Raw genomic sequence first — 57671 nt, 5'->3', positions numbered from 1 at the left:
GTCGGGAACGCCGCCATGGTCAATCTCCCTGACGGCATGCCCCGCTGCTCCTCCAGCGCCACCTCCGCCCGCTCCACGATCGACAGCAGCTGCTCGGCCGTCGACACCAGCAGCTGCGCGGCGTCGGTGAGCGCCACCCCGCGGCCCTGGCGCTCGAGCAGCACCGTGTGCGTCTCCCGCTCCAGCTTGGAGATCTGCTGCGACACCGCCGAGGGCGTGTAGCCGAGCGCGGTCGCCGCGGCCCCGATCGAGCCGTGCGCGTGCACCGCGTGCAGCGCCTTCAGGCGCCCCAGATCGAGCATGCGTCCCTCCTCCGCCCCCGGTCCATTCCCTCCGCTGCCTGCTGCCTGCTGCCTGCTGCCTGCCGCCCAGGCTCAGGCGGACTCGGTGAGCAGCCGCGCCAGGTGCTCCCGCGCCGACCCCAGCAGCTCCGGCAATTCCGCGGCCTGCGGATACCACCGCTTCTCGTACTCCCAGCACAGCCAGCCGTCCCACTCGGCCCGGCTGAGCACCTCGACGGTCTCCGCCAGCGGCAGTACCCCGGTCCCCAGCGGCAGCGGAGTCCTGTCGGCAGCCGAGGCGATGTCCTTGACTTGGACGTAGCCGAGGTACGGCGCCAGCGCCGGAAAGGTCGCCGACGGCTGTTCCCCCGCCAGCCAGGTGTGCATGACGTCCCACACCGCACCGGCACCGAGGTGTCCCACCCGGCCGAGCACCCGTGCCACGTCCGCACCGCCGCGGTGCGAGTCATGGGTCTCCAGCAGCACACGCACCCCCAGGTCCGCAGCGATCGGCGCCGCCGCCGCGAGCCGCCGGGCGGCCAGCGCGTCCGCCTCGTCCGTACCGAGCTCGCCGCCACCGGGAAAGACCCGTACGAAGGACGCCCCCAGGTCGTGGGCCAGTGTCATCGCGGCGCCGATCTCCTCCAGCACCGGGTCGTCGTCACCCGCGGCGGCCACCTTGGCATAGGCGGCCACGGTGAGGATCTCGACGTCTGCCTTGCCGAACTCCGCCGCCACATCGGCTCGTTCGTCTGCGGACAGCCCGGTGTGCACCGGTCCCTCCGGGCTCGCGCGCAGTTCGACGCCGTGGAAGCCGTTGTCCGCTGCGAGCCGGACCACCTGCTCGACGGGCAGTTCGGGGACACCGAGGGTGGAGAAGGCGAGTCTCATTCGCCGGACACTAGGCACCCGATCGGGCCTGGTCAACCGTGATCCGCCCGGCGCCGCACCCCCCCCACGGCCCGCCGTGCCGCCGATCGGCTACAGCGCCAGGCGCCAGTCCTGCCCCACGAGATCCTTGCCGAAGCTGTGGTGCGGCTGCTGTCCGACGAGTTCGAATCCCGCCCGCTGACAGATCGACCGTGCGCCGGTGAGGACATCGTTCGTCCACAGGACGAGTTCGGTGTAGTCCGCCGATCGGGTGAACGATATGCACTCGTCGACCAGCAGCCCGCCGACACCGTGCCCGCGGGCGGCCGGGTCGACCAGCAGCAGCCGGAGCCTGGCGGTGCCGGGTGCCTTGTCGCGCACGCAGAAGACGCAGCCGGCCCGGCGTCCGTCGAGTTCCGCTATCCATACGGCCTCGCGTTCGGGATCACGTGTGGCGGCGAAATCCGCGACGATCCGTGCGACCAGCGCCTCGTACTCCTCGTCCCAGCCGAATTCCGCGGCATAGACCGCCGCATTGCGCTCCACGGTCCAGCCCAGATCACCCGGAAGCGGCCCGCGCAGGGTGACTCTGTCCGTGGCGGATCCCCGCCTGCCGTCGTGCAGTATGTCCCGCACGGTCCGCATGGCGTCGGTCAGCCGGGGCCGGTCGTCCGGCGCTATCCGGCAGACGAGCGATCCCACCGCTTCCTCGGACCGTTCCTCCAGCAACTGCGCGGCCTCCCGCCCGCGCGTGGTCAGCTCTATCCGCTGCCGCCTGGCGTCCCGCTCGGACGGCCCCCGGGTGACCAGCTGTCGCTCCTCGAATCCGGCGAGCATCCGGCTGAGGTGGCCGGCGTCGAGCGACAGCTCGATCCGCAGGTCGGCCGCGTCGACGCGGCGGCCGTGCGCCAGCTCGTACAGCACTCGTGCCTCGGTGAGCGTGAACGGAGTGTGCAGGTGGCGGCTGTAATCCAGCGCCCCGATGAGGTTGGTGTAGAAGCGGTTGAACTCGCGGATCTCCCTGACGGCCATGATCCGTCCCCCGTCCTGCCGTTGTACCGATCCTTGCCTGAGTCAAAGGTAGGCCGACGGCGGATCCGGACGAAAGGGGGATCTTCGCGCCTGTGGATAACTTCAGGAGCGGCTGGTCGCGGGCGGCGCCGTGGACCCGCGGACCATCAGCTCGGTGGCGATCGTGGCCACACCGCCGGGCGGCGCGGCGAGCCGCCCCATCACGAGCCGGCCGGCCCGGGCACCCGCCTCCTGCAAGGGAATGCGGACCGTGGTCAGCGCGGGGGAGGTGTCGGCGCTGAACGGCAGATCGTCGAAGCCGGCCACCGACACATCGCCGGGGATGCTCAGGCCGCGGTCGCGCAGCGCCGCGCACACGCCGAGCGCGACGGTGTCGTTGGCCGCCACGATCGCGGTCACGCCCATGTCCCTGCGGAGCAGTTCGAGTGTCGCGTCGTAGCCGGCGTCGCGGTCGTAGCCGCCGCGCACGGTCAGCAGGTCCGCGTCCGCCCCGGCGCCGGTCTCGGGCCCCATGCCGTGCGCCGCGAGCGCCGCCCGGTGGCCTGCCAGGCGGTGTCCGGTGGTGCTGCGTTCGGCCGGACCGCTCACGTAGCCGATCCTGCGGTGGCCCAGCGAGAGCAGATGTTCCGTCAGCCGCCGTGCGCCGCCGCGGTTGTCGAACGCCAGCGTGGTCAGCGGGCCGCTGTCGCCCGGCAGGGTCAGCGGCGGCCGGCCGCACAGCACGATCCGCGTGCCGGAGGCGGCCAGCCGGGCGAGCCGTGCGGTGACCGCGGCGCTGTGCGTGGGGCTGTCCACGGCGCCGCCGGTGAGGACCACCCCGGCGGCGCGCTGGCGTTCCAGGAGAGTGAGGTAGGTGAGTTCGGCCTCGGGGGATCCGCCGGTGTTGCACACCACGGTCAGCTTGCCGCCGGGCTCGGCCGCGCCCACCCCGATCTCGGCCTGGAGCGCACTCGCGATGAGGCCGAAGAAGGGGTCGGCCACGTCGTTCACGAGCACGCCGACCAGGTCGGAGGTGGCGGCGGCGAGCGCCCGCGCCTGGCCGTTGACGACATAGTCCAGTTCGGCCACCGCGCGCTGGACCCGCTCCCGGGTGCTGCCCGCGACCGGGTAGTTGCCGTTGAGCACCCGGGAGACCGTGGCGGACGACACCCCGGCGCGTGCCGCGACATCGGCCAGAGTCACTGCCATCTCGCTGCGGTCCTCCTCCGTCGTCTGCGGATCCTGTGGATTCCGCGGTCATGCTCTCATCCCGGCCGGTCGGCGTCACCGCGAGCGTACGCCGGTGCGATAGCAAGCGCTTACCCCGTCACCTGGACAACCCTTGCCCCGAGTGAGGCCGGAGGGTTAGCGTGAGGCTGAAAGAAAGCGCTTGCTGTACGCCTTGCTGCGGCGCTCGCCATCCGTTTGCCGCCATGGGTTCCGCGCACGCCGGGCCCGCCGAACCACCGAGAAGAGGACCCCACGTGACACGCAGGACTGTGCGGATCGCCATGAACGGCGTCACCGGACGCATGGGATACCGGCAGCACTTGGTCCGCTCGATCCTCAGCCTGCAGGAGCAGGGCGGGCTCGATCTGGGCGACGGCACCACCCTGTGGCCGGAGCCGGTCCTGGTGGGCAGGCGGGAGCACGCGCTGCGGGCCATGGCCGAGCAGCACGGCATCGAGCACTGGTCGACCGACCTGGACGCGGTGCTGGCCGATCCGTCGGTCGAGATCTACTTCGACGCCCAGGTGACCGCGGCCCGTGAGGAGGGTGTGCGGCAGGCGATCGCGGCCGGCAAGCACATCTACTGCGAGAAGCCCACCGCCACCTCGCTGGACGGCGCCCTGGAACTCGCCCGGCTCGCCGTGGCCGCGGGAGTCAAGCACGGTGTGGTGCAGGACAAGCTCTTCCTGCCGGGCCTGCAGAAGCTCAAGCGGCTGGTCGACGGCGGCTTCTTCGGCCGGATCCTCTCCATCCGCGGTGAGTTCGGCTACTGGGTCTTCGAGGGCGACTGGCAGAGCGCCCAGCGGCCGTCGTGGAACTACCGGACCGAGGACGGCGGCGGCATCGTCGCGGACATGTTCCCGCACTGGGAGTACGTCATGCACGAGATCTTCGGCCGGGTGCGTACGGTGCAGGCCCTGGCGGCCACCCACATCCCGCAGCGCTGGGACGAGCGCGGCAAGCCGTACGACGCCACCGCGGACGACGCCGCCTACGGCATCTTCGAACTCGAAGGCGGCGCCGTCGCACAGATCAACTCCTCCTGGACGGTCCGCGTCAACCGGGACGAGCTGGTCGAATTCCAGGTCGACGGCACGCACGGTTCGGCCGTGGCCGGGCTGCGCAATTGCCGCGTCCAGCACCGTTCCGCGACGCCCAAGCCGGTGTGGAATCCGGACCTGCCCGCCACGGAGGCCTTCCGCGACCAGTGGCAGGAGGTGCCGGACAACGCAGACTTCGACAACGGCTTCAAGGCGCAGTGGGAGCTGTTCCTGCGCCATGTCGCACTGGACGAGCCCTGGCGCTGGGATCTGGCGGCCGGCGCACGCGGAGTCCAGCTCGCCGAACTCGGCTTGAAGTCCTCTGCCGAGGGCCGCCGCTTCGATGTCCCGGAGCTGACCCTGTGAGCATCCGACTGCCCGACGCGTCAGGCGCGCTCCGCGACTATGTGCCGCGTGCGCAGCCCGTGGCCCTGGCGACGGATCTGCCGCTGCGCAGCCGTGTCGTGTATTCCGCCGCCCACGTGGTGGCCGACCCGCTGAGGGCCGCTGCCGACGAGCCGGCCGCGGTCGACTGGGACGCCACACTCGCCTTCCGGCGCCATCTGTGGTCGCACGGGCTCGGCGTGGCCGAGGCCATGGACACCGCCCAGCGCGGGATGGGCCTGGACTGGCCCGTGGCCGCCGAGCTGATCCGCCGGTCGTCCGCCGAGGCCCGGGCGGCCGGCGGCCGGATCGCCTGCGGGGTCGGCACCGACCAGCTGACCGGACCCGCCGTCACCCTTGCCGAGGTGACCGCCGCCTACGAGGAACAGCTCGCGGTGGTCGAAGCGGCCGGTTCTCAGGCCGTACTGATGGCCTCCCGGGCGCTGGCGGCGATCGCCAGGGGTCCCGAAGACTATCTGCAGATCTACGGACACCTGCTGCGGCAGTCCTCCGATCGGGTGATCCTGCACTGGCTCGGCCCGATGTTCGACCCGGCGCTCGCGGGCTACTGGGGCAGCGACGATCTCGACCTGGCCACCGGCACCTTCCTCGACGTGATCGCCGCCCACCCCGACAAGGTGGACGGTGTCAAGATCTCGCTGCTCGACGCCCGGCGCGAGGTGGAGCTGCGCCGCCGGCTTCCCGACGGGGTGCGCTGCTACACAGGCGACGACTTCAACTACTCCGAGCTGATCGCCGGAGACGCGGAGGGCTTCAGCCACGCCCTGCTCGGCGTCTTCGACCCGCTCGCCCCCCTGGCCGCCGCCGCGGTCAGCGCGCTGGACACCGGGGACACCGCCGGTTTCCGCCGGACCCTGGATCCCACGGTGGAGCTGTCCCGGCACCTGTTCAGTGCGCCGACGCGCTTCTACAAGACCGGTGTCGTCCTGCTCGCCTGGCTGGCCGGCCATCAGCAGCACTTCACCATGGTCGGCGGACTGCAGTCCGCTCGCTCGCTGCCGCACCTGGCGCGGGCGTACGAACTGGCCGACCGCGTGGGGATCCTCCCCGACCCGGAACTCGCCGAGGCCCGGATGCGGCAGCTGCTGACCCTGCACGGAGTGGACGCATGACCGGCACCGCGCCGCACGATCTCACGCGGCTGAGCATCAACCAGGAAACCGTCAAGCAGTGGTCGCTGCCCGAACTAGCCGCGGGATGCGCGGCTGCCGGGATCGGTTCCGTCGGCCTGTGGCGGGCGCCGGTCCAGGAGTACGGCGTGGCACGCGCCGCGCGCCTGATGCGCGACAGCGGGCTCACCGTGACGTCGCTGTGCCGCGGCGGCTTCTTCACCGCGCTGGATCCGGAGCCGCGCGCCACAGCGTTCGACGACAACCGCGCGGCGATCGACGAGGCTGCGGAGCTGGCCACCGGCACCCTGGTGCTGGTCTCCGGCGGTCTGCCGGCCGGCGACCGGGACATCGCCGCGGCCCGGGAACGGGTCGCCGACGCGCTCGCGGTGCTGGCGCCCTATGCCGCCGAGCGGGGCGTGCGGTTGGCGCTGGAGCCGCTGCACCCGATGTACGCGTCCGACCGGTGCGTGATCTCGACGCTCGGCCAGGCGCTGGACATCGCCGAGCGCTTTCCCGCCGAGCAGGTCGGTGTCGTCGTCGACACCTACCACCTGTGGTGGGACGACCTGGCGCCCGCGCACACCGCCCGGGCGGGTGAGGGCGGCAGGATCGCCTGCTTCCAGCTGGCGGACTGGGTCACGCCGCTGCCAGAAGGTGTGCTGCTGGGCCGGGGCCAGCTCGGCGACGGCTGCATCGACCTGCGCGGATGGCGCCGGCGGGTGGAAGCGGCCGGCTACAGCGGGGCCATCGAGGTCGAGATCTTCAGCCCCGCGCTGTGGGCGCGGGACGGTGCCGAGGTGCTGGCGGAGATCGCCGAGAGGTACGTCCGGCACGCCTGCTGAAAAAATCTTGAAAAATTTGGCGGTCGTAGGACAACCATGATGGCCGGTGGCCTGTCGTACATGGCATCACGGCTCCTGGGAGGGGTTTCGAGGAGTCGTCGGGAAAATGCGCCCGAGGGGGGCTTCGGGGGTAGCAGGGGGAGTGCGAGAGGGGTCCGGCAGCAGCCGGGCCCCTCTCGTGTGCTGTGGCGGGCCCGCATCCGCGACGCGCCTCGTCCCATCCCGCGAGGAGTTGTCCACAGGCCGGGAACGCGGTGTCCGCGCCTGCCGGTACCTTCGGAATCAGATCGACTCCGGGGGAGGGCGGCCGGGCATGACGGACAAGGGACTCGCGGTGCTGGAAGGTGTCCTGGAGCGGATCATCTACGCCAACGAGGACAACGGATACACGGTCGCGCGGGTGGACACCGGCCGCGGCGCGGGAGACCTGCTGACGGTCGTCGGCGCGCTGCTCGGCGCCCAGCCCGGCGAGTCCCTGCGGATGCACGGCCGCTGGGGTTCGCATCCGCAGTACGGCAAGCAGTTCACAGTGGAGAATTACACGACCGTCCTGCCGGCCACGATCCAGGGCATACGCCGTTATCTGGGCTCGGGCCTGATCAAGGGCATCGGACCGCGGATCGCCGAGCGCATAGTGGACCACTTCGGCACCGGCACCCTGGACGTCATCGAGGGCGAGCCGAAGCGCCTGATCGAGGTGCCTGGCCTGGGGCCGAAGCGCACCAAGCTGATCGCCGCCGCCTGGGAGGAGCAGAAGGCGATCAAGGAGGTGATGGTCTTCCTCCAGGGCGTGGGCGTGTCCACGTCCATTGCGGTCCGGATCTACAAGAACTACGGCGACGCGTCGATCTCCGTGGTGAAGAACCAGCCGTACCGCCTGGCAGCGGACGTGTGGGGCATCGGCTTCCTCACCGCCGACCGGATCGCCCAGGCCGTCGGAATACCGCACGACAGCCCGGAGCGGGTGAAGGCCGGCCTGCAGTACGCGCTGTCGCAGGCGACCGACAACGGCAACTGCTACCTGCCGCAGGAGCGCCTGATCGCCGACGCGGTGAAGCTGCTGCAGGTGGACACCGGCCTGGTGATCGACTGCCTGGGCGAGCTGGCCGAGGAGGAGGGCGTGGTCCGCGAGAGCGTGCCCGCCCCTGACGGGGACGGCGAGCCGGTCACGGCCGTCTATCTGGTGCCCTTCCACCGCGCCGAGATATCACTCGCCGCCCAGGTGGCGCGGCTGCTGCACGGCCCCGAGGAGCGGCTGGCCGCGTTCCGGGACGTGGCCTGGGACAAGGCGCTGGCCTGGCTGGCCGAGCAGACCGGCGCCGACCTCGCCGCCGAGCAGCAGCAGGCCGTCCGGCTGGCGCTGACCGAGAAGGTCGCCGTCCTCACCGGCGGTCCCGGCTGCGGGAAGTCCTTCACGGTGCGCTCGGTCGTCACGCTGGCCCGGGCGAAAAAGGCCAAGGTGGTGCTCGCGGCCCCCACCGGGCGGGCGGCGAAGCGGCTGTCGGAGCTGACCGGCGCCGAGGCGTCCACCGTGCACCGGCTGCTGGAGCTGAAACCCGGCGGGGACGCGGCGTACGACCGGGACCGGCCGCTCGACGCGGACCTGGTGGTGGTCGACGAGGCCTCGATGCTGGACCTGCTGCTGGCGAACAAGCTCGTCAAGGCGGTGCCACCGGGCGCTCACCTGCTGTTCGTAGGGGATGTGGACCAGTTGCCGAGCGTCGGGGCGGGCGAGGTGCTGCGCGACCTGCTGGCGGCGGACAGCCCGGTGCCCGCCGTACGGCTGACCCGGATCTTCCGCCAGGCGCAGCAGTCCGGCGTGGTCACCAACGCGCACCGGATCAATTCCGGGCTGCCCCCGGTCACCCAGGGCCTGCCCGACTTCTTCCTCTTCGCCGAGGAGGATTCCGAGGAGGCGGGCCGCCTCACCGTGGACGTGGTCGCCCGTCGTATCCCGGCCAGATTCGGCCTCGACCCCCGGCGGGACGTCCAGGTGCTCACCCCGATGCACCGCGGCCCGGCCGGCGCGGGCGCGCTCAACGGCCTGCTCCAGCAGGCGGTCACCCCGGCCCGTCCCGACCTGCCCGAGCGCAGATTCGGCGGCCGGACCTTCCGGGTGGGCGACAAGGTCACCCAGATCCGCAACAACTACGACAAGGGTGCCAACGGCGTCTTCAACGGCACCGTGGGCGTGGTCACCGCCCTTGACGCCGTCGAGCAGCGGCTCACCGTGCACACCGACGAGGACGAGGAGATCGGCTACGACTTCGACGAGCTGGACGAGCTGGCCCACGCCTACGCGGTGACCATCCACCGCTCGCAGGGCAGCGAATATCCGGCGGTGGTGATCCCCGTCACCACGGGCGCCTGGATGATGCTGCAGCGCAACCTGCTTTACACGGCTGTGACCAGGGCGAAGCGTCTGGTTGTCCTGGTTGGCTCACGGCGGGCCATCGGGCAGGCGGTGCGTACGGTCTCGGCGGGCCGACGCTTCACAGCTCTCGACCACCGGCTGTCCAGGGGCGCAAAATAGGCACTCGGTGCCACTTTTCGGCCCGATGGCCGACCCCGAGTGCACGCGCGCGTGCCAAATGGGGGACAGTGGACGTAGTCAGGGCACCTCGAAGAAGAGGCAAAACCGTCGGTGAGGGATGACGTGAGCGACAACTCTGTAGTACTGCGGTATGGGGACAGCGAGCACAGTTACCCGGTGGTTGACAGCACGGTCGGCGACAGGGGCTTCGACATCGGCAAGCTGCGCGCCGATACGGGCCTGGTGACGCTGGACAGCGGCTACGGCAACACCGCGGCCTACAAGTCCGCGATCACATTCCTCGATGGCGAGGAGGGCATCCTCCGCTACCGCGGTTATCCGATCGAGCAGCTCGCCGAGCGCGGCACGTTCCTGGAGACCGCTTATCTGCTGATCAACGGCGAACTGCCCACGGTCGACCAGCTGGCGGAATTCAAGGGCCAGATCACCCAGCACACCCTTCTGCACGAAGACGTCAAACGGTTCTACGACGGCTTCCCACGCGACGCCCACCCGATGGCGATGCTGTCGTCCGTGGTCAGCGCACTGTCGACGTTCTACCAGGACAGCCACAACCCGTTCGACCCCGAGCAGCGCCACCTGTCCACGATCCGGCTGCTGGCCAAACTGCCGACGATCGCGGCGTACGCGTACAAGAAGTCCGTCGGGCAGCCGGTGGTGTACCCGCGCAACGACCTCGGCTACGTCGAGAACTTCCTGCGGATGACCTTCTCCGTCCCGGCCGAGGAGTACCAGCTCGACCCGGTCGTGGTCAGCGCGCTGGACAAGCTGTTCATCCTGCACGCGGACCACGAGCAGAACTGTTCGACGTCCACGGTCAGGCTGGTGGGCTCCTCGCAGGCGAACCAGTTCGCCTCGATCTCGGCCGGCATCAGCGCGCTGTGGGGCCCCCTGCACGGCGGGGCCAACCAGTCCGTGCTGGAGATGCTCGAGGGCATCCAGGCCAGCGGCGGCGACGTGGACTCCTTCATCCGCAAGGTGAAGAACAAGGAGGACGGCGTCAAGCTGATGGGCTTCGGCCACCGCGTCTACAAGAACTTCGACCCCCGGGCGAAGATCATCAAGGCGGCGGCGCACGATGTCCTCTCGGCGCTCGGCAAGTCCGACGAACTGCTGGACATTGCCCTCAAGCTGGAGGAGCACGCCCTCAGCGACGACTACTTCGTGTCGCGCAAGCTCTACCCGAACGTGGACTTCTACACCGGCCTGATCTACCGCGCGATGGGCTTCCCGACCAGCATGTTCACCGTGCTGTTCGCGATCGGCCGGCTGCCCGGCTGGATCGCCCAGTGGCACGAGATGATCAAGGAGCCCGGATCCCGGATCGGCCGCCCGCGTCAGATCTACACGGGCGTCGAGATCCGCGACTACGTCTCGGTCGAGGCCCGCTGAAGCAGGCGGTCGCAAAGCGCCGCCCGTACGTAAAGGAAGCGCCCCGCGCTGGATCCCCCCACGGGTCCGGCACGGGGCGCTCCCCGTTCCCCGGAACGGATCCCCCCACGGGTCCGACCGGGCGTCTTTGGCGGCTGCGCCGTTGCCGGGACGAAAACGGCCCGGGAGGGCCGCTCAAGCTCCCCGGGTGTCGCCCCGGCGACGCGTTCCGGACCGTCCCCCAAGACGATCCGACCTACAGCCCCCCACCGGCTCCGCCGGGAGCGCGGCGCTCAAGACATAAGACCCGCCAACCACTGTAATGGTTACGTTCTCCGCCATGTGATCTACGTCTCTTCGCCAAGGCTGTTTCCGCAGGCTACCCCGCTCGCGGCCGGTTCGGGCGGATCCCGTAGCGTGCTGTCTCTTCTTGAGGGGCGGGGCAGATGGCACAGAGCGCGGCAGCGGTGCGCAACATCGTGGTGACCGGTGGCGGCACGGGCATCGGGAGGGCCGTGTCGGTGCGCTTCGCCGAGGACGGCCACCGGGTCACGATCGTCGGCCGCCGCCGTGAGGTGCTGCATGCCACCGTCGACGAGATCAGGGCCGAGCGCGGGCTGGACATCACCCCGGTGGTCTGCGATCTGGCGGACCCGGACGACGTCGAGGCCGCGCTCTCACAGCTGCCTGAGCGGGTGGACGTGCTGGTGAACAACGCCGGCAGCCGGGAGCTGGCCGTCGGTGCGGGACCGCACGGGGTGCTGGCCCGCTGGCGCGGTGATTTCGAGCGCAATGTGCTCACCGCGGTCCTGATCACCGAATCGCTGCGTGACCGGTTCACCACGGAAAGCGGCAGGGTGGTGACGGTGACCTCGGTGGCCGCCCTGCGCGGCGGCGGCTCGTACGGCGCCTCGAAGGCGGCCCTGCACGCCTGGAACCACTCGCTCGCCGCGCAGCTCGGCCCGCAGGGCGTGACCTGCAACATCGTGGCGCCCGGCACGGTCGCGGGCACCGAGTTCTTCGGTTCGCGGCTCAACGACGCCGAGTTGACCCGGCGGGCGGGCCGCACGCTGGTCGGACGGGTCGGCCGCCCGGCGGACGTCGCTGCCGCGGTGCTCTTCCTCGCCTCGCCGGAAGCGGGCTTCATCACTGGCGAGATCCTCCAGTGCAACGGCGGCGAACTCCTCGGCCGTTGAAACCTCGCCCGGTCAGGTGCATCCCCCGGGCGGCGACCCCGTGTAGGGCCGTACTACCTGAGGAGTAGCCCTGCTGGACCCTCAGGATGACCTTTCCGGTCAATCAGCTGAACCCTCGTGAACCCGCTTGCCGTCCCCGCTTGCCGCTGTCAGCGTTGAGTGCAGGGGAAGGGGAAGAAGGGCGGTGGTATGGACGTTGCACTGAGCGTGTCGTCACTTGACTTCACCTCCGGACTCGCTGAGTACCTCAGAGGTGGGCATGTCATATGGGCGTACGCGCTGCTGGCCGCCACCACGGCCCCGCCGCTCGTGCCCAACTCCGTGCTGCTTGTGACCGGCGGCGTGATGGCCGCCGAAGGCCATCTCAACCTCGCACTGGTGCTGCTCGTGGTAGCCGGCAGCGCGGTGCTAGGCGACTTGGTGATGCACCGGTCGGGCCGGGCGCTCAGCGGCCGGGTGCTGAGCCGTATGCACCGCAGGCCCCGCCGTGAGGCGCTGCTGCGCTGGGCCGCGCAGCGCATACAGCGGCATGGTGTGCCGTTCGTGATCGGGGTGCGGTTCCTGCCGAGCGGCCGGGTGATCGGCGGCCTCGCGGCGGGCATCATGCGTTATCCCGCGCGCCGCTACGCGATCGGTGCGGGCGTGGCCGAGGCGGTGTGGGCCTCGTATTCGGTCGGCGCCGGCTACATCAGCGGCCGGGCCGCGTCGAATTCCTTCTACGCACTCTCCCTGGGGCTCGGCATCTCCCTGCTGGTCGCCGGACTCGGCATGGCCGCGCAATGGGCGTCACGGGCCAGGGAACGCCGTCAGGGCGCCGGTGGAGCGCGGCCCTCGGCCGTGGTGGCGGCTTCCTTCCTCGGTGAGGGCGGTCCGCCGCTCACGGGACCACCGGCCGCACCGCCCGGCAAGGGCAAGGGCGGCGCATCGAAGATCGGACCGCCCGCAGGGCCGCGGGACGGTCACGACGGTACGTTCAGCTGCTCGTCGGCAGGACGCGAGAAGTAGCTCCGGCCACTGACTTTCCGGTGCAGGCGTCCATCGTCTTCGGGCTCCGCCGGACCGGGGGAATGATCACGGCCGCCGCGGTCATCCTGGCCGTGGTGATGGTCGGCGTCGGGATGTCCCGGGTGACCAATACCAAGATGCCGGGACTGGGCATCCCGCTGGCGGTACTGATGGACGCGATGGTGATCCGTACGCTGCTGGTGCCCGCGGTGATGCGGCTGACCGGCAGAGCCACCTGGTGGGCGCCGCCGGTGCTGCGCGGATTCCACGACCGGTCCGGCATGTCCGAGGGCGGCGGCCCGCAGGTTTCCGGGACGGCCGTCGCGGCCCCGCGCTCCGGTGAGCGTCGGGACCCCGAGCCGGCGAGCAGGAACTGGCGGTCAGTCCGGACCCCGGCGGCCGCGGTTCCCCGGCCGCTGGGCGCTCCACGCCCTGATGGTGTCCGCGTACCAGTAGGGCTTACCGCCTTCCACCAGGTCGGGATGGGGCAAGTGCCCGTGCTTGCGGTAGGAGCGCACGGTGTCGATCTGCACGCGGATGTGCGCCGCGATGTCCGCGTACGACCACAGGGTCCGGTCCGTCATGTCTGTTACCTCCGGGCGCGGGGTGTCTGCCGGTCAGCACACTCGTCCGGCCAACGACGCGCGGGCGCAGGCCACATGGGCTTGTTGATCTTCTGTGACAAATAACCCGCATAACGGTGACAAATATCGCGAACGGGCAAGTGTGCGGTCGGGCGGTCGAGATGACCGACCGCTCACGGGAGACGCCACTAAGGAGGTGCTGAGCGACGGCGGTGCCGGCCGTCCCCGGTCACGGGCCATCACGGCGGCGATGAGCTGCTCGGTCAGTCGTCGTCGGAACCGCGGATGCGCGCGTGGTGCGGGCGGCGGGCCTGGACGTGTTCGCGTGCCCGGTGCGCCAGCTGCCGGACGGCGTGAGGGGGGCGGCCCAGCATGTCGGCGATCTCGGCGTGCGGGTAGCCGAAGACCTCGTTCAGTACGAACACCGCCCGCTCCAGCGGGGGCAGCGTCTCCATCACCACCAGCAGCGCCGCCGACAGCGAGTCGGGCCGCGTCTCCGGCCACGCGCTGTCACCTGCGGCGGGCCGGGACCGCTGCTGCGGGTCGTCGACCGCCGGATCCCACAGCCATGGGCCGACGCAGTCCTCCGGCAGTTCGGCGGGGTCGTCGGACATACGTGGCCTCCTCGTTGAACGCGCTTGTTCAACTGAGATGGAGGACCACAGTGAGATGTGACATCCGCACCGACCGCTCGGTGCGGGGCGTCAGCTGTCGGCCAGTTCGTCGGTGGCGATCCGCCCGGCGCGTGCCGTGCGCAGCAGGAAGTCGGCGATCAGCACCAGCTCGTCGTCGTCGTACTCGGCGCAGATCCCGTCGACCGCGGTGTTCAGCCCGGAGAAGAGATATGTCACCTCGGCCGCGCGCTCCTTGACGACCTGCACCAGGACGGCCCGGCGGTCGGTCGGATTCGGGGTGCGCACGACCCAGTTGCCGCGCTCCAGCCGGTCGAGCACGCCGGTCAGGGTGGCGGGGTGCATGCCGGCGCGTTTGGCAAGGGCAGTCGGACCGATCGGTCCGTACCGGCTGATCAGGTCCAGGCATTCCAGGTCGGCGTCGCGCAGATCGAGCTGCATACCGATCTGGTGGTTCAGCAACGCCAGCTGGACGTTCAGATCGCGCAGCCCGTCCCTGATCCTGTGGTTCAGCCGCCTCCGCCGCCGTGCCGCCGACGCGGCCGACGTGGCCCCGGGGAGTGTGGAATCCATACGCAAACGATCCTCGCATCGATAGCACGCGGAGAGAGAAAAACTACCCCATGGCTGCGACATGACTGCCGGGCGGCCGTCGTTGTACAGGCCGCCGTACCTGCAGTCCGGCAGAGGTGGCTACGGCGCACACCATCTCACAACCCCATAAGAGACTCGTACGACTTGAACAAACCTCGCCACCCCCGACCGACCAGTGTGGCGGGCGGGAATGGCGAGGCTGTGGGGGCGCTGCGTGTATCTCCCCGGACGGGTGGCGGCCCGCGGGCCGCCAGGCGTCGTGCGTCAGCCGGCTGCGATGCCTTCGCCGCCGACCGCGCCGGGCACGGTGACCGATCCGATCCGGGTGAGCGAGCCGTCGTGACCGACGCGGAATTCGTCCACGATGCCCTGGGCGCCGGTCTGCACATAGACGTCGCGGCCGTCGGAGGACGCGGCGGCGTCCACCGTGCCGCCGTGGGTCGGGGTGGTGCCGAGCGAGGTCAGCGGGCCGCGCGGCTCCACCCGGTAGCCGGACAGGGTCGTGCTGCCCGCGTTGGACGCGTAGAGGTGGTCTCCGGTCGAGACCACCCAGCAGGTCGCCATCTGCCCGGTGGCCACCTGGCCGAGCCGGCGCAGGGTGCCGTCACGGTGGACGGCGAAGGTGGCCACCGCGTTCGGCCCCGCCTCGGTGACCTGGAGGCGCCCCGCGCGGTCGAAGGCGAAGCCGAACGGCACCGCGTCGGGGGTCGAGGTGACGACCGGGTGCGCGGCGGGGGCGCCGGACGGCGTGAGCGGGAAGACGTCGATGGTGTTGGCCGCAGCCTTGGTGGTGACGATCAGCTGCGAGCCGTCCGGGGTGAAGCCGACCTGGCCGGGGGTGTGGGTGAATTCCGGTGAGGCCACCGCGAGACGGAGGTCGCGGCGCCTGCCGGGCACCTGCACCAGCCGCCCGCTGTTCCACACGTAGCCCTGGACCGACCCGCCGCCGCGGGCGTTCAGGACGTACACCTGGTCACCGTGCGCGGCCACGCTGACCGGGAAGTCGCCGCCGGAGGGGAGCACCTGGAGGCGCCGCAACCGGTCGCCGCGGACCGCGAAGACGGTGACGGTGTCGCTGCCCGCGTTGACCGCGTAGAGCAGCCGGTGCTCGCGGTCGTAGCCGAGCGAGCCCTGCGAGGCGAGGTGGTCGACGACCGAGCCGTCGAGGACGCCGCCCCGGCCGCCGGTGGCGTAGACCCCGCGGCGGTCGAGCGAACCGTCGGGGTTGCGGTGGTACGCCACGACGGTGTTCGCCCTGGCGTTGTCGCTCTGGACTAAGACAGGGGCGCTGTCCCGGGCGGTGGCGTGCCGGGGGGTGGCCGCGCTCGCGGAGGGAGCCGCGAGTACGGCGGCTGCGGCAACCACCGCGGCGCCGACGGCGGTGGCGCGGGCGGCACGGCCCGGGCGGGTCTTGCGGACGTTGGACGACGGCATGCTTGATCTCCTCATGCAGGTCAGGAGGTTCATCGAGGGTGCCCGGCATGCCGAGGAAGCCGCCAACTGCCTTATAGGTCACAGCAGTTGGCGGCGCAGGGAACTGCTGCCGGGCTGATCGCCACGCTAACTCGCGCATCATGCCATTGTCGGGATGAAACGGGCGTATCGCCTCACTGTCCCGGCTCCGTAAGAAATCCCGGTGCGGCGGGGTGGAGGTATGCCGATTGCGGCGGAGCGGTCCTTACACGGTCGCTACGCGGGCCCCGCTACATTCCAGGCGACCCGCGTTTTCGGTGGTCTTCGGGCGAGGGGCTGGTGCAGCCGACCGGTGGCGGCCGACGCCCCGATGGGTCGTCGGCCGCGTGTGTGCGCCCCCGGCAGGACTCGAACCTGCGGCCAAGTGCTTAGAAGGCACCTGCTCTATCCGCTGAGCTACGGGGGCCGGACAGTGGTCGCGGCTGTCTTCGCCCCTGGCTGGTTCCGTGACCTGTACCGAGGTCAAGGATAGGGCGCCGCGTCCGTGCTGCCGTCTGCTTCACCCGCGTGACACGTTGTGGAGGTTCGGTGAAGCGGTCCGATAATCGCAGGCAGGCGCGGAAGTCGCATCGCTTTTGACGGGTCGCAACACTGCTGTTGTGCACTCGTTATGCCGGTGGCTCATTCTGGCTCCTGAGCCTCATGCGACACCGCCGACCAGCGGTTCCGCGGCGTTCTGCAGACCTTCTTGTGACCTTTGCGCGGCCTTTCCGCAGGTGTTGCCGGGTCGTCCCGGGTCGCGCTGCCGGGGCCGGACCGCCCGCCGCCGGTTGACCGCTATCCGGGCTGAATGGGGCCAATTACCCAAAATACGCTTCGTAAATGCTCCAATATGGGGCATTCTGCCGACGTGGCGATCTTGGACGTACGGCCAGAGTTGATCGACGCGCTGTCCGCGCTGCGTGACCGCGTCGACGCCGCCTGCTTCCCCTTCCCGCTGTCCGGAGCGGGCCGGGCCCGCCGCACCCGCCAGGAACTGCTGACCCAACTCGACGACTACCTCGTACCCCGGCTCACGGCACCCGAGGCGCCGTTGCTCGCGGTGGTCGGCGGGTCGACAGGAGCGGGTAAGTCGACGCTTGTCAACTCTCTTATCAGCCGTCGTGTCAGCGAATCCGGTGTGCTGCGTCCCACCACCCGCACGCCGGTGCTGGTCTGCCACCCGGAGGACCGCGCCTGGTTCGCCGACCCGCGTGTCCTGCCCGGCCTGATCCGCGCCTGGGCCGTGCGTCAGCGGGTCAGGGGCGACGACGACGCCCCTGACCGCAGCGAGCCCGCCCGGGCCGAACTCCGGCTGGAGTGCGACGACTCCCTCCCGCGAGGCCTCGCCCTCCTCGACGCCCCCGACATCGACTCCCTCGTCACCCGCAATCGTGAACTCGCCGCCGAACTCATCTGCGCGGCCGACATCTGGATCCTGGTCACCACCGCCGCCCGTTACGCCGACGCGCTGCCCTGGCACCTGCTGCGGACCGCCAAGGAATACGACGTCACCCTCGCCACCGTCCTCGACCGAGTCCCCCACCAGATCGCCGACGACGTCAGCAGGCACTACGCCGCGCTGCTGGCCAAGGCGGGCCTCGGCGACGTACCGCGCTTCACCGTCCCGGAACTGCCCGAGTCGGCTGGCGGCGGGGGCCTGCTGCCGCAGACCACCGTCGCCGGGCTGCGCGAATGGCTCACGCACTGCGCCCAGGACCCCGCGGCCCGCCAGCACGCCGCCCGCCGCACAGCCGCGGGTGTCCTCAACTCGCTGGGCAGTCGGCTGCCCTCCCTGGCCGCCGCGTCCGCGGCTCAGCACGCCGCGGCCGTGCGGCTGGCCCGCGCCGCAGAGGACGCCTACGAACTGGCCGCCGAGCACATCGACGCCGCCGTCCGCGCGGGCGCCATGCTCGCCGGTGAGGCGCTGGCCCACTGGCGGGGCTACCCCGCCTGCGGCGCCGACACCCTCCAGTTCGCTCTCGCCGAGGAACTGGCCGCGCTGCTGCGCACCGAGACCGACGCAGCGGACGAGCGCATCGCCGACATCTGGCAGCGCGACCCGGCGGGCGCCGCGCTGCTCGACGAACCCGCCTACCGCCCGGATCGCGACCGGGTGGCCGTCGCCGCCCGGATCGACAAGGGCGTGCGCCGCTGGCGCCGCGCCGTCACCGATCTCGCCCACGCCCACCTGCGGGCCGCCCGCGACACCGAACGCCCCAGCGCCGACCCGGAGCACGTCGCAGCCCTGCTGACCACCGCGCTGCTCGGCGGCCGGCGCGGGCGCACCGCGGGGGAACGCCTCGCCGAGACCATCGGGGCCCACGCCGCCCTGCGCATGCGCGACGCGGCTCGCGACCGGCTCGCCGACGCCGTCGCCGGACTGCTCGACGGCGAACGCGACCGCAGACTCGCGCCCGTCGACGGCTTCGACGTCACATCCGGGCAGCAGGCCTCGCTGATCTCCGCGCTGTCCCTACTGCAAAAGGAGAGGTGATCCCGGGTGCGCTCGACTACCACTGACATGCCGGCTGCGACCCCGGAGCCGGGACGAGGCCGCCCCGCTGCCGACTTCTCCGGCCCGGACTCGGGCTCAGGACCCGGGAAGCAGCCCGGAGCCACCACCGGCGGCACGGCGGTCGATCCGCTGGGCGCGCGGGTGGACGCGCTCGGCGAACTGCTCGGCCTGTCCAGGACCCGGATCAACCCCGACGCCCTTGCCGAGACCGGTGAGCTGCTGGAACGCATCGGCGAGCGTCGGCGGCTCTCAGTCGAACACACCGTGGTGGCGCTGGCGGGTGCCACTGGCAGCGGCAAGTCGGCCCTCTTCAACGCGCTGGCCGGACTTCCACTGTCCGAGACCGGCACGCGCCGGCCCACCACGGCCCGACCGGTCGCCTGCGCCTGGCAACCCGAGCGGGCTGCCGGACTGCTGGACCGGCTGGGCGTCGCCCCACAGGACCGCTACACCCTGCGGAGCGCCCGGATCCCCGCGCCGACCGGTGGCACGGGCGGTGGTGACACGGCCGCCGGGAGCGCGGACTTCGGCACCGGCGGATTCCGGGACACCGTCATGGACGCTGCGGGCGGTGCGGATCCGTGGGACGCGGGACCCGCGGGCGGTGACTTCGAAGGGTCCGCCGCCCTTCCGGTCGGCGATGGCGGCTGTCCGGCCGGTTCACGGCTTGACGGCGCCGGTGGTGAGTGCGCCGGGGGCACTCCGGCCGGCGGGACGAGCCTGGACGGGCTGGTGCTGATCGACCTGCCCGACCACGACTCCGCCGCGCCCGGCCACCGTGCGCAGGTGGACCGGCTGCTGCACCTCGTCGATGTTGTCGTCTGGGTGCTCGACCCCGAGAAATACGCCGACGCGGCGCTGCATGAACGCTATCTGCGCCCCCTTTCCGGGCATGCCGATGTGACGGTGCTGGTGCTCAATCAGGTGGACCGGCTGCCGGGGGACTCGGCAGACCTGGTCCTGGACGACCTGCGGAGACTGCTGGACGAGGACGGCCTCGCGGTGGGCGAGCACGGTGAGGCCGGTGCGGTGGTGCTGGCGACCTCCGCGCTCACCGGGCATGGCGTGCCCGATCTGCGCGCTGTGCTGGTCCAGATCGTCGCCGAACGCACCGCGGCCGGCCGCCGGCTGGCTGCCGACATGGACCTCACGGCGAGTCGGCTGCGCCCGCTCTATGTGGGAGAGGGCGGCGCCGGGCTCACCGATCCGGCGCGGGAGGAATTCGTCGACCGGCTGGCGGACGCGGTGGGTGCGGCCGGAGCGGGTCGGTCGGCGGAACGGGACTGGGCGGCTGCCGCTCGTGAGGCGTGCGGCACACCGTGGGGGCGGTTGATGGGAGAACGGACCGGCGCGGGTGCCGGTTCCCCCGGATCCCGGGAAACGCCGACTTCACCCGTACGGCGCAGCGGACCGGGGAGCACGGTCGGCTTCGCGGGCCCGGTGGCCTCCCGGCCGCTGGTCGGGGAAGCCGTGCGCGGCCTGGCCGCCGACGCCGCCCGGGGGCTGCCCGCGCCCTGGGCCCAGGCGGTGCGTGACGCGGCCCAGCGCGGCGGGGAGGGCCTGCCGGTGGCGCTTGACGGCGCGGCGAGACGGGCCGAGCCCGGCCCGCCGGAGCGGCCCGGCTGGTGGCCGGCCGCCCATGGCGTGCAGTGGCTGCTGATGGCGCTGGCGGTCGCGGGCGCGGTGTGCCTGATCGTGCGCGCGGTCGGTTCGATCGAACTCACCTGGTGGGTGCCGGTGGTGATGATCGCGGCCGGTGGGATCGGCGGCCCGCTGGTCTCGGCGGGCTGCAGGATGGCCGCCCGCGGTCCGGCCCGCCGATACGGCCAGGCTGCCGAGCGCCGGCTGCGGGACGCCGCCGCCGACTGCGGCAGGGCCCGGGTGCTCGAACCGGTCGCGGCGGAGCTGATGCGCTATCGCGAGGTGCGCGAGCAGTTCGCGGTGGTCGCAGATACCTCTCCGCGCGCGCCGCACGCACGCAATTCCCACTCCGCGCAATCCCATTCTCACTCGTCCGGGTGACGCGGTTATCCACAGGCGCCAGGTTATCCACAGATTCGGGATGGTCTTTCCTTGACCATCCCGATTTGGTGCACGATGTTCTCAGAGCGTCCCACCGCGGGGCGCCGCGGAAAGTGAGGACCGTGCGATGAACGAGACCCTGGTGACCGTCGTAGGAAACGTGGCGACGGAGCCCGAGATGTACACGACTGCCACCGGTGTGGGGGTCACCCGCTTCCGGCTGGCCACCACCGCGCGCCGGTGGGACTCGGAGCGCGGGGCGTGGACGGACAGCGCCACCAGCTTCTACACGGTGCGTGCCTGGCGCACGCTTGCGGGGCACGTGAAGGAGTCGGTGGGGCTGGGCGAACCGCTCGTCGTGCAGGGGCGGTTGAAAATCCGCGAGGACGAGCGTGACGGGCGCCGCTTTACCGCCGCGGAGATCGAGGCAGTGGCCGTCGGCCACGATCTGGCGCGCGGCACCACACGGTTCAGTCGGACGTCGGCGCCGCCCGCGACCCTGCCGGAGCCGGCCGCTCCGCCACCGGTCGCCGCGGCGGCGATGTCCTGAATCCGTGCGGTATCCGTATTCAACGGTATTTCCACGGAATAATTATGCCGGGGACTTGTCGACAATTACGGAAACATGTGCGCAAGTGGGTAACGATTGGGATGCGAAAAGGGTGGGCGGTGACCCTTTCGGTGCTCCTGGTGCGCGTGGTTCCTAGGATTTCGGCATTGACATACGGGGGCTCGGAGCTGCAGGCGAGGCGACCCTCTTTTCAACGACACGCCTCGCCCGGAGGGGAAATCCATGTTCAACACCTACAGGCGGAGCGCTGCCCGCCTCGCGGCGGCCGGTATCGCCACCGGCCTGCTCGCGGCGGGCGCCGTCGCGGGCGCCGGGAGCGCGGTCGCGGACGACACGACACCGTCGTCCAGCGGTGCGACCGCCGTCCTGAGCGGCATCCAGGGCGATCTCGCGGACCTCGCCACGGTCGCCACCAAGGACGGCAAGACGAACGACCACGAGCCGGCCGGTCTGTTCAAGATGGACCTCGGCGGTGGCAAGAGCATCTACTCGTACTGCATCGACCTGTTCAACACGACCAAGCCGGACGCCCAGTACCAGGAGGTGCCCTGGAGTGCGACGTCGCTCTACCAGGAGGGCAAGAACCGGGCCAACGCCGGGAAGATCGCGTGGATACTCAACCACTCGTTCCCGCAGGTCGATGACCTCGACGGGCTGGCCAAGACCGCCGGTGCCGGGCCGCTGACCAAGAAGACCGCCGCCGCCGGCACCCAGGTCGCCATCTGGCGCCTCTCGGACGACCCGACCGCCAAGGCGAACGACCCGGCGGCCGAGCAGCTGGCCGACTACCTGTCCCACACGGCCGTCGCGGTCGCCGAGCCGGACGCGTCGCTGACCCTGGACCCGCCGTCGGTGTCGGGCAAGTCCGGTGACCGCATCGGTCCGGTGACCGTGCACACCAACGCGGACTCCGCGGCGGCGGAAATCACTCCCGACACCGCGGGCGTCAAGCTGGTGGACGCCGACGGCAAGACGGTGACCACGGCGAAGGACGGCAGCAAGCTCTACTTCGACGTCCCCGCGGGCACCAAGGACGGCAACGCGGCGGTCAAGGTGACCGCCACCACCACGGTGCCGATCGGCCGCGCCTTCATCGGTTTCGGTGCCAACGACGCCGCGAGCCAGACCCAGATCCTGGCCGGCTCCGACACCACCCCGCTGACCGCGCAGGCCACGGTCACGTGGGCGAAGAAGGGCCCGATACCCGCGGTGAGCGCCGCGGTGAACTGCGCCAAGGGCGGCGTCGACGTCACCGCAGCCAACAAGGGCGACGAGGACCTGACCTTCGCCCTGGGCGGCAAGGACTACAGCGTCGCCCCGGGCGCGTCGAAGACCGTGACGGTCCCGGTAGCCGAGGACCAGCACTACAAGATCGACATCACCCTGCCCGACAAGTCGGTGAAGTCGTTCGAGGGTGTGCTGGACTGCAAGAGCGCCACGGCCGCGCCGACACCTCCGGCGAACCGGCCGAGCCCGGCCGGCAGCGACCAGAACCTGGCCGCGACCGGTAGCAGCAGCTCCACACCGATGATCGCGGGCATAGCGGTCGCCCTGGTTGTCCTCGGTGGCGGTGCGGTGTTCTTCTTCCGCCGCAAGAAGAGCGCGACCTCCGCGCAGTGATCCATCGGGTCCCGGCGCCCCCGCTCCCGGCGCCGGGACCCGTCCGCCCCCATGGGCGGAACTACGGCACGGTGTTCCTCCTCCGAGCCGGGACGTGAAGCGGCCCCTCACCGGCGGTTCCCGTCGGTGAGGGGCCGGCTCAGGAGACCTCCCGGAGCGGCGGTCGCGGGCCATCGCGCACACGCGCTCGACCTGTTCCGCGGGGCCGGCCGATGACGGCAGGCGGCTACCGGCAGCGGGCCGGGGGAGGGGCTGACGTAGCCATTCGCCCGCAGGGGTGGACGTACGGCAAGATGGGGTGTATCTGCCCTCACGCGGCGGAGCCGCACATTGGCCCTTCTCGATCTGCCGGACGGTTTCTCTTGGCTGAGTACATCTACACGATGCGCAAGACGCGCAAGGCGCACGGCGACAAGGTCATCCTCGATGATGTGACGCTGAGCTTCCTGCCGGGCGCGAAGATCGGTGTGGTCGGCCCGAACGGTGCCGGTAAGTCCACCGTGCTCAAGATCATGGCGGGCCTTGAGCATCCGTCGAACGGCGATGCGTTCCTGTCGCCCGGGTTCAGCGTCGGCATGCTCCTGCAGGAGCCGCCGCTGGACGAGTCCAAGACCGTGCTGGAGAACGTGCAGGACGGGGTCGCCGAGATCAAGGCGCAGCTGGACCGGTTCAACGAGATCGCGGAACTGATGGCGACGGACTACTCCGACGCCCTGCTGGACGAGATGGGCAGGCTCCAGGAGAAGCTGGACCACTCGAACGCGTGGGACCTGGACGCGCAGCTGGAGCAGGCGATGGACGCGCTGGGCTGCCCGCCCGGCGACTGGCAGGTGACCACGCTGTCCGGCGGCGAGAAGCGCCGGGTGGCGCTGTGCAAGCTGCTGCTCGAAGCGCCCGACCTGCTGCTGCTCGACGAGCCCACCAACCACCTGGACGCCGAGTCCGTGCAGTGGCTGGAGCAGCACCTGGCCAAGTACGCCGGCACCGTCGTCGCCGTCACCCACGACCGGTACTTCCTCGACAACGTGGCGCAGTGGATCCTGGAGCTGGACCGCGGCCGGGCGATCCCGTACGAGGGCAACTACTCGACGTACCTGGAGAACAAGGCGTCGCGGCTCAAGGTCGAGGGTCAGAAGGACGCCAAGCGGGCCAAGCGGCTCAAGGAGGAGCTGGACTGGGTCCGCTCCAACGCCAAGGGGCGGCAGGCCAAGTCCAAGGCACGCCTGGCGCGCTACGAGGAGATGGCGGCCGAGGCCGACAAGATGCGGAAGCTGGACTTCGAGGAGATCCAGATCCCGCCGGGTCCGCGGCTGGGCGCCATCGTGGTCGAGGTCCAGCACCTGTCAAAGGCGTTCGGCGACAAGGTGCTGATCGACGACCTGTCGTTCACCCTCCCGCGCAACGGCATCGTGGGCGTCATCGGCCCCAACGGCGCCGGCAAGACCACGCTGTTCAAGATGCTCCAGGGGCTGGAGGACCCGGACTCCGGCGTCATCAAGGTCGGCGAGACCGTGAAGATCTCCTACGTCGACCAGAACCGGGCCAACATCGACCCGAAGAAGACGCTGTGGGAGGTCGTCTCCGACGGCCTGGACTACATCAACGTCGGCCAGGTCGAGATGCCGTCGCGCGCCTATGTGTCGGCGTTCGGCTTCAAGGGCCCCGACCAGCAGAAGCCGTCGGGAGTGCTGTCCGGCGGTGAGCGCAACCGGCTGAACCTGGCGCTCACCCTCAAGCAGGGCGGCAACCTGCTGCTGCTCGACGAACCGACCAACGACCTCGACGTCGAGACCCTGTCGTCGCTGGAGAACGCGCTGCTGGAATTCCCCGGTGCGGCCGTGGTCGTCTCCCACGACCGGTGGTTCCTCGACCGGGTGGCCACCCACATCCTGGCCTACGAAGGCAACTCGAAGTGGTTCTGGTTCGAGGGCAACTTCGAGTCCTACGAGAAGAACAAGGTCGAGCGGCTCGGAGCCGACGCGGCCAGGCCGCACCGCGCCACGTACAAGAAGCTGACGCGCGGCTGATGGCGCGGCACATCTTCCGCTGCCCACTGCGCTGGGCGGATATGGACGCCTTCGGCCATGTCAACAACGTGACCTTCCTGCGGTATCTGGAAGAGGCCAGGATCGACTTCATGTTCCGCCTGGCGCCGGGCGAGGGGAGCGCGTCGTTCACCGGCGGCTCGGTCGTGGCGCGGCACGAGATCGACTATCTGCGGCCGCTGGTCCACCGGCACGAGCCGGTGGACGTCGAGACGTGGGTGACCGACATCTCGGCGGCGTCCATGACGGTCCGCTACGAGGTCAAGGACGAGCAGACGGTCTATGCCCGGGCCTCGACCGTCGTGGTGCCGTACAACCTGGCCGCGGCCAGGCCGCGGCGGATCACGGCCGAGGAGCGGTCCTTCCTGGAGCTGTACCGCGACGACGGAGCCGTCGCCGTATGACCGCAGTCCGGCTGGCACTCGGGCAGGAGCGCCGAGAACGCCACGAAGGCCACGACGGCGGCGGAGGCTGCGACACCGCGGGGGAGGCGGCGGATCTGGCCGCCTTCCTCGGGCGGCTGGTGCGCTGGGACAAGGCGGCCGTGGTGCGGCTGCGGTCCGCGCGCGACGAGCCGGCGCTCGGCGTTTTCGGGCACCCGCCGTTCGGCGGCGTGCTCGCCGTGCGCAGCGTCGCGCTGCGCGGTTCCGCCGCGGTGGCCGACGCGGTCGACGCCACGGTGTCGGCCGGGCAACTGCTCGAAGCGGTGTCGGCGGCAGCCGGGGGATTCGAACTGCCGCCGTCCGTCACCGGTCCTGCCTGGGCCGGGCTGCTGCCGCCGCGCGGCGGATGGCGCCGGGAGGCGGAGTTCGACCCGGGGCAGGTCCGCAAGGCGGCGGTCGAGGCCGTAGCGGAATTCCGGGCACGTACCGAGCGGCTGCCGCAGCAGCAGCGGACCCGGGCGGTGCTGGACGCGCTCGCGGAGGAGCTGTGGACGCGGCCTTACCAGGGCACGACGCTGCGCGTGGTCCACGCTGCCCACGCGCTGGGCTTCCTGCGCGGGGACGGCGACGACACCGTCGCACTGCTGGCGGCGGGACCGTGGACGCGGCTGCGTACCGAATACGGCTCGGTGGCGGTACGGCGCGAGTCGCCCGCTGCGGGGCTGAGCTTCTCGCCCGCCTGACGTTTCCGCACGCCTGGCCCCGGCCCGGCCTGTCCCCGGGCGACCGACCCGTCGGCACGGCCTTCCTCCCGGCCCGACGCCCGCGCGTCAGTCCTGCCGCTCGGCCGGATGGTCGTCGGGGCGGACGGTGATGTGGTCCGGCTGGAGTTCCAGCAGGACGCGGCGGCGGATGGCCAGCGCCTCGGCGTAGTCGCGGGGGAGCTGGAGCCGCCCTGCCCGGTCGACGGTGGCGTATTCGCGGGCCACCACCGACTCCTGGCCGTGTTCGTCGATCTCGGTGCGCCGGACCACCTCGGAGGCGGTGCGGCCGTCCCGGATGGCGACCGTGCGGTGCACGGCGTCTGCGACGGACTGGTCGTGGGTGACGACCACGACGGTGGTGCCCAACTGCTCGTTGGCGGTGCGGAAGGCGCCGAAGACGTGTTCGGCGGTGGCGGAGTCCAGTTCGCCGGTGGGCTCGTCGGCCAGGACGACCGCCGGGTCGTTGGCCAGGGCGACCGCGATGGCGGCCCGCTGCTGCTCGCCGCCCGACATCTGGCCCGGGTGCCGGTCGTGGCAGTGGGAGACGCCGAGGATGCCGAGGAGTTCCGTGGCGCGGGCGGCCCGCTGCCGCTTGTGCCGCAGCCCGCCGCGGCCGGACAACTGCATGGGCAGGACGACGTTCTGGGCGGCGGTCAGATACGGCAGCAGATTGCGCGAGGTCTGCTGCCAGATGAAGCCGACGACCTCCCGGCGATAGCGGAGCCGGGACTTGGCGTCCATGGCCAGCAGGTCGTAGCCGCCGACCGAGGCCGCGCCGGCGGTCGGGACGTCGAGCCCGGCCAGGATGTTGAGCAGCGTGGACTTGCCGCTGCCCGACGCCCCGACCAGCGCCATCAGTTCGCCCTTGGCGACGAGCAGGTCGAGGCCCTGCAGGGCCTGCACCTCCACCCCGTCGGCGGTGAAGATCCGCACCAGCCGGTCACAGCTGATCAGCGAGTCCTGGCCGTACGCGGGCCCGTCGCGCCGCTCGGCGACCTGCCGCTCCAGCTCCGCGAGACTGCTCGGAGCGGGTACGGATCCGCCGGCAGGTACGGACCCGCGGCCGGGGCCGCCGGAGGACCCGCTGCCGGAAGCGCCCGGGGACCCGCTGCCAGGAGTGCCGGCGCCCGGCCCCTCCGCCGTCCCGTGTCCGCTCATGTCGTCCGGTCACCCGCTCTCAACTCGGTGCTTTCGTGGCGTCGCCCGCTCGCCCAGGCCTGGCCGAGCAGCACCGCGCAGGCGAGCAGCAGCAGGCCGGCCGAGGGCAGGGCGAGGGACCAGGGGTCGGCGCGCAGCCCGACACCGGCGCCGGGTGACGACGCCACCGCGGGCCCGCCGCCGCCGAAGGTGAGGGCGGCCAGGTCGATGCCGGGGCCGAGCAGCGGGATGACGGCGAGGCCGACCAGTACCCCGCCGACCGCCGCGAGCAGGACCTGCGGCAGCATCTCCAGCAGCACCAGGCGCCGGGACTGCCGCCGGGTCATCCCCATCGTGCGCAGCCTGGCCAGCAGCGCGAGCCGGCCGGGTGCCGCGGCCATCAGCGACAGCAGCAGCGCCAGCACGCTGTAACCGGCCCCGGCGGCGACCGCCGCCAGATAGAGGCCGCGGGCGCCTTTCTGCAACCGGCTGTCGGACATCGCCGCCCGCTGCTCGCTGCGCAGCAGCACCGCGGCCGGGCTGCTGCCGCGTGCGGTGACCGAGCGCAGCGCGGCGCCGTCGATGTGCTGCCCCGGTGCGGCGGCGGCCAGCAGCAGCGTCGGGCCTCCGTACTGCGGGTACACGGCGAGCCGCGGGTGCTGCGTGTGCAGCTGCCGCCCGGAGACGATGACGAACTCGCCTTCGGCGACCGCGGGGGTGGACCGCAGGGTCGCCGCGGAGCGGATGTCGCTGATGCCGACGCCGGTCTCGACCGGCTTCCGGCTGCCGCCGAGCAGGGCGGCGATGTTCGGCGAGACGACCGCGGGAAGCGGGCCGTGCGAGCCCGCGGCGACCCGCGCCCCGAGCGCGTCCGCGGGGAAGGCCGGCATCCCCGCAGAACGCGTCATACGGGCGTATACGGCCGGGTCGTCGACGATCAGCAGCGCGAAATTCAGCGGGATGTCCTGGTTGGCGGCATGCGGCTCGATCCGGACCGCGGCCACCTCGCCCACGCCCGGCACCTTCGCGACGGCGGCCGGCAGTTCGGCGTCCAGCGGGAAGGAGGAGTCGACGCGGGCGTCCGCGCCGACCGCCATCGCGGCGGCCCGGTCCCTGCCGTGGCTGATACCGGCCAGCACCGAGCCGCCGAAGGACGCCACCGTCAGCGCCACCAGCAGCGCGAGCAGGGGCAGTTGTCCACCGGAGGAGGCCCGCCCCGCCCTGGCCAGCCCCAGGTGCGTCACCGCGCCCCGCAGCCGCGCCGCCGGACGGGCCAGCCGGCGCAGCGGCAGCGGGTAGAGCCGCAGCAGCACCAGCGCGGCGGCCACCGCGACCAGGACCGGCGCCGTGGCCAGGAAGGGATCGGCGCCGTCGGCCGTACCCCGCCGCCGCAGCGCGGTCACCGCGCCGACCACGAGCACCGTCACCGTCAGTTCCAGCACCAGGCGCCGCCGCGAGGGCCGCAGCGCCACGAGGTCCTCGCGTTCCGCCGGGCGGGGCCGCCGTACGCGCAGCGTGGCCCGCAGCGGCATCGCCAGCGCCCCCGCGGCGGTGACCAGCGCGCCCAGCGCCAGCGACGTCGCGTACCGCCCGGTGGGCAGCACCAGCAGCGCGAGCAGCGTGCCGGCGGCCCCCGCGGGCACGGCCGCCGCCGCGGTCTCGGTGACCAGCCGCCGGAAGATGCCGCGCAGCGAGCCGCCGCGGGAGCGCAGCAGCGCGATCTCGCCGCGCCTGCGGTCGGCGGCCAGGCCCGCCGCCATGAGCAGCACCGCCAGGGCCGTGGTGCCCACGCCGACGGCCGCGATGAGCACCAGCGGCTGCGCGGCCGTGCGGTCGGCGGCGAAGGTGCTCAGGACGGTGGTGACCCCGGCGACCGTGTGCAGCGACGGCGACTTGGCGGACGTGGTCAACTGCGTCGCCAGCGGGCCATTGCCGAGGGCGGCCAGTTCCGCCTGTAGCGCGGGCACGTCGTGCCCGGTCAGCCGCGCGGCTGCCAGCGGGTGGTGCCAGTACATCGTCGCGCCCGTGCCCAGCAGCGGGATGGAGCGTGCCGCGGTGCGGTCGATCAGCACCGTGAAGTGCCAGTACGTCTCAGGCGGGGAGATCATCAGGTGCGGCGGGAAGCTGACCAGCGGGGCGAGCAGGTCGTCGTCCATGGTCCAGTAGCCGGCCGCCGGGTCGCGCGGCGCCACGATGCCGCTGATCAGGACCGATAGCGGCGTCGCGCCGAACTTCGTCAGATGGACGGTCTGGCCGACCTTCAGATGCAGCACCTGCGCGGTCTTCTCGGTCACCACGCCGTCCAGCGCGAGGGCCGGAGGGCCGTCGGACCCGGGCCGGGGCAGCCGGCCCGACACCACCCTGACGTGGTCGGCCAGGCCCGCCTGCGCCACCAGGTCGGCGCCGGGCGCGTGCGAGGAGGTGCGGGGCAGTTCGGGGTCGGGGACCTCGGCCTCGGCGCCGGACCGCACACCCTGTACGACCTCGTCCGTCGCAATACGCAGCGGCGGGTGCAGCAGGGCGCGGAATTCCCGCTCCTCGCGGTCCAGCGTGGCGGGGGCCAGCCTGTCGTCGGCGCCCGGGTCGTCGGAGGTGCGGTAGTCGTCGGCCAGCGACAGACCGCGGTCACGCGGCGCCGCGCCGGAGACGGCCCGCCGCAGCGCGCTGTCCTCGTAGCGGTCGACAGCGCGCGGCAGGGCGGCGGCGAGGAAGGCGGTGACCAGGACGAGCGCGGCCAGCGCGAGGGCGCCCAGCGGGGCGGCGCGCAGCCGCGTCCGCAGCCAGGAGTCGGTGAACGGCATTCAGTCCTCCGCCTGGTGACGCAGGGCCGCCGCCGGTGCGCCGCGCCGCGTCGCGGTCACGACGAGGACGGCCAGCGGGGCGGCGAGCAGTACGGCGAGCAGTTCGGCGAGCCGGCCCACCGGCAGTTCGACGACCAGCGGCGGGACCGGGCGGGTGGCCTGGCCGGTGAGCACGATCAGCGGGGTGACCAGCCTGGTCAGGAAGGTGCCCAGCGCCAGGCCCACGGCGAGCGAGACCAGCACCAGCAGCGCCTGCTCCGCGGCCAGCATCCGGGTGAGCTTGCGGCGTGGCGCCCCCAGTGCGCGCAGCACCGCGAACTCGGTCCTGCGCTCACGGGCGGCGCCCATCGCGCCGACCGCGAAGCCGACCGCGGCCAGCACGGCCGCCGCGACCACCGCGGCGGGCAGCGCCGACTGCGGTCCGGCGCCGAGCGGGTCGCCCCGCAGGTCCGACGCCGCCTCGGCGCGGTCGAGCACGGTGTCCACGTCGTCACGGGCGCGCAGCGCGGCCGCGGCACGGGCCGCGGCGCCGGGCGCGGTGCCCAGCCACCACTCGGTGGGCTGCACGGGGGAGGCGCCGTCGGTGGCCGCGAGCACCTGGTTGACGGCCCGCAGGTCCAGCAGCAGCGCCCCCTGCTGGGTCGTGTCGGTGCTGGGCAGCGCGTGCACGGCCGAGCTGACCACGACCGGCGCCGTCACATTGCCGAGCTGCACCTGGACGGTGTCGCCGACCTTCGCACCGACCGCCCGCAGATAGCCGTCGGTGGCCACCGCTTTGAGCGGCGCGGGCGCGGGGGCGTCGGCGCGGACACGTACCGTGCCGCTGGACTGGGCGAAGGCGTTGGTGTCGGCCGAGAAGGCGCCGGTGCCGTAGCCGAAGGACACCAGGGCGGGGCCGCCGGCCCGCGCCGCCGTGGCGGTCGGCACGGTCGCGTCCGGGACGTCGCCGAGCGAGGGGTCGTCGAAGCCGGCCGCGGCCCGCCATGTGCCGCCGCCGGGCGTGCGCAGCGGCTCCACCGCGCCGTCGGCCCGGGTGACCTGCGCCGACGACAAAGTGAGCTGCCGCTTCTCGGCACCGGCCGGCACCTCGTAGGACGTCTCGAAGCGCACCAGCCGCAGCGGGCCCGCGGGGGCGCCCTTCCCCGAGGCGGTGGCCAGGTCCAGGGTGAGGGTGTGCGGCCGGCCGTCCGGCGGCAGCTCGCCGAGCGCGAAGTCGTACGGTACCCCCACGGCGTCGACCACTGCCACGCTGACGTGGTCCGGCTGGTCGTCGGCCCCCGCGGGCCCGCCGTCCGGGCCAGCGGCCGTCAAAGTGGCGCCGAAGGCCACCTGGCGGGCTGTCGCGTCGACGGCGAAGCCCTGGCTCTCGGGCGCGGTACGCAGCGGTGCCAGCAGCGCAGGCAGCGGACGGCCGCCGGTCAGGTCGGACCTGACCCGCATCGCATCGGCGGCCTTCGCGGTGTCCACGACCAGGGCGGTGGCGTACCGCTCGCCGGGCAGCAGCAGGCTCTCGCGGGCGGCGGGCGCCGCGGCCGTGACGCCCCGCACCGAGGTGAAGATGCCCGCCTGGCCGAACGCCGGGGTCGTCATGCCGGTGACCCGCAGGTCCGCGCCCACGGCGAAATCCGCCTGGTCGCGCTGCGAACGGTCCCAGCTCGCGCCCTGCCCGATCGAGAACATGCCCATCGCCACGGCCAGCACCAGCAGCAGGGCCGCCGCCGCGCCGCGCCGGGGCCGGCGGGCCAGCTGCCAGCCGGCGAGGGCCAGGGCGAGGCCGCTGCCGCGGGCCGCGCGGCGTTCGCCGAGCCGGGCCGCGGGCGGCAGCAGGCGCAGCACCAGCACGGTGCCTGCCAGCAGGCACAGCGCGGGCGCCGCGACCAGCACGGGGTCGATGCCGAGGCCGCCCGAGGCGTCGGAATTCAGCGCGCCGCCACCCGCCGCCCTGCGCTGCAGCTGCCAGTACGCGACCCCGGCGATCACCAGCAGCCCGACGTCCGCGCCCGCCTGCAAGGCGCCGGGCAGGCCGCCGCGCCGGGTGCGGGCGGCGTCGGCGGTGGAGCGCAGCGCGGGCACGACCACCGCGAGCGCGCAGGCCAGTGCCGCGGCGCCGGCCACCAGCCAGGCGCCGCCGATGCCCGCGCCGTCGAGGGTGACCCCGGTGCGGGCCATCGCGCCGGTGCCCGCGAGCAGCCGGGTGACGGGTCCCGCGAGCAGCGGCGCGATCACCGCCGCGGGCAGCGCGAGCAGCAGCGCCTCACCGGCCGCGAGCCGGGCCACCCGGCCGCGCGAGCCGCCGCGGGCGCGCAGCAGCGCGGTCTCGCCCGCCCTCTCCTCGGCGAGCAGCCGGGCGACCAGCAGCAGCGCGAAGGCGGCCAGGATGATCAGCTGGAAGGCGCCGATGAGCAGGGTCGAGCGGGTCACCAGCAGACTGCGGCGCAGCCCGTCGAGCAGGTCGGGCAGCCCGGTGGTCGCCTGCGCGGGGCCGGTGGCCTTGTCGGCACGCAGCTTCGCGGCGGTGTCCTGGACGGCCGCTTCGAGCGCGTCGATCCGGCCGGTGCGCGCGCCGCCGAAGTCGCCGGTGGCCTGCCAGGACATCTCGTCGCCCGCGACCCGCCCCGAGCCGAAGGTGCCGGGGTCGGTGAGCAGCGGACCGTAGGTGGTGAAGGCGAGGGTGTGGACACCGCGTCCGGCGAGCGGGTCGAGCTGCCAGTAGGGCGAGCCGGGGTCGGCGGGCCGGTAGACACCGGTGACCCGGATCCGCAGCGGCGGGCCGCCGAGCCGGTCGGCCAGGGTGATGTGCTGCCCCGCGGCAATGTGCAGGGCGCGGGAGACGGTCTCCGGCACCGCCACCTCGACGGTGTCCGCACCCTTGGCGGCGGCGGCCGGCCAGCTGCCGCGGACGAGTTTCAGCCGCGCCCGGTCGAAGGTTGCCAGCAGCGTCAGATCGGAGTCCGCGCTCCTGGGCACGCCCGCGGGCCGCAGAGCCGGAGGCAGACCGTAGGAGCCCGACCTGGTGCTGGCGGCGACCTGCGAGGGCAGCCCGCCGAAGACGCCGTCCAGGTCGCCGCGCACCGCCCGGTCGAGCGCGGCCGCGTCCTTGCCGGTCAGGGGCGCCTTGACGTCGAAGGTCGACCGGTCGGCGGCCTGGTGCTGGAGGGTGCGGCGCAGGGCGGCGTCGCCTATTGCGCCGGTGTAGGACGCGAGAGTGGCCAGCACACAGGTGGTCAGCAGCACGGTGAGCAGGGCGGCGGCGAGCAGCAACCGGTGCGCGCGGACGCGCAGCAGTACAAAACCGGTCACCCGTGCCGCCCCCCGTCCCCGTTACTGATCGGATGCTCTCAACCGAACGGGTCCGATAGAAACATGTCGTAGATTGTCGCAATGCGATCGTGACCGACCGCGGGGGCGGGTCGGGTCAGCCCGGAGTGTTCACCATCGAGGCCGCGGCATACACCAGGTAGTCCCACAGCTGCCGCTCGTGTTCGGGCGCGAGATCCAGGTCGTCGACCGCCGCGCGCATATGGCGCAGCCAGGCGTCGTGCGCGGCTTTGTCGACCTTGAACGGCGCGTGGCGCATCCGCAGCCGCGGGTGGCCGCGCTGGTCGCTGTAGGTGCGCGGGCCGCCCCAGTACTGCATCAGGAACAGCAGCAGCCGCTCCTCGGCCGGACCGAGGTCCTGCTCCGGATACATCGCCCGCAGATCGGGGTCGTCCGCGACGCCCTCGTAGAAGCGGTGCACGAGCCGGCGGAAGGTGTCCTCGCCGCCGACCAGCTCGTAGAACGTCTGCTGCTCGACCGTGCCGTACGGGATCTCAGTCACCCCTCCATGGTCGCAGACGGCCCGGCCGAGGACCCGGGTCGTAGGACCCCTGCCGCGGGCGCAGGATGGAGGGATGGCAGGGTCGGCTCGTGATCAGCGTTTCCGGGCGGCGGCGGCAGCGCTGCGGCGCCGGATGGTGCGCCGAATCGTCGCGGGCGGCGGGCTCGCCGACCCGGCATGGCGGGCCGCCTTCGCCGAGGTGCCGCGGCATCTGTTCGTGCCGGTCTACTACCGCGGCGGCTCCGACGACGCCGTCGGCCACGGGCGCTTCGCCGCGGACGACCCGGACATGCGGCGGCGGCTGAGCTGGCTGACCGGGGCCTACGCCGACCAGCCGATCGCCACGCACGTCTCGGGCGGCGAACTGGTCTCCTCCAGCAGCCAGCCGTCGCTGATGGCGCTGATGTGCGGGGCGCTCGATCTGCGCGAGGGCCACCGGGTACTGGAGATCGGGGCGGGCACCGGCTACAACGCGGCGCTGCTGGCGCACCGGCTCGGCGGCACGGGCGCGGTGACCACCGTCGACCTGGACGCGGCGATCACCGCGCCGGCCCGCGAGCACCTGGCCGCCTACGGCACCGCGGCGGCGCTGTCGGTCACCGTCGTCACCGGCGACGGGGCGTTCGGGTGTCCGGCGGGGGCGCCGTACGACCGGGTGATCGCGACCTGCGAGCTGCCGGCCGTGCCGCCGGCCTGGACCGAGCAGTGCCGGCCCGGGGCGCGGATCCTGGCGCCCTTCGCGACCGGGCTCGTGGTGCTCACCGTCACGGGTCCGGGCCGGGCCGAAGGGCGCTTCCTGTCCACGCCGGCGTATTTCGTGCCGCTGCGGGGCCGGGCGGCCGGCATCCAGCCGCCCGCTGTGGGCGGTGAGTCCTCGCTGCTCGACCGGCATCCGGCGCGTACCCGCTTCGGCCTGACCGTCGAGGGCCGCCGCCAGTGGATCTGGCTCGACCGACCGGACGGCCCCGACACCTGGCCGGTACCGGCCGCGTCATCGTTCTGACCGCCAGGCGGACTCAGACGCGGTGAATGGTGATGGTCGTCCAGGCGCCGACGTGGACGCGGTCGCCCTCGGACAGCGGGATCGGGGTGTACGCGGGGATCGGGTCCTCGGCGAGGTTGACGGTGGTGCCGTTGGTCGAGTCCTGGTCGACCACCGACCAGGAGCCGTCGGGCTGCTGGACCAGCACCGCGTGCTTGTGGGAGACGCCCGGGTCCTCCGGGGCGCGGGACAGGTCGATGTCGGGCGCCTCGCCCGTGCTGTGCCGCTGCCGTCCGATGGTGATCTGGTGGCCGGTCAGCGGCAGTTCGAACTCGGGGGAGAAGGCGGGGAAGTACAGACCGCTCGCGTCCGGGCCGCTGCGGGCCATGACCGCGGTGAAATACTCCCGGTCCGCGCCGATCACCGCCAGCCACGCGCCGCCCCTGCCGGACGCGGCCGGGGACCCGGAACCCGTGGCCCCGGTGGAGGGTGAAGGCACCGGCGCGGCCGTCTGCGAACTCGGCGGGTCGAGCAGGAAGTCCCCGGAGCCCGAAGTCACCGTGACCGACTCGGACGGCAGCGGCTCAGCGGGCCGGTTGACCCGGGAGGGCCGCGACAGCTGCGAGTCGTAGCGCTGGTACGGCGGCCGGTCCGGCGCGGTCGGGGCGACCGGGGGCGAGGCCGGGACGGCGGGAGACGCGTGCGGCGGCACGAAGGTGGTGGCGGAGTGCGTCTGGAAGTTGTAGCGGCACTCCTCGCAGAACAGCGCCATCCCCTCACGCGGCGTCCCGCACGCCGGGCACAGCTGCGCGGACGCGGCCCCCGGGTCGTAGCCGAAGGCGGGCTGCGGCGAGACCGGCGGCGTGGAGGAGGAGGACGCCGCCGACGACGGGGGACGCGTGCTGTACGACGAGGACGGCGGCGCGGACATCCGCATACCGCAGGTCTCGCACCAGTCGGTGGCCGCGGATTCGTGGCCGTTAGGACAAAGCATCGTGCCGGCTCCCCCTCCGCCCCCCGGGGCGGATCCACAGGTTGTGCGCGAAGCTGCGGTGTGACGCCGCCCGCCGGCGTCCCCCTGCGCTATTTCTTCACCCGCACGGTCACCTTCGACCGCGTCTCCAGGGTCATCTCGTCGGCGTCCGCGACCCGGGCCTTGAGTCGCACAGTACCGCTCGCCGCGTCGACGACGTCGACCACCTTCGCCAGCAGTTTCGCCGTGTCCGCGTTGCCCGACGCGCTGGCCAGCTGTACCGCGCGGCCCAGCTTGGCCGTCGCGCCGCCCACGTCACCGGACTTGCGGGCCTCAAGGCCCTGCTGGATGACCTGGGCCAGCTCCGCCTGTCCCGTGTAGTGCGCGACCTGCGGGCTTATCCGGGTGGACTCCGCCAGGTCGTCGGTCCACAGCGCCCGCACCAGGCCCTGCGCCAGCACCTGGGGGGCGCCGTCGGGCTGGGGCAGCACCAGCGACAGCCGGGCGGCCAGCATCTCCTGGCCGATGCCCGCGTTCGGCACCCGCACGCACACGTGGTAGTCGCGGGACTCGTCGCCCCACGACCCGGTCGGGTAGTCGCCGGCCCGCGGCCCCGCCTCGCCGCGGCGGGCCGTCAGGTCCTCCACGGTCGGCGCGACCTGCTTGACGAAGACGATCTCGGCGTCCTGCGGGGTCCACAGCCGCAGGCTGACGTCCGCGACCTCCTTGCCCATGGTCTTCTCCATCATCGCCTGGAAGTCGACGGCCAGGCCGGCCGGATCGGCGACGATGTCCACCGAGCCGAGCAGCGCGGAGGCGATCGCGGTCACCTCCTTGACCTCCCAGTCGGTGCCGACACCGCGCGCGTCACACGTGAAGCGGCCCGCGCACGCGTCGAGCGCGGACCGCAGGTCCTCCGGCTTCTCGTGCTCGTTGCGGCCGTCGGTCAGGAGAATGCCGTGGCGTATTGCCGCGCTGCTCGACGACAGGAGCTTGTCGGCCAGCCGCAGCCAGGTGCCGATCGCGGTGCCGCCGCCCGCGGCGAGCCGGCGCAGCGCCTGCTTGGCCTGGGCGCGGGTGGATGGATCGGCCACCCCAGGCCGCCGTTGGCCGGGTAGATCTCGCGCGCCACATGGGTGCCGGCGATCACGGCGAAGGAGACGCCGTCGCGTAGGGCGTCGATCGCGACCGCCGTCGCATCGCGCGCGTTGCGCATCTTCGTCGGCGGATACTCCATCGACCCCGAGCAGTCGACCATGAGCACCACGCCCGCGTTCGGCGTGGCCCGCGCGCCGGTCGCGGAGCCGGACAGCGGGTGGCCGCCGGTGGTGCCGCCGCCGGTCGAGGTGACCGTCACCACGGCGTTGACCTCGCGGCCGCCCTCCGGCAGGTACTCGTTCTGGTAGACGTCGACCGAGAACTGCGGCACGTTCGGTTTCGAGAGAATGGCCATCGCTTCCTGCACTCCTTAAAGCCCGTTCACAGCCCCGCCCAGCTTGTCCGGAAGCTACGCGGGTGGGAATCCTGCCCGTGGCACGGCGGCCGGGAACGGCAGCACCGCGACCGTTACGTTGTCGTGGCCGCCGCCGTCCAGTGCGACGCCCAGCAAAGTGCGCGCACTGTGCAGCGGGCGGCTGCGTGCGTCGGCCGGGATCGCCTCGGCCATCTCGGCGGCCGACTCGGCGTAGTTCCACAGCCCGTCGGTGCACACCACGATCACCCCGGGGCCCTCCGGCTGGAAGGCGGCCACATGCGGGTCCACCTCGACCGCGTCGGCGCCCAGCCAGCCCGTGATCGCGTGCGCGCGCTCGTCGGCGTAGGCCTCGGCCTCCGTCATCAGGCCCGCCGCGACCATCCTGGCCGCCCACGAGTCGTCCTCGGTCAGCCGGGAGGAGGGCAGCGTACGGTCGTCGGGGACCCAGTACGCGCGGCTGTCGCCGATCCAGCCCACCGTGAAGACCGCTCCGGTCACGACCGCGCTGACGCAGGTGCAGGCCGGAGCGTTGTGGTGCGGGGCGGTGCCCGGCGGCTCCTCCTCCTCGGCGAGCGCGGACACCGCCTCGAAGGCCGACATCAGGGCGCCGCGCATCGCGTCCTCGACCGGGGTGCCGCGCTCCAGGGCGCCGAGCAGCGACTCGCGGCCCGCGGCCGACGCGGCAGCCGAGGCGTCGTCGGGGCGGTAGGCGGTGGACACGCCGTCGCACACCACCGCGGCCACCGCCGCCGTGCCGTCCGGCAGCGAGGCGGTGGCCAGCGCGAAGGCGTCCTCGTTGCGGTGGTGCCGCAGCCCGCGGTCGCTCACCGCGGCCACGCCCTCCAACTCCTGCTCCTGGTGGTCGCGCTGGCGCGGCTGGGCGTGCCCGCAGTGCTCGCAGTAGCCGTCGTCGTCCACTCCGCCGAGGCCGCACGCCACGCACACCGGACCCTCCGCCGTCTGCTTCTCGCGCGGGCCGGCCGGCCGTGAGCCGGGCACCGTGACGCCGAGCGCGAGGGTGGCGCCGTCGGCCGCCGGGACGTGCGCGGGCTTCGGCGGGGCGAGCACGAAGGCGTCGGTCGCCGGCACGTCCGGGGAGTCGCCGTCCGGGCCGCCCGCGGGGCCGCCGGCACGGCTGCCGGGCACTGCGGCGGCCGGCGCCGGGGCGGTCAGGTCGAGGCCGCAGTGCCCGCAGTAGCGGTCGTCCGCGTCGAGCGGATCCGCGCAGTTGGGGCAGAGCGGAGGCGTGACGGACTGCGCCGCCCGCGCCGATTCGGGGAGTGGTGGCATCTGGTTACACCCACGTCCTGGGGCGGAAGCGGTTGGCGCGTTCCACCAGTTCGATCCTCGTACTGCCCTGCTGGGCGAGCCTGGCAAGGACCCGGTACGAGCGTTCGAGGCCGAACCGCAGGCCCCGCTCGGTCATGTCGGCGCCCAGTACGGCCGGCGCGCCGGACGCCGACGACGGTACGCCCGCGGGCACCGCCGTGTGCTCCCCGACACGGCCCGCGAGCACCCAGTCGAGTGCGCTGCCCAGTACCTCGGTGGCCAGCTGCTCGCGCCGGTCGGAGTCCAGGCCCTGCCGTTGCAGCGCCTCCACCTGGAGCCCCGCGGCCCGCAGATCGGGCAGCAGCGGCTCGTGCGGCGAGCGGTCCCGCAGCCGGGCCCTGACCGCGGCGACCCGCGCCGCGGTGTAGTGGATGGACGACTCGGGCACCGACTCCAGCGCGGCCACCGCGCCCGCCCGGTCGCCGGACGCCAGCAGCACCCGGGCCAGGCCGAAGGCGGCGCTGACGTAGCTGTGGTCGGTGATCCACACCAGGCGGTAATACTCCGCGGCGTTGTCGAGCTGCCGCAGCACCTCGGCGCACACCGCCAGCGCCAGCTTGGGCGCGGGCTCGCCGGGGAAGGCGTCGTAGACCGCGTCGAAGCTCAGCGCGGCGGTCTCCTGGTCGCCGGTGCACAGCGCCGCCAGGCCGCGGTGCCACACCACCCGCCAGTCCGCGTTGTCGTCCGGGTGGGCGAGCGAGCCCAGCACCTGGTGGGCGCCGTGGCTGTCGCCGAGTTCGAGCCGGGCACGGACCTCGCGCAGCCGCCGCTCGACCGAGTCGGTCGTCGCCGACCGCAGGGCGGCGACCAGTTCGCCGGGGGCGGCGGCGGAAAGTCCCGCCAGGAAGCCCGCGTTGGGGTCGCCGGGGTCGACATGCGGCACCGGGAGCGCCAGGACGGCCGCGGTGGTGTCGAGCCGGGCGACCAGCGGCAGGGAGGGTCCCCAGGCGGGGGCAGTCGCCGCAGGACCGCCCGGCAGCTGTGCGGGGAGCGCGCCCGGCGGCAGTCCCGCGGCGCCTGCCGCGCCTCCCGGGCCGATCGCCCCGCCTTGCGCCGCCGTTCTCGGCCCGGCCTTGTCACGGCGTCTCGCCGCCTTCTCCAGCGCCCGGTCCGCGCCGAGTGCCGAGGTGTCACCGGCGACCGCGCGGACCAGCTCGGTGTCCACCACCCGCAGCTCCGGGCCGAACAGCGTGGACAGGGCGGGCCGCTGCACCCCGCTCTCCAGGGCGACGATCTCCCGCAGCACCCCGAGCAGCTGGTCGGACATCTCCTCGGCGGAGCCGAAGCGCTCGGTGGGGTCGGGGTCGGTGGCCCGCACCAGCAGCCGGTAGAAGGACTCGTAGCGGGTGAAGACGTCGATGTTGCCCGGGTCGGGCAGGCTGTCGACGAAGACGTTGGTGTAGCCCTGGAAGTCGAAGGTCAGCACCGCCAGGGTGCGGGCCACGGTGTACAGGTCGGAGGCGACCGAGGGGCCGACCTCGGCGACCTCGGGCGCCTGGTAGCCGACCGTGCCGTAGATCGCCGACTCCTCGTCGTCCATCCGGCGGACCGCGCCCATGTCGATGAGCTCCAGCCGGTCCTCGGTCTGGATGGCGTTGTCGACCTTGAAGTCGCAGTAGAGCAGATTGCGGCTGTGCAGGTGGCCCAGCGCCTCCAAGGCCTCGATGGCGAAGGCGATGGCCTGCGCGACCGGCAGCGGGGCGCGCCTGCCGTCGGGGGCGCGGCGCTCGTTGGCGATCTCCTTGAGCGACTTGCCGCCGACGTAGGCCATCACGATGTAGCCGTCGAGGGTGCCGGTGCGCTGGTCCAGGTGCTCGACGAAGTTGTAGATCCGGACGATGTTGGGGTGCTCGATCTCGGCCAGGAAGCGCCGCTCGGAGACCGCCGCGGCCAGCGCGTCCTCGTCCCCGGTGTCCAGCAGGCCCTTGAGCACCACCCAGCGGTCCGACACCGCGCGGTCCACGGCCAGGTAGATCCAGCCGAGCCCGCCGTGCGCCAGGCAGCCCACCACGTGGTACTGCCCGTGCACCACGTCGCCGGGCCGCAGCTTGGGCGTGAAGGAGTACGGGTGCCCGCACTTGGTGCAGAAGCCCTCCGTACGCCCCGGCCGGTCGCCGCGGCTGCGGCCCACCGGCGCCCCGCAGTCGCCCTTGCTGCAGTAGCGCTTGCGCTCGGGCACCTCGGGATTGGCCAGGACCGCCGCGGCCGGGTCGGGCCGCGGCACGGTGGGGACGCTGACCAGGCCGGCGCCGAGCTTGCCGCGCCCCGACCCGGCGGAGCCGCTGCGGCTGCTGCGCACCGACACCGAGCGGCCGGAGCCGGCACCCGTCAGCGACTGCGACAGCCGGCCGGACACCGACCGCTTGGAGGCCGAGGAGGACTTCGCGGACCGCGAGGAGGCGGTCGAGGTGGACGTACGCCCGGAGTCGCCGCCAGGAGCCCGCGGCGCGGCAGCGGCGGACGGTACGGAACGGGGCGCGGCGGGCGGCGCCGCGGCCGGCAGCGGCGCGAGACCGCAGGTGCCGCAGTACAGCTCGCCGCCGCCCATGTCCTCCAAGGTCCCGCCGCAACCGGGCCGTTGGCACTTGCTCACAGTGTCCCCCTCAGCCTTTCCCCTGGTGTGCCACCGCCGCCGGACCCCGGACCGGCGCCATCGCGCAGCCGCTGCCGGCCCCGCCCGTACCGGCTACGACGGTCGTACCGTACGCGACGGTTGCGCGTCGCGCGGGAACGTGCCGGGACGTCCCCGCCCACCCCGGATCACCGCCGGTCCTGCGGCGGGCGCTGCGCGCCGGCCTCGGTTACCGCCTGCTGGTAGCGCTGCACGGTCCGCTCGGCCGCGGCCAGGTCGCAGGGCGCGCTCCACAGCAGCCGCCGCGCCTGGTCGTAGCGCTCGATCAGCAGCGGATCCTCGGCCATGCCGAGCCTGGCCACCTTCGCGCGGTAGGCGTCCAGCCGGCCGCGCAGCTCGGCCCGCACCGCCAGCGGCGCGGTCACCGCCGTCAGCGACTCCCTGGCCCGCAGCAGCTCCTCGTCGGCGCGCTCCTCCAGGCTGTCCAGCAGCGGCGAGAGCCGGTGCCATTGCGCGGACCTGGTGAACTGCTCGGCCGCCGCCAGCTGTTCGTGCAGCGCGGACGCCGGGCCGCTGACGGCGGGCACGTCGGAGGCGAGGATCTTCGACAGCACCTCCATCCGGGCGCTGCGCGCCTCGGTCAGGGTGCGGTCCGCGCGGGACAGCACGTCGCGCAGCCGCCCGAGCCGGTGCTCGGCGTCGTCCCTGACGTGCAGCACCGCCTCGACCTCGCGGCGGATGTCGTCCAGCCGCCGCCCGGCCTGCTCGTAGCGCGCGGTGTCGGGGCGGCCGGGGGCGGGTCCGGCCCGCCAGAAGGCCAGCGGGTCGGACACGCTCTGGGCGCGCAGTTCGGTCAGCTCCGCGATGAGCGACTCCAGGTCGTCGCCCGAGGGGTGCGCCCCGGGGCGCACCCCCACCGAGTGCGCGAGCGAGCGCACCCGCTGGGTCTCGGCGGCCAGCAGGTCTATCCGGGCCGGCAGCGCCGACCATACGGAGTCGGCCGCGGCCACGGTCTCCATCGCCTGGTCGTACCACGCGTTCATCCGGGCGAGCAGCCGGTCCAGGCTGAGCTGTTCCGTCAGCCTGGCCGGTCCGGTCAGCGAGCGGGCGGCGTCCGGCACGGCGGCGCCGGTCACGCTGATGCCGTCGCCGCTCAGCAGTTCGGTCAGCCGCCGCAGCTCGGTCTGGGTGGGCCAGCGGCGGCGCGAGCGCAGCTCCCGGGCGGAGTTCAGGGCCTCGGTGTACGCCTCGAAGTGCGTCCACAGCGCGGTGATCGCCGCGTCGGTCTCGGCCCACCGCTCCTTGGTGACGCCGGTCAGCTCCGCACCCTCCAGCAGCCGCCGGCCGGAGTGGTCCTGGAGCGAGAGCAGCGAGGACTCGATCGCCTCGTGCTCGGTGGCGAGCCGCGCCAGGGCACGGTCGACGTCCTCCCGTCCCATCACCGGCCCCGATGGTCCAGCGACCGCCATGACGCCCTCTCTTCCCACCTGCCCGGGACCTATTTGTACAACGGCGCGGGCGGCTTGATGCCCGGCAGATCCTGCGCCAGCCAGTGGTTGTACGACGCCGTCCACGAACCGTCGGCGCGATAGGTGTTGAGTACCTGGTTGACCCGCCGCACCAGGTCGGTGTCGGCCAGGTTCATGGCCACACCGTACGGCTCCTCGGTGACGGTCCTGCCCACCAGGTGCACGGTCGGGTCCTGGGCGGCCTGTCCGGCGCCGAGGGCGTTGTCGGTGAAGACCGCGTCGGCGAGGCCGAGTTGCAGCTGCACCAGGCAGTCCAGCTGATTGGCGACCCGCATCACCGTGGCGCCGTGGGCGCCCGCCTTGAGCTTGTCGTCACCCGTCGAACCGGTCGCGGTGCAGACGGTCTTGTTCCTGAGGGAGTCGTTGAAGCCGGTGATCGAGGAATTGTCCGAGGTCAGGATCTGCTGTCCGGCGGTGAAGTAGGCCGTGGAGAACGCGACGTCCTTGATCCGCTCGCAGTTGATGGTCATCGTGCGGACCACCATGTCGACCGTGCCCTTCTGGATCGCGCTGATCCGGTCGACGGTCGGCACCGTCAGGTACTGCACGGCGTTCTCGTCGCCCAGGATGTCCTTGGCCACGGCCTTGACGATGTCGATGTCGAAACCGGCGAAGTCGCCGGTGGCCGGGTCGCGGAAGCCCCACAGGAAGCTGTTCTGGTCCACGCCGACCCGCAGCTTGCCCCGCGCCTTGATCCGGGCCACCGCGGCGCCCGAGGTGCTTCCCAGCGCCGGGTTGAGGCTGCGCTCCGGCCGGCTGCACGTCTCGGTGTCCTGCGTGGCCGCGTAGTGCGCCCTGGTCACCTGTCCGGGGTCCGCCGCGGCCACGGAGGCCGGGTCGTCCCGCAGCGGCACGAGGGCGCCGAGGACGGCCAGTGCGCAGGCCACCGCCATGCCCGCGACTCCGCCCCAGCCACGCCGGTATCCGCTCACCGTCCGTCTCCCTCCCGCTCGCGCCGCGCCCCCGCGCGATGTCGCGCGCATCCCGGTCACCGGTATTCCGACAGCCGGCGGCCGATGCCCAGCGCCGCGCCCGCCGCGGCCAGCACCGCGAGCACCGCCGCGCCGGCCGGCAGCAGCGACAGGGCGTCGCGGCCGTTGTCCGCGGCGTGCTGGAAGTCCTTCTGCTCCTGCACGACCGCCTGCTGGAGGCTCTTGTCGACCGCGTCGAAGCAGGAACCGGTCGTCTGGTCCACCGTCTTGCCGCTGCTGTCCTTGCCGCCGATGACCGCGGCGACGGCCGTGGTGTAGTCGCCGCTGTTGTCGCTGGCCCGCTCCGCGGTGTGCCGGGCCCGCCAGGTCTGCACGCCCTTGACGGCTGCGTCGACCGGGTCGCGGCCCGCCGAGTCGTCGGCCAATTGCAGCGCCTGCGCCAGTTCGCCGCCGACGCCCTTGGGGTCCTTGCCCGCGAGCAGCTCCATGCCGTTGCCGAACTTGTCCTCGTAGTCCTGGCCGGAACCGCGGGCCACCAGCGTCAGGTTCTCGTCGCCGCGGGCCTGGAGCACGCTGATCCGCGCGTTGTTGAGCACCTGCATGGAGCGGGCGCCGTGCGCGTAGGAGTGTTCGAGCTGGTTGCGCGCCAGCGTGTGGCCGGCCACCAGCCACAGCAGCACCACCGCGGACGCGGCGCTGGCCGCGAGCATGCCGTGGTTGAACACCCGGTTGGTACGCCGGTAGTGGCGGCGCTGCGCCCACAGCAGGGCGCCCAGCGCGACCACGCCCAGTCCCCAGGAGACGTACGGCAGCGCCTTGGCGTTGCTGTAGTCGTGGCCGAGGCGGTCGGTCTCGATCTGGTAGAGCTGGTCGGCCGCCGACAGCAGACCGCCGTCCTTGCGCATCTGGCTGTTGGCGTACCGCAGATACGCGCCGCCGACCGGCAGGCCCTGCCGGTTGTTGTTCTGCGCGGAGGTGACCAGCTCGATGTACTGCGGCAGCTGCCGGTTGAGCGAGGCTATCTGGGCGCGGGCCTGCGGGGAGCCCTCGCTGTTGGCCGCGGCCTCGGCGATCAGCCGGGCGGCGGTGGTGATGTCGTTCTCGTAGCGCTGGGAGACCTTCGCCGGCTGCTGGCCGCCGACCAGGAAGCCGCCGGTGACGGTGGCGTCGGCGTCGGCGAGCGAGCGGTAGATCTCGGCGGCGGTCGCGCTGAGCGGCGCACTGTGCTTGACGACGTTGTCCGCCGCGGCCGAACGGTCTGTGACCTGCCACGCGGTGACCGCGCCGAAGGCCACCACCAGCAGCGCGAGCGTGGCGCCGATGATCCGCAGCCGGCCCGGTTCCGTGGTGGCCGAGCCCCGCAGCCGGGCGGCGGAATCCGACCAGGCGCGCCGCCTGCCGGGGCCGGGAGGGCCGGACGGCGGTGCGGGCGCGGTGCCGCGCGGCGCGGGCACTCCCGCGCCCCCGCGCACGTCAGGGACCGCGCTCCCCGTCGGCGTGTGCGTCACATACCCTCCCCCGAGTCCGACTTGCCGCTTGTGCGGAAGTCACCCTGTCAGGCAGCAGTATGGCCGCAGCCGATGCCATACCTCCAGCGATCATGTGAAGTGACCGCTCACTACCCGCCCCCGACTGACCACACGCACCACGTACGGGTTCGGTTCCCGGTGCCGCCGCGGGGGATCGCTCCCGGCGGCGGCACACGGGTGACGCACCGCGTTACCCGGCCCGCCGCCGGGCCGTCCCGGCCGGTCCCAGACGGCCCGGCGACACAATGGGCGGCGCCGCGGCAGCCGGCGGCGGGCGCTCAGCCGTAGTGCGCCCGCAGCCTGGCGTGCGCCTGCGGCGGCGCGGCCAGCTGGTCGAGGCCCAGCAGGGCCGCGCCCAGCACCGGCGGCGCGGTCACCACCCTGGTCCGCGCCTTGGGCGCGCGGGCGGTGAGCCGTTCCGTCAGGGTGTCCATCAGGTACGGGTTGCGGGCCGTCATCACCCCGCCGCCGAGCACCACATCGGCCTCCTCGTCGAGCAGTTCGAGGCGGCCGAGCGCCACCACGGCCAGGGCCGCGATCTCCTCGGCCTGCCGGGCGAGGATCGTCCTGGCCACCGGGTCACCGGCGTCCGAGGTCGCGAAGAGCACCGGCGTCAGCTCGTACTTCCGCTCGGCCGGCAGCGTCTCCAGGTGCAGCGCCTCGATCAGCGCGTACATCGAGCCGAGCCCGAAGTGCGCCGGCAGCGTACGGGCCAGGGCGGTGGGCCCGCCACGGCCGTCCTCGGCCCTGGCGGCGTACCACAGCGCCTCGTCGGCCAGCCCTGAGCCGCCGCCCCAGTCCCCGGAGATCTTGCCTATCGCCGGGAATCTGGCGGTGCGTCCGTCCGGCAGCATGCCGACGCAGTTGATGCCCGCGCCGCACACCACCGCCACGCCCCGCGGCTCGTCGACACCGGCCCGCAGGATCGCGAAGGTGTCGTTGGCGACCCGGGTGGTGTGCGCCCAGCCGCGGCCGTGGATGGCCACCTCCAGGCGCTGCTCCTCGACGGGCAGGTCCGCGTTGGCCAGACACGCCGAGGTGTACGCGGCCAGCGGCCTGCCGCCGTCGGGGCCACCCTGCCGCACGTCGAGCCCCGCGTCCTCCGCCGCCCGTGCGACGATCTCGGCCACCGCCGCCACGGCGGGGCCGACACCGACCACCGGCGGCTGGAAGCCGCCGCCGCGGGCGGCGCCGAGCACCCGTCCGTCGGCGGCGACGAGCGCCACGTCGGTCTTGCTGTTGCCCGCGTCGATGGCGAGCACGCCACCGGGGACGAGCGGCGGCTGGGGGAGCCTCCCCTGCCGAGGGCCCGGGGGGTTGGTCAGGCCCACGCGAAGTGCTCCCGGTTGTGCGCGATGAGACGGTCGGTCAGCTGCTCGGCCAGGTCGTACTGCCCGATCAGCGGATGGGCGAGCAGCGCGGTGAAGACCCGGTCCCTGCCGCCGCGCAGCGCGGCGTCGAGTGCCAGGTCCTCGTAGGCCGTCACATTCGCGATCAGCCCGGCGTAGAGCGGCTCGACCGGCGGCACCGGCAGCGGCTCGGCGCCGTCGCCATTGACCACGGCGGGCACCTCGATGACCGCGTCGTCCGGCAGGAAGGGCAGGGTGCCGTTGTTGTACGCGTTGACGACCTGTACGTCGCCTGCCGCGGGAATGTGCGACGCCCGCAGCAGGGACGAGGCGAGCGCCACCGCCGCCTCCGAGTAGAAGGCGCCGCCGCGCTTGGCCAGCAGCGCCGGCTTCTCGTCCAGCGCCGGGTCGCCGTACATCTCCAGCAGTTCCTTCTCCATCGCGGCGACCTGAGAGGCCCGTGAAGGACTGGTCCGCAGCTCGCGCACCACCTCGTCGTGCGCGTAGTAGTAGCGCAGGTAGTACGACGGGACCACGCCGAGCCGGTCGAGGACCGGGCGCGGCAGGTGCAGGTCCGCGGCAATGGCGTCGCCGTGCTCGGCGAGCAGCCTGGGCAGCACGTCCTCGCCGTCGGGCCCGCCGATCCGCACCCCCCGCTCCCAGGTCAGGTGGTTGAGACCGACGTGGTCCAGGTGCACCTGCTCGGGTGCCACGCCGAGCTTCTCGGCGAAGCGGCGCTGGAAGCCGATGGCCACATTGCACAGCCCGACACTCTTGTGCCCGGCCTGGAGCAGCGCCCGGGTGACGATGCCCACCGGATTGGTGAAGTCGATGATCCAGGCGTCCGGCGCGGCTCGCCTGACCCGCTCGGCGATGTCCAGCACCACCGGCACCGTACGCATCGCCTTCGCGAGCCCGCCGGCGCCGGTGGTCTCCTGGCCGATGCAGCCGCATTCCAGCGGCCAGGTCTCGTCCTCGTTGCGCGCGGCCTGTCCGCCGACCCGCAGCTGGAGCAGCACCGCGTCGGCGCCCGCCACCCCCGCCTCCAGGTCGGAGGTGGTGACGATCCGGCCGGGGTGCCCCTGCTTGGCGAAGATCCGCCGGGCCAGCCCGCCGACCAGTTCGAGCCGGTGCGCGTCCGGGTCGATCAGCGCCAGCTCCTCGACGGGCAGGCTGTCGCGCAGCCGCGCGAACCCGTCGATCAGCTCCGGGGTGTACGTGGACCCGCCGCCCACGACTGCCAGTTTCATCCCTTGACTCCCGTCAGGGTCACGCCTTCGATGAAGGCCTTTTGCGCGAAGAAGAAGACCACGATCACCGGCGCCATCACGAGGACGGTCGCGGCCATCGTCAGGTTCCAGTTGGTGTGATGGGCCCCCTTGAAGGACTCCAGGCCGTAACTCAGTGTCCAGGCCGCCGGATTGGAACTGGCATAGATCTGCGGGCCGAAGTAGTCGTTCCAGCAGTAGAAGAACTGGAAGAGCGCGACCGCGGCGATAGCCGGCCGGATCATCGGGACGATCACGGTGACCAGGGTGCGCAGTTCGCCGCAGCCGTCCACCCGGGCCGCCTCGGTGTACTCCTTCGGAATGGTCAGCAGGAACTGGCGCAGCAGGAAGATGGTGAAGGCGTCGCCGAAGGCCATCGGGATGATCAGCGGCCACAAGGTGCCGTCCATACCGAGCTGCTTGGTCCAGAACAGGTACATCGGGATGATGACCACCTGCGGCGGCAGCATCATCGTGGAGATGACCAGCACCATGATCAGGTTACGTCCGCGGAAGCGGAATTTGGCCAGCGCGTACGCCACCGGCAGCGAGGACACCACGGTCAGCACGGTGCCGGACACCGCGTAGACCAGGGTGTTGCGCCACCAGGTGAGGAAGCCCGGGGTGTCCCACACGGTGCGGAAGTTGGACCACTGCCAGGTGTGCGGCCACAGATCCCTGGTGAGGGCCTGGTTGTCGCTCATCACCGCGGTGAGGAAGACGAAGACGAACGGCAGTACGAAGAAGGCGGCGGCGGCCAGGCCGAGCGAGTGCACGGCGATCCAGTGCAGCCGCGCCTTGCGGCGGGCGGTGCGCAGGGCGCGCGGGTCGCCGTGACGGCCGGGCGCGGGTGCGGCCGGGGCGGTCAGTGTTGCTTGGGTCATGGGTCAGTCCTCCGCCGACAGGAAGCCGTTGCGCCGCCGCATGAGCAGTGCGGTGAAGGCCATCGCCAGCACGAAGAGCACCAGGGCGATGACGCACGCGGAGCCGTAGTCGAAGCGCTGGAAGCCGCGTTCGTAGACCAGCTGCGGCAGGGTCAGGGTCGACTTGTCCGGGTAGCCGGGCTCGAACTGCTGGCCCGAGTTGCCGATGATCCCGGAGGCGACCTTTCCCGCCACCAGCGGCTGCGTGTAGTACTGCATGGTCTGGATGACCCCGGTGACCACCGCGAACATCACGATCGGCGAGATGTTCGGCAGCGTCACGTACCGGAACCGCGCCCATGCGCCGGCGCCGTCCAGTTCGGCGGCCTCGTACTGCTCCTTGGGCACGTCGAGCAGCGCGGCCATGAAGATGACCATCAGGTCGCCGATGCCCCACACCGCCAGGATGGTCAGCGCGGGCTTGGACCAGTGCGGGTCGGTGAACCAGCCGGGCGTGGCGATGCCGATGTCGCCCAGGATGTGGTTGACCGGTCCGGTGCCCGGGTTGAGCAGGAAGACGAAGGCCATGGTCGCCGCGACCGGCGGAGCCAGATAGGGCAGGTAGAAGGCGGTGCGGAAGAAGCCGGCGCCGGTCTTGATCTTGGTTATCAGCAGGCCCACGCCGAGGCCGAAGACGACCCGCAGCGTGACCATCACCAGCACCAGCCACAGCGTGTTGCGGAGTGCCGGCCAGAACAGCGGGTAGTCCTTGAAGACGTAGGACCAGTTCTTCGTACCGGTCCAGGTCGGCGGATTCACCCCGTTGTAGTGCATGAACGAGAAGTAGACGGTGGACAGCAGCGGGTAGGCGAAGAAGACGCCGAAGCCGATGATCCAGGGCGACAGGAAGGCGAGGTTGCGCAGCGCCGCCTTGCGGCGCCTGGCCCTCAGCAGGGGGTGGACGGTGGCGCTCATCACTTGGCCTGCGCGATGTCCTTGTCGACCTGCGTGTCGACGCCCTGCAGTCCCGCGGTCAGGTCCTTGGACTTGCCCGACTCGTAGGCGTAGCCGAAGTCCTGCAGCGTCACCTGGTAGGCGCCGCCGTTGACGCTCGGCGGGGTGGTGGTGCTGTTCGGGTTCTGCGCGATGTCGATGAAGGTCTTGAAGCCCGGGTCCTGGTCGAGCTCGGGCGACTTGAGCGCGGCCAGCGTGGACGGCACATTGTGGATCGCGTTGGCGAAGGAGACGACCGCGTCGGTGTCGGTGGTCATGAACTTCACCAGCTCCCAGGCGGCGTTCTTCTTGGTGCTGGTGTTGGCGATGCCGATGATCGTTCCGGTGGTGTAGCCCTTGCCGTAGCTGCCCGCCTGGTCGTCGGGCACCGGGAAGGGCGCCACGGCGAGGTCGTTCATCCCGGCGTCCTTGGCCATGCCGAGCCGCCACTCGCCGTCGATGCCCATCGCGACCTGGCCGGTCTGCAGCGGGTTCTTGGCGCCGAACTCGTCACCGAAGCCGGAGCGGTACTTCTCCAGCTTGGTGAAGCCGCCGAGCGCCTTGACCATGTCCTGCTGCCAGTCGAACATCTTGGCGAAGCCGGGGTCCTTGGCGATCTGCGACTTGCCCGCGCCGTCGAAGTACTGCACGCCCCACTGGGCCGCGAAGTGGCCGGGGGTGGACTCGTAGCCGTGGAAGTCGGGCATGAAGCCGAGCTGCGAGTAGCTGCCGCCCGAGGACTTGGTGAGCTTGACCGCGTCCTGCTTGAACTCGCTGAGCGTCTTCGGCGGTGCGGTGATGCCGGCCGCGGCGAATTCCTTCGTGTTGTAGTACAGCCCGTACGCGTCGCCCAGCAGCGGCAGCGAACAGCGCTTGCCCTCGAACTGGGTGTATTCGAGCATCGGCTTGGGGAAGGTCGCGGCCGGGTCGATGTTCGACTTCTGCAGGAAGGGCGCGAGGTCGGCGAAGGTGCCGGAGGAGCAGAACTGGCCGACGTTGTCCGTGGTGAAGGAGGACACGACGTCGGGGGCCTTGTCGCCGCCGGCCCGCAGCGACTGGTTGATCTTGTCGTCGGTGATGTTGCCCTGCACCTTGACGTGGATGTTGGGGTGCGCCTTCTCGAATCGGGCGACGTTGTCGTTGATCGCCTTCAGCTCGTTCGGCGCGGACCAGCCGTGCCAGAAGGTGACGGTGACGTCCTTGCTGGCGTCGTCGCTCGCCGAGGTGGTGCTCTGGCCGGTGCACGCGCTCGCGAGCAGGGTTATCGCGGCGCTCGCCGCCACGGCGGCTGCTGCCTTCGTCATACGGGACACTGCTCTTTACCTCCGGGTTTACGAGGGTGGGCGAGGGTGTGCGGTGCCGTCGGGACGGCGGGTGGGGTGCCGTTCCGCTGGGCGGTCCGCTCGGGGGGTGACGGGGTGACGGGTCGGGTGACGTCTGCGGGCGGTGCGGTCAGCGCGAGGTGTCGAACACCTCGTCGCGGGTGGTGGCGAGCGCGCTTTCCAGCGCACCGCTCAGGACGGGGTGCATCTCCACGGTGCCGAGCACCAGCCGGGGCCGGGGCACGGCCAGTTCGGCCAGCTCCGACTGGATGAGGGCACGCAGCGGTTCGCCGCCCGCGATGCCGACGTTCCCGGCCAGGACGATCAGTTCCGGGTCGAGCACGGCCACCACGGAGGCCAGGCCCACCGCCATGCCGGTGGCGCAGCGGGCGAGCAGTTCCGCGTAGGGGGCGGCGCCGTCCTGGCCGCCGTCCCGCTGGAAGGCCGCGGCCTTGTCCAGCACTATGGCGGCGGCGTCCGGGAGGGGGGCGTCGGGGATGTCGAGGCCCAGTTCCCGCGCGTGCCGCAGGACGGCGTTGCAGCCGGCCAGCTCCTGGAAGCCGCCGTTGTTGGTCTTCGTGACGTTGCGGACCAGCGGGGTGCCGGGTACCGGCAGGAAGCCGACCTCGCCGGCGCCGCCGGTCCAGCCGCGGTGCAGCCGGCCGCCTATCATCAGCGCGGCGCCGATGCCCTCCTCGTTCCACAGCAGGACGAAGTCGTCGTGGCCGCGGGCCGCGCCGATCCGCTGCTCGGCGACCGCGGCGAGGTTGACGTCGTTGTCGTACTCCAGCGGCATCGGCAGGGCCGCCGCCAGTTCGTCGAGCAGCGCGGGAGAGTGCCAGCCGGGCAGGTGGCTGGCGTAGCGCAGCCGTCCGGTGCTGGGGTCGAACGCGCCAGGTGTGCCGATGACCCCGCGGTGCAGGTCGGAGCGGCTGAGCCCGGCGGCCTTCACCGCGCCGTCCAGGGCCTGTACGACCTGCTCGACAGCGCTTCCGGCCCGGCGGTGCGGGGTGGGCAGCCGGAAGGAGCCGACGGTGCGCCCGGTGATGTCGGCGACCGCGGCCCTGATGCGCTCGGTGGTCACGTCGAGGCCCGCAACGTGGGCGGCGGCCGGGTTGACCGAGTAGAGCTGGGCGTTCGGCCCGGGGCGGCCCGCGGTGGTTCCGGTGGCCAGCACCAGCCCGGCCGCCTCAAGACGGGCCAGCAGTTGCGAGGCGGTGGGCTTGGACAAGCCGGTGAGCTTGCCGATCCGGGTCCGGGACAGGGTGCCGTGTTCCAGCAGGAGGTCGAGCGCGGCGCGGTCGTTCATGGCGCGCAATACGCGCGGCGTACCAGGTGTGCCAGCCATGCGCGCCATCCTCCCTCAGTTCACTGTTAGGAAACTTTCCTATTGGCAAAACGAAAGGTAGGCCCGCCATAAGGGGACCGTCAAGGGGTGCACAAGGCCGTGCGGCCAAGTCGTTATCTACCCGTGGGGGCCGTCCGCAGACGGCCCCCCACGGGGAAGCGGCGATACGTGCCGGGCTCAGTGCTCGTCGGCGGCCGGCGGCGGAACGGACACGGAGCGCTGCGCGGGCGGCGGGCCGTTCTCCTCGGCGCCGTCGGCGACCGGCGCGCCCTCGGCGGCCTCCGCCGCCGGATCGGTCACCGTCGCCGCGGGGCCGCCCCCGGCGATCACGATGCCCTCCCGGTCGAAGGCCCGCTTGATCCGCCAGCGCAGCTCACGCCCGACCGGCGCCGCCTTCCCCGGCATCGTCCTGGCCTGCACCTGGAGCACCACGAAGTCCGAGCCGACCGACTCCAGGCCGAGCATCTGCACCGGCTCCCACAGGAACTCGTCCCACGGGTCTTCCTTGCCCATCTCGTCCGCGGCCTCCACGATCACCGTACGCGCCCGGTCCATGTCCTCGCCGATGCCCACCTGGACGTCCACCACCGCCGTCGCCCAGCCCTGGCTCAGATTGCCGATCCGCTTGACCTCGCCGTTGCGCACGTACCAGATCTCGCCGTTGTCGCCGCGCAGCTTGGTCACCCGCAGGCCCACCTCCACGACCGTGCCCGAGGCCACGCCCGCGTCGATGACGTCGCCGACGCCGTACTGGTCCTCAAGGATCATGAAGACGCCGGACAGGAAGTCCGTCACCAGGTTGCGGGCGCCGAAGCCGATCGCGACCCCGGCCACCCCGGCGCTGGCCAGCAGCGGCGCCAGGTCGATCCGCAGCACCGACAGGACGGTCAGCGCCGCCGTGCCCAGGATGAGGAAGGACGCCACACTCCGCAGTACCGAGCCGATCGCCTCGCTGCGCTGCTTGCGCCGCTCCGCGTTGACCAGCAGCCCGCCGAGCGCGGTTGCGGCCGCGGCCTCCGCGCCCCGGTTCATCCGGTCGATCAGCCGGCTGATGGTGCGCCGCACCATGGTCCGCAGCACGATCGCGATCACCAGGATGAGCACGATCTGAAGTCCGGCGTTCAGCCAGTCGGCCCAGTTGTCGTCCACCCAGCTGCCCGCCTGCGAGGCGGTGTGGGACACGCTGTCGAGCGGTGCGTCGGCGGGGGGCGTCGCGGTGGACACGGGCGGAAACCTCCGGAGTGAACGAAGCCTCCACAGTAACGAAGGACCGATGCTGTTCCGTTGCCCGGTTCGAGGGGCGGAACTCCGCCGGGTGGGGGAGAAAAGCGAAGAGGCGCCTGATGGAGGAGCAGCAGTGTGGTCCAAAACACGCTCGGTCCGTTACCCGGGCATGGTGGCGCGGCGCCCCGCCTTCCGGAGAGACTGACAACAGATCGTCCCGGCGCGAGCCACGTGCCGCCGGCGTTAAAGGAGGCATCCGTGCCGCATGTCCTGGTCCTGAACGCGTCGTACGAGCCGCTCGGCGTCGTACCGCTCCGCCGCGCGCTCATCCTCGTGCTCAACAACAAGGCCGTATGCCTCGAGGAATCCGGCGCCTATCTGCACAGCGAGACGCAGGCGCTGCCCGCGCCCAGTGTCGTGAAACTCACCAAATTCGTCCGCGTCCCTTTTCGCGGCACCGTTCCGCTGACCCGCAGGGCGCTCTTCGCCCGGGACGGCGGCAGGTGCGCCTACTGCGGGGCCGCCGCCACCAGCGTCGACCATGTCATCCCGCGCAGCCGAGGCGGCCAGCACGCCTGGGAAAACGTGGTCGCGGCCTGCAGACGCTGCAACCACGTCAAAGCCGACCGCCATGTCGCGGAGCTGGGCTGGCGGCTGCGCCACCAACCCGCGCCGCCCTCGGGACTCGCCTGGCGGATCATCGGGACCGGCCACCGGGACCCGCGTTGGCTGCCATATCTGCAACCTTTCGGCGCGGATGACGCCCTGGCCCGGATCGACGGCATATCGGCCTGAGACCCGGGCCTTCGTGCGTCTCGGGGTGCCCCGCCCGCTCGTCGGCGCGGGTCACCCCGTGACCGCGTACGCCTCGATGCCGTAGAGCGAGTAGCCGTACGCGGTCGCCCGGCGCACCCCCTGCACCCGGACGTAGGCGGTGCCGCCCGCGCCGTCCAGCCACACCGCCTCGCGCCCGCCGCCGCCGTCCGCCACGGTGGCCGCGGTGTGCCAGGTCACCCCATCGGCCGAGGTCTGCACCTCGTACCGCGCCGCGTAGGCGTCCTGCCAGTGCAGCACCACCTCGCCGACCCGGGCGGGGGCCGCGAGCCGCACCTGCACCCAGGCCGCGTCGTCCACCGGGGAGGACCAGCGGGTCGCCGGGTCGCCGTCGGCCACCGCCGCGGCCGGGAAGTCCGCGGTCTCGTCGCCCGAGGAGGAGGCCGTACCGCCGGGCACCAGATCGGGTCCGCCGGTCGGCAGGTGCGCCCTGACCGTGACCGGCCGCTCCACGGTCCGGCCCGCGATCGTGAAACGCACCGGCACGGTGTAGGTCCCGGGCGCGGTGCCGGCCGGCACCGACACGGTCAGCGGCACCCGTACGGTGCCGCCGCGGCGCAGCGGCAGCGCCGCCGGTGCCCGTACGGCGACCGGGGCGGCACCCGGCTGCACGGCCGGTACCGACGTCGCCACCGCCAGGTCCCGGGGCAGCCCGGACGCCACCGACGCCGTCACCTTCACCGCGGGGCCGCCCGCCGCCACGTCCACCTCGGGCGCGTCCAGCGTCACCCGGGGCGCGTCGGCGAACCACGGCACCACCTCGCACACCCCGCGCCCGTCTGCCAGCCGTACGGCGTCCACCAGCGCTCCGACGTGCAGCTCCGTCCAGTCGCCGCCCAGCACGCCGACCTGCCGCCAGCCGCCGGCCGCGGTGTGCGCCTCGACCGGGACGGGCGCACCGGAGGGCGGCCGGCCCGCGGGGGCCGCCGACGCCACGTCCAGGGCGGCGACGGTGAGCGTGTCCAACTGCCGGGCGCCGCCGAAGTCCACGGTCAGCGGGCCGCTGCCGACCGGTGTCGACAGGTCGCCGTCCACCGCCGCCGACGCCCGGTCGGGGCCGGCCGCGGACATGGCGACGGCGCCGCTCACTGCGACGGCGAACTCCCGTACGGTCACCGCGCCCGGCTGGCCCTCGGCGGCCCGCAGCCGCACCCGGCGGATCTTCGTGCCGGCGGGGAGCCGCGCCTCGATCACCGGCCGGTCGTGGTATTCACCGATACGCCGCCAGCCGCTGCCGTCGTCCGCCGCCGCTTCGAGCACCGCGTCGTGCAGGAAGTCGTCGGAGCCGCTGCCGTCGCCCATCGCGACCCGTACCGAGGTGACCTCCTTCGCCGTGCCCAGGTCCACGCCGAAGGCGTCGTCGGGCTTCGGCGGCGCGTCGCTCGACCAGGCGGTGGAGTCCTTGCCGTCGACCATGGCCGCGGGGTCGGTGCCGCGGCCCGACGCCATCGACGTGGTCGCCGCACGGCCGTCCCCGCCGAGCCCCGCCCACGCGTCGGCGTCGTCCACCGCGCCGGTCAGGAAGTCGTCGAGCACAGGCCCGCCGACCGTCGCCGTGCCGTCGGCGAGCGCCGTACGGTCGCCGTCCAGCGCCTGGCGGGCCCGCCAGGCCGCGGCCCCGTCGCCGCGGGCCTGCGCCGACAGCAGGTCCACCGCCTGCTCACCCGCGCCGCCGTACAGCGACAGCCGGTCCAGCCACGGCCGCACCTCGTCGCCGAAGCCACCGCCCGCCAGAGCGTCGAGGTGGCCGGGCGCGGTGCGCATCACCGTGAAGGCCGCCCGCAGCTGCTTCCCGGCCGCCGCGAGCTGCTGCCCGCCGCCAGGCAGCGCCGCACGGAAGGCGGCGATCAGCGGGCGCAGATACGCCGACTCCTCGCCGCCGAGCGCCGACGACGACTCATTTCCCGCCAGCGCACGCAGCGCGGCCCTGGTCGGCCCGTCAGGTCCCGCCAGGTCGTCGATCGCGGCCCGCCAGGACGCCTGCGGGTCGTAGCCGCGCGGATTCCAGGCGAAGTCCGCGGCGGTGAACAGCGCGATTCGCGACGCGGCGGGCTGCTGCATCGCGCTCGCCAGCAGCCCGGCGGACACCGTCGCCACGGCCGGCTGCCGCCCGGTGTAGGGGCCGAGGAAGAGCCGGTCGGCGGCGAAGTCGTTGACCGGGTAGTTGTCCACGGTCAGCAGCGGGTGCCGCAGTGCGGCATTCGCGGCGGCCACCTGGGCGCCGGTGATCCGCTCGGGCACCACCCCGACACCTGTCCACGCCACCGCGACCCGCGGGTCGAGCGCCTTCGCCAGCGCGGTGCGGTAGTCGGTGGCGCCGTCCTGGTAGAACTCGGTCGGCAGCAGCGACAGTTCGGCGCCGCCGCCGTAACGCTTCGCCAGATACACCGCCGCCGCGTTCGTCACCTTCGCCTGCGCCTTTGCCGCGGCCCGCGCGCCCGTGCCGAAGGTGCGGGCGTCAGCGGAGCAGTGCCACTCGCTGTAGCTCACGTCCTGGAACTGGAACTGGAAGGCGCGGATGCCCAGCGCCCACATCGCGTCCAGCTTGCGCTGGAGCGCGTGTTCGTCGGTGGCCGACGAGAAGCACAGGTTCTGGCCGGGGGCCAGCGCCCACGCCAGCGTGACGTGGTCGGCGGCGGCGCGGGCCGCCAGCGCCCGGAAGTCCGCCCGCTGGGCGGCCGGGTAGGGCTCGCGCCACTGCTCCTGGCGGTACGGGTCGTCGCCCGGGGCGTAGAGGAAGCGGTTCTGCTTGGTCCGCGCCATGAAGTCCAGCTGGGCCAGGCGCTGGGCCTGCGTCCACGGGACGCCGTAGAAGCTCTCCGCGATGCCGCGGACCGGGGCGGCCGGCCAGTCGCGGATGGTGACGGGCGCGAAGCCGGTGTCCTGGCGGCGGGTGGTCGTCAGCTGTCGCAGCGTCTGGGCGGCGTGGAAGAGGCCGTCCGCGCCGGCGCCCTGTAAGGCGACGGTGCCGCTGCTGACGGCGAGGCGGTAGCCGCCCTCGGGCAGGTCGCCGGCGGGCGGGGCGCCGAGCGCCGCGAGGCGGCTGTCGGCGGGGGTGCCGGCGTAGACCGTCAGGCCGGGGGCGGGGCTTGTGCCGGCGCCGGACGGGTTCGCGCGCGTCACGTCGTGGGCGCCCGCGGTGCGGAGGGTCTGCTCGATCACGTCGAGGGCGTACGGGTCGGCCGTCGCGTCGGCGATCAGGGTGACGTGGGGGGTGATGCGGGCGAAGTCGCCCTGGCGGCGGAGGGACTGGGGTTTCGGGTGAACGGTGGGGGTGGTGGCTGTTCGGG

At 72.5% G+C, this 57671-nt stretch carries 42 protein-coding genes, 1 tRNA gene and 2 pseudogenes (1 of these 45 running past the window's edge); 17 read left to right on the top strand and 28 right to left on the bottom strand.

All coding sequences use genetic code 11. From position 1 onward, the window contains the following. The 4 genes from V7E46_RS01650 to V7E46_RS01635 all read right to left on the bottom strand — a co-directional run. Positions 1 to 302 carry the start of a LysR family transcriptional regulator gene (locus V7E46_RS01650; protein WP_333766710.1) on the bottom strand. Its footprint begins 601 nt before the window's first position, so 302 of the gene's 903 nt are visible here — the first part of the coding sequence; it begins with the start codon at positions 300 to 302; the stop codon falls past the left edge of the window. 72 nt (positions 303 to 374) lie between these two features. Then, positions 375 to 1172, bottom strand: a complete 798-nt coding sequence (locus V7E46_RS01645; protein WP_333766709.1) for a sugar phosphate isomerase/epimerase family protein — start codon at positions 1170 to 1172, stop codon at positions 375 to 377. 90 nt (positions 1173 to 1262) lie between these two features. Further along, on the bottom strand, positions 1263 to 2183 hold the full coding sequence (locus V7E46_RS01640) for a bifunctional helix-turn-helix transcriptional regulator/GNAT family N-acetyltransferase (protein WP_333766708.1): 921 nt from the start codon (positions 2181 to 2183) through the stop codon (positions 1263 to 1265). Positions 2184 to 2285: 102 nt separating this feature from the next. Continuing rightward, positions 2286 to 3371: a LacI family DNA-binding transcriptional regulator gene (locus tag V7E46_RS01635; RefSeq protein ID WP_333766707.1), complete on the bottom strand. Its 1086-nt coding sequence runs from the start codon at positions 3369 to 3371 to the stop codon at positions 2286 to 2288. Positions 3372 to 3646: 275 nt separating this feature from the next. Here V7E46_RS01635 and V7E46_RS01630 point away from each other — a divergent pair, with 275 nt between their 5' ends. The 8 genes and pseudogenes from V7E46_RS01630 to V7E46_RS33755 form a co-directional block, all read left to right on the top strand. Next, complete coding sequence (locus V7E46_RS01630) at positions 3647 to 4798, top strand: Gfo/Idh/MocA family protein (protein ID WP_333766706.1); 1152 nt, start codon at positions 3647 to 3649, stop codon at positions 4796 to 4798. Next, the gene (locus tag V7E46_RS01625) at positions 4795 to 5949 is read left to right on the top strand and encodes a dihydrodipicolinate synthase family protein (protein ID WP_333766705.1); all 1155 of its coding nucleotides are present in this window, start codon (positions 4795 to 4797) and stop codon (positions 5947 to 5949) included. Before V7E46_RS01630 ends, V7E46_RS01625 begins: the two co-directional genes overlap by 4 nt. Continuing rightward, the gene (locus V7E46_RS01620; protein ID WP_333766704.1) at positions 5946 to 6791 is read left to right on the top strand and encodes a sugar phosphate isomerase/epimerase family protein; all 846 of its coding nucleotides are present in this window, start codon (positions 5946 to 5948) and stop codon (positions 6789 to 6791) included. The genes V7E46_RS01625 and V7E46_RS01620 overlap by 4 nt, the downstream gene beginning before the upstream one ends. Before the next feature lie 313 nt (positions 6792 to 7104). After that, the gene (gene recD2 / locus V7E46_RS01615) at positions 7105 to 9324 is read left to right on the top strand and encodes an SF1B family DNA helicase RecD2 (RefSeq protein ID WP_333766703.1); all 2220 of its coding nucleotides are present in this window, start codon (positions 7105 to 7107) and stop codon (positions 9322 to 9324) included. A 123-nt stretch (positions 9325 to 9447) separates the two neighbouring features. Then, positions 9448 to 10737, top strand: coding sequence for a citrate synthase (locus tag V7E46_RS01610; protein ID WP_333766702.1), 1290 nt, complete (start codon positions 9448 to 9450; stop codon positions 10735 to 10737). Positions 10738 to 11162: 425 nt separating this feature from the next. Next, positions 11163 to 11912, top strand: coding sequence for an SDR family NAD(P)-dependent oxidoreductase (locus V7E46_RS01605; RefSeq protein WP_329178824.1), 750 nt, complete (start codon positions 11163 to 11165; stop codon positions 11910 to 11912). Positions 11913 to 12101: 189 nt separating this feature from the next. Beyond that, positions 12102 to 12917, top strand: a complete 816-nt coding sequence (locus V7E46_RS01600; RefSeq protein WP_333766701.1) for a DedA family protein — start codon at positions 12102 to 12104, stop codon at positions 12915 to 12917. Positions 12918 to 12937: 20 nt separating this feature from the next. Then, positions 12938 to 13108 (top strand): annotated as a pseudogene (locus V7E46_RS33755) (hypothetical protein); the annotation flags it as partial. Between the two features lie 189 nt (positions 13109 to 13297). On the opposite strand, the gene V7E46_RS01590 reads toward V7E46_RS33755, so the two are convergent. From V7E46_RS01590 to V7E46_RS01570, 5 genes are all read right to left on the bottom strand, one after another. Then, entirely contained in the window at positions 13298 to 13501 is a 204-nt protein-coding gene (locus tag V7E46_RS01590; protein WP_333766700.1) for a MarR family transcriptional regulator, read from the bottom strand. 263 nt (positions 13502 to 13764) lie between these two features. After that, entirely contained in the window at positions 13765 to 14115 is a 351-nt protein-coding gene (locus V7E46_RS01585) for a sigma factor-like helix-turn-helix DNA-binding protein (RefSeq protein ID WP_333766699.1), read from the bottom strand. Positions 14116 to 14205: 90 nt separating this feature from the next. Further along, on the bottom strand, positions 14206 to 14706 hold the full coding sequence (locus tag V7E46_RS01580) for a MarR family transcriptional regulator (protein ID WP_333766698.1): 501 nt from the start codon (positions 14704 to 14706) through the stop codon (positions 14206 to 14208). Between the two features lie 285 nt (positions 14707 to 14991). Beyond that, a complete protein-coding gene (locus tag V7E46_RS01575; RefSeq protein ID WP_333766697.1) occupies positions 14992 to 16161 on the bottom strand; it encodes a lactonase family protein in 1170 nt (389 codons plus the stop codon). Positions 16162 to 16533: 372 nt separating this feature from the next. After that, positions 16534 to 16606 (bottom strand) — tRNA-Arg (locus tag V7E46_RS01570). 444 nt (positions 16607 to 17050) lie between these two features. Here V7E46_RS01570 and V7E46_RS01565 point away from each other — a divergent pair. From V7E46_RS01565 to V7E46_RS01535, 7 genes are all read left to right on the top strand, one after another. Continuing rightward, the gene (locus V7E46_RS01565) at positions 17051 to 18676 is read left to right on the top strand and encodes a dynamin family protein (RefSeq protein WP_333766696.1); all 1626 of its coding nucleotides are present in this window, start codon (positions 17051 to 17053) and stop codon (positions 18674 to 18676) included. Between the two features lie 27 nt (positions 18677 to 18703). Further along, positions 18704 to 20719, top strand: a complete 2016-nt coding sequence (locus V7E46_RS01560; RefSeq protein WP_333766695.1) for an ATP-binding protein — start codon at positions 18704 to 18706, stop codon at positions 20717 to 20719. Between the two features lie 127 nt (positions 20720 to 20846). Further along, entirely contained in the window at positions 20847 to 21269 is a 423-nt protein-coding gene (ssb, locus tag V7E46_RS01555) for a single-stranded DNA-binding protein (RefSeq protein WP_333766694.1), read from the top strand. A gap of 243 nt (positions 21270 to 21512) precedes the next feature. After that, positions 21513 to 22910 (top strand): LAETG motif-containing sortase-dependent surface protein, encoded by a 1398-nt coding sequence (locus V7E46_RS01550; RefSeq protein ID WP_333766693.1) that lies wholly within the window; start codon positions 21513 to 21515, stop codon positions 22908 to 22910. Between the two features lie 362 nt (positions 22911 to 23272). Next, positions 23273 to 24937: an energy-dependent translational throttle protein EttA gene (ettA, locus tag V7E46_RS01545; RefSeq protein ID WP_329178837.1), complete on the top strand. Its 1665-nt coding sequence runs from the start codon at positions 23273 to 23275 to the stop codon at positions 24935 to 24937. Then, positions 24937 to 25359, top strand: coding sequence for an acyl-CoA thioesterase (locus tag V7E46_RS01540; RefSeq protein WP_333766692.1), 423 nt, complete (start codon positions 24937 to 24939; stop codon positions 25357 to 25359). The genes ettA and V7E46_RS01540 overlap by 1 nt, the downstream gene beginning before the upstream one ends. After that, positions 25356 to 26081 (top strand): hypothetical protein, encoded by a 726-nt coding sequence (locus tag V7E46_RS01535; RefSeq protein WP_333766691.1) that lies wholly within the window; start codon positions 25356 to 25358, stop codon positions 26079 to 26081. The genes V7E46_RS01540 and V7E46_RS01535 overlap by 4 nt, the downstream gene beginning before the upstream one ends. Positions 26082 to 26168: 87 nt before the next feature. Here the strand turns inward: V7E46_RS01535 and V7E46_RS01530 are convergent, their stop codons facing one another. From V7E46_RS01530 to V7E46_RS01515, 4 genes are all read right to left on the bottom strand, one after another. Continuing rightward, positions 26169 to 27260, bottom strand: a complete 1092-nt coding sequence (locus tag V7E46_RS01530) for an ABC transporter ATP-binding protein (protein ID WP_333766690.1) — start codon at positions 27258 to 27260, stop codon at positions 26169 to 26171. After that, on the bottom strand, positions 27257 to 30040 hold the full coding sequence (locus V7E46_RS01525) for an FtsX-like permease family protein (protein WP_333766689.1): 2784 nt from the start codon (positions 30038 to 30040) through the stop codon (positions 27257 to 27259). The genes V7E46_RS01530 and V7E46_RS01525 overlap by 4 nt, the downstream gene beginning before the upstream one ends. Further along, positions 30041 to 33340, bottom strand: a complete 3300-nt coding sequence (locus tag V7E46_RS01520) for an ABC transporter permease (RefSeq protein ID WP_333766688.1) — start codon at positions 33338 to 33340, stop codon at positions 30041 to 30043. 115 nt (positions 33341 to 33455) lie between these two features. Continuing rightward, positions 33456 to 33860, bottom strand: a complete 405-nt coding sequence (locus tag V7E46_RS01515; RefSeq protein ID WP_333766687.1) for a globin — start codon at positions 33858 to 33860, stop codon at positions 33456 to 33458. 73 nt (positions 33861 to 33933) lie between these two features. On the opposite strand from V7E46_RS01515, the gene V7E46_RS01510 reads away from it, so the two are divergent. Next, the gene (locus V7E46_RS01510) at positions 33934 to 34863 is read left to right on the top strand and encodes a methyltransferase domain-containing protein (protein WP_333766686.1); all 930 of its coding nucleotides are present in this window, start codon (positions 33934 to 33936) and stop codon (positions 34861 to 34863) included. Positions 34864 to 34876: 13 nt separating this feature from the next. Here the strand turns inward: V7E46_RS01510 and V7E46_RS01505 are convergent, their stop codons facing one another. From V7E46_RS01505 to V7E46_RS01440, 14 genes and pseudogenes are all read right to left on the bottom strand, one after another. Next, entirely contained in the window at positions 34877 to 35836 is a 960-nt protein-coding gene (locus tag V7E46_RS01505) for an FHA domain-containing protein (protein ID WP_333766685.1), read from the bottom strand. Between the two features lie 89 nt (positions 35837 to 35925). Further along, positions 35926 to 37268 (bottom strand): annotated as a pseudogene (locus tag V7E46_RS01500) (vWA domain-containing protein). A 54-nt stretch (positions 37269 to 37322) separates the two neighbouring features. Further along, complete coding sequence (locus V7E46_RS01495) at positions 37323 to 38579, bottom strand: PP2C family serine/threonine-protein phosphatase (protein WP_333766684.1); 1257 nt, start codon at positions 38577 to 38579, stop codon at positions 37323 to 37325. A 4-nt stretch (positions 38580 to 38583) separates the two neighbouring features. Then, positions 38584 to 41166 carry a serine/threonine-protein kinase gene (locus V7E46_RS01490; RefSeq protein WP_333766729.1) on the bottom strand — a complete coding sequence of 861 codons (2583 nt, stop codon included), beginning with the start codon at positions 41164 to 41166 and terminating at the stop codon, positions 38584 to 38586. 212 nt (positions 41167 to 41378) lie between these two features. Then, positions 41379 to 42659 carry a hypothetical protein gene (locus V7E46_RS01485; protein WP_333766683.1) on the bottom strand — a complete coding sequence of 427 codons (1281 nt, stop codon included), beginning with the start codon at positions 42657 to 42659 and terminating at the stop codon, positions 41379 to 41381. Positions 42660 to 42688: 29 nt separating this feature from the next. After that, positions 42689 to 43651, bottom strand: a complete 963-nt coding sequence (locus V7E46_RS01480; RefSeq protein ID WP_333766682.1) for a glutamate ABC transporter substrate-binding protein — start codon at positions 43649 to 43651, stop codon at positions 42689 to 42691. A gap of 56 nt (positions 43652 to 43707) precedes the next feature. Further along, positions 43708 to 45159: a hypothetical protein gene (locus tag V7E46_RS01475; protein WP_333766681.1), complete on the bottom strand. Its 1452-nt coding sequence runs from the start codon at positions 45157 to 45159 to the stop codon at positions 43708 to 43710. A gap of 299 nt (positions 45160 to 45458) precedes the next feature. Further along, positions 45459 to 46442, bottom strand: a complete 984-nt coding sequence (locus V7E46_RS01470; RefSeq protein ID WP_333766680.1) for an N-acetylglucosamine kinase — start codon at positions 46440 to 46442, stop codon at positions 45459 to 45461. Positions 46443 to 46501: 59 nt separating this feature from the next. Next, positions 46502 to 47779, bottom strand: coding sequence for a 6-phospho-beta-glucosidase (locus tag V7E46_RS01465; RefSeq protein WP_333766679.1), 1278 nt, complete (start codon positions 47777 to 47779; stop codon positions 46502 to 46504). Beyond that, positions 47776 to 48681 carry a carbohydrate ABC transporter permease gene (locus V7E46_RS01460; protein ID WP_333766678.1) on the bottom strand — a complete coding sequence of 302 codons (906 nt, stop codon included), beginning with the start codon at positions 48679 to 48681 and terminating at the stop codon, positions 47776 to 47778. The genes V7E46_RS01465 and V7E46_RS01460 overlap by 4 nt, the downstream gene beginning before the upstream one ends. Before the next feature lie 3 nt (positions 48682 to 48684). Then, positions 48685 to 49635: a carbohydrate ABC transporter permease gene (locus V7E46_RS01455; protein WP_329178869.1), complete on the bottom strand. Its 951-nt coding sequence runs from the start codon at positions 49633 to 49635 to the stop codon at positions 48685 to 48687. Next, positions 49635 to 50957 (bottom strand): extracellular solute-binding protein, encoded by a 1323-nt coding sequence (locus V7E46_RS01450; protein ID WP_333766677.1) that lies wholly within the window; start codon positions 50955 to 50957, stop codon positions 49635 to 49637. Before V7E46_RS01450 ends, V7E46_RS01455 begins: the two co-directional genes overlap by 1 nt. Before the next feature lie 148 nt (positions 50958 to 51105). Beyond that, positions 51106 to 52332 (bottom strand): ROK family transcriptional regulator, encoded by a 1227-nt coding sequence (locus V7E46_RS01445; RefSeq protein WP_333766675.1) that lies wholly within the window; start codon positions 52330 to 52332, stop codon positions 51106 to 51108. 168 nt (positions 52333 to 52500) lie between these two features. Beyond that, on the bottom strand, positions 52501 to 53505 hold the full coding sequence (locus V7E46_RS01440; protein WP_443053940.1) for a mechanosensitive ion channel family protein: 1005 nt from the start codon (positions 53503 to 53505) through the stop codon (positions 52501 to 52503). A gap of 300 nt (positions 53506 to 53805) precedes the next feature. Between V7E46_RS01440 and V7E46_RS01435 the strand changes: the two genes are divergently transcribed. Next, positions 53806 to 54342 carry an HNH endonuclease gene (locus tag V7E46_RS01435; RefSeq protein WP_329178876.1) on the top strand — a complete coding sequence of 179 codons (537 nt, stop codon included), beginning with the start codon at positions 53806 to 53808 and terminating at the stop codon, positions 54340 to 54342. Positions 54343 to 54393: 51 nt separating this feature from the next. Here V7E46_RS01435 and V7E46_RS01430 read toward each other — a convergent pair. Beyond that, positions 54394 to 57671 (bottom strand): beta-N-acetylglucosaminidase domain-containing protein (locus tag V7E46_RS01430; protein ID WP_333766673.1); only part of this gene is annotated, 3278 nt, incomplete at its 5' end.

It is taken from the genome of Streptomyces sp. IBSBF 2435 (assembly GCF_036815005.1).
Lineage (GTDB): Bacteria > Actinomycetota > Actinomycetes > Streptomycetales > Streptomycetaceae > Actinacidiphila.
The sequence above is the reverse complement of the archived record's forward strand: the minus strand, read 5'-3'. Positions and strand labels throughout refer to the sequence as shown.

What these genes read in the sequence shown, in the direction of transcription:
- V7E46_RS01645 (WP_333766709.1), bottom strand. Translation starts at nt 1,172, where the DNA reads ATGAGACTCGCCTTCTCCACCCTCGGTGTCCCCGAACTGCCCGTCGAG.
- V7E46_RS01640 (WP_333766708.1), bottom strand. Translation starts at nt 2,183, where the DNA reads ATGGCCGTCAGGGAGATCCGCGAGTTCAACCGCTTCTACACCAACCTC.
- V7E46_RS01635 (WP_333766707.1), bottom strand. Translation starts at nt 3,371, where the DNA reads ATGGCAGTGACTCTGGCCGATGTCGCGGCACGCGCCGGGGTGTCGTCC.
- V7E46_RS01620 (WP_333766704.1), top strand. Translation starts at nt 5,946, where the DNA reads ATGACCGGCACCGCGCCGCACGATCTCACGCGGCTGAGCATCAACCAG.
- recD2 (WP_333766703.1), top strand. Translation starts at nt 7,105, where the DNA reads ATGACGGACAAGGGACTCGCGGTGCTGGAAGGTGTCCTGGAGCGGATC.
- V7E46_RS01605 (WP_329178824.1), top strand. Translation starts at nt 11,163, where the DNA reads ATGGCACAGAGCGCGGCAGCGGTGCGCAACATCGTGGTGACCGGTGGC.
- V7E46_RS01600 (WP_333766701.1), top strand. Translation starts at nt 12,102, where the DNA reads ATGGACGTTGCACTGAGCGTGTCGTCACTTGACTTCACCTCCGGACTC.
- V7E46_RS01590 (WP_333766700.1), bottom strand. Translation starts at nt 13,501, where the DNA reads ATGACGGACCGGACCCTGTGGTCGTACGCGGACATCGCGGCGCACATC.
- V7E46_RS01585 (WP_333766699.1), bottom strand. Translation starts at nt 14,115, where the DNA reads ATGTCCGACGACCCCGCCGAACTGCCGGAGGACTGCGTCGGCCCATGG.
- V7E46_RS01580 (WP_333766698.1), bottom strand. Translation starts at nt 14,706, where the DNA reads ATGGATTCCACACTCCCCGGGGCCACGTCGGCCGCGTCGGCGGCACGG.
- V7E46_RS01575 (WP_333766697.1), bottom strand. Translation starts at nt 16,161, where the DNA reads ATGCCGTCGTCCAACGTCCGCAAGACCCGCCCGGGCCGTGCCGCCCGC.
- V7E46_RS01560 (WP_333766695.1), top strand. Translation starts at nt 18,704, where the DNA reads ATGCCGGCTGCGACCCCGGAGCCGGGACGAGGCCGCCCCGCTGCCGAC.
- ssb (WP_333766694.1), top strand. Translation starts at nt 20,847, where the DNA reads ATGAACGAGACCCTGGTGACCGTCGTAGGAAACGTGGCGACGGAGCCC.
- V7E46_RS01550 (WP_333766693.1), top strand. Translation starts at nt 21,513, where the DNA reads ATGTTCAACACCTACAGGCGGAGCGCTGCCCGCCTCGCGGCGGCCGGT.
- V7E46_RS01540 (WP_333766692.1), top strand. Translation starts at nt 24,937, where the DNA reads ATGGCGCGGCACATCTTCCGCTGCCCACTGCGCTGGGCGGATATGGAC.
- V7E46_RS01535 (WP_333766691.1), top strand. Translation starts at nt 25,356, where the DNA reads ATGACCGCAGTCCGGCTGGCACTCGGGCAGGAGCGCCGAGAACGCCAC.
- V7E46_RS01530 (WP_333766690.1), bottom strand. Translation starts at nt 27,260, where the DNA reads ATGAGCGGACACGGGACGGCGGAGGGGCCGGGCGCCGGCACTCCTGGC.
- V7E46_RS01525 (WP_333766689.1), bottom strand. Translation starts at nt 30,040, where the DNA reads ATGCCGTTCACCGACTCCTGGCTGCGGACGCGGCTGCGCGCCGCCCCG.
- V7E46_RS01510 (WP_333766686.1), top strand. Translation starts at nt 33,934, where the DNA reads ATGGCAGGGTCGGCTCGTGATCAGCGTTTCCGGGCGGCGGCGGCAGCG.
- V7E46_RS01505 (WP_333766685.1), bottom strand. Translation starts at nt 35,836, where the DNA reads ATGCTTTGTCCTAACGGCCACGAATCCGCGGCCACCGACTGGTGCGAG.
- V7E46_RS01495 (WP_333766684.1), bottom strand. Translation starts at nt 38,579, where the DNA reads ATGCCACCACTCCCCGAATCGGCGCGGGCGGCGCAGTCCGTCACGCCT.
- V7E46_RS01490 (WP_333766729.1), bottom strand. Translation starts at nt 41,166, where the DNA reads ATGGGCGGCGGCGAGCTGTACTGCGGCACCTGCGGTCTCGCGCCGCTG.
- V7E46_RS01485 (WP_333766683.1), bottom strand. Translation starts at nt 42,659, where the DNA reads ATGGCGGTCGCTGGACCATCGGGGCCGGTGATGGGACGGGAGGACGTC.
- V7E46_RS01465 (WP_333766679.1), bottom strand. Translation starts at nt 47,779, where the DNA reads ATGAAACTGGCAGTCGTGGGCGGCGGGTCCACGTACACCCCGGAGCTG.
- V7E46_RS01460 (WP_333766678.1), bottom strand. Translation starts at nt 48,681, where the DNA reads ATGACCCAAGCAACACTGACCGCCCCGGCCGCACCCGCGCCCGGCCGT.
- V7E46_RS01455 (WP_329178869.1), bottom strand. Translation starts at nt 49,635, where the DNA reads ATGAGCGCCACCGTCCACCCCCTGCTGAGGGCCAGGCGCCGCAAGGCG.
- V7E46_RS01450 (WP_333766677.1), bottom strand. Translation starts at nt 50,957, where the DNA reads ATGACGAAGGCAGCAGCCGCCGTGGCGGCGAGCGCCGCGATAACCCTG.
- V7E46_RS01445 (WP_333766675.1), bottom strand. Translation starts at nt 52,332, where the DNA reads ATGGCGCGCATGGCTGGCACACCTGGTACGCCGCGCGTATTGCGCGCC.